Origin of the sequence: Pseudoalteromonas sp. ND6B (assembly GCF_000764215.1) — a bacterium.
GTDB classification, from domain to species: Bacteria; Pseudomonadota; Gammaproteobacteria; order Enterobacterales; family Alteromonadaceae; genus Pseudoalteromonas; species Pseudoalteromonas tetraodonis.
In genome coordinates this window covers 1-57,671 of the sequence record NZ_JQFL01000058.1, presented here as the reverse complement: position 1 = coordinate 57,671, position 57,671 = coordinate 1, and the positions used below count along the sequence as shown (strand labels likewise).

The 57,671-nt window shown below is 40.3% G+C and carries 50 protein-coding genes and 1 pseudogene (1 of these 51 running past the window's edge); 30 read left to right on the top strand and 21 right to left on the bottom strand.

The genetic code is table 11. The annotated features are described in order from the left end of the window. From ileS to murJ, 3 genes are all read right to left on the bottom strand, one after another. Positions 1-958, bottom strand: the start of a protein-coding gene (gene ileS, locus ND6B_RS05790; RefSeq protein WP_013464470.1) for an isoleucine--tRNA ligase. 1,871 nt of this gene lie to the left of the window's left edge; only the first 958 of its 2,829 coding nucleotides appear in the window; the start codon lies at positions 956-958; its stop codon lies off the left edge, out of view. Between the two features lie 29 nt (positions 959-987). Beyond that, positions 988-1,914, bottom strand: a complete 927-nt coding sequence (gene ribF, locus ND6B_RS05795) for a bifunctional riboflavin kinase/FAD synthetase (protein WP_024602833.1) — start codon at positions 1,912-1,914, stop codon at positions 988-990. A 74-nt stretch (positions 1,915-1,988) separates the two neighbouring features. After that, positions 1,989-3,527 carry a murein biosynthesis integral membrane protein MurJ gene (murJ, locus tag ND6B_RS05800; protein ID WP_033103915.1) on the bottom strand — a complete coding sequence of 513 codons (1,539 nt, stop codon included), beginning with the start codon at positions 3,525-3,527 and terminating at the stop codon, positions 1,989-1,991. Between the two features lie 295 nt (positions 3,528-3,822). On the opposite strand from murJ, the gene rpsT reads away from it, so the two are divergent. Further along, positions 3,823-4,083 (top strand): 30S ribosomal protein S20, encoded by a 261-nt coding sequence (gene rpsT, locus ND6B_RS05805; protein WP_033103849.1) that lies wholly within the window; start codon positions 3,823-3,825, stop codon positions 4,081-4,083. Positions 4,084-4,150: 67 nt separating this feature from the next. Here rpsT and ND6B_RS05810 read toward each other — a convergent pair whose 3' ends face one another. Next, positions 4,151-4,534: a response regulator gene (locus tag ND6B_RS05810; protein ID WP_008114419.1), complete on the bottom strand. Its 384-nt coding sequence runs from the start codon at positions 4,532-4,534 to the stop codon at positions 4,151-4,153. A gap of 109 nt (positions 4,535-4,643) precedes the next feature. Here ND6B_RS05810 and ND6B_RS05815 point away from each other — a divergent pair, with 109 nt between their 5' ends. The 3 genes from ND6B_RS05815 (at position 4,644) to smrA (ending at position 6,393) form a co-directional block, all read left to right on the top strand. Next, entirely contained in the window at positions 4,644-5,063 is a 420-nt protein-coding gene (locus ND6B_RS05815) for a hypothetical protein (RefSeq protein WP_033103914.1), read from the top strand. Between the two features lie 106 nt (positions 5,064-5,169). Further along, a complete protein-coding gene (locus ND6B_RS05820; RefSeq protein ID WP_013464466.1) occupies positions 5,170-5,415 on the top strand; it encodes a hypothetical protein in 246 nt (81 codons plus the stop codon). Positions 5,416-5,811: 396 nt separating this feature from the next. Further along, positions 5,812-6,393, top strand: a complete 582-nt coding sequence (gene smrA, locus ND6B_RS05825) for a DNA endonuclease SmrA (protein ID WP_033103848.1) — start codon at positions 5,812-5,814, stop codon at positions 6,391-6,393. Positions 6,394-6,650: 257 nt separating this feature from the next. Here smrA and ND6B_RS05835 read toward each other — a convergent pair whose 3' ends face one another. Next, positions 6,651-7,571: a 2-hydroxyacid dehydrogenase gene (locus ND6B_RS05835; RefSeq protein ID WP_024602837.1), complete on the bottom strand. Its 921-nt coding sequence runs from the start codon at positions 7,569-7,571 to the stop codon at positions 6,651-6,653. Between the two features lie 160 nt (positions 7,572-7,731). Here ND6B_RS05835 and ND6B_RS05840 point away from each other — a divergent pair, with 160 nt between their 5' ends. Beyond that, positions 7,732-9,462 (top strand): GNAT family N-acyltransferase, encoded by a 1,731-nt coding sequence (locus tag ND6B_RS05840; protein WP_033103847.1) that lies wholly within the window; start codon positions 7,732-7,734, stop codon positions 9,460-9,462. Between the two features lie 80 nt (positions 9,463-9,542). Here ND6B_RS05840 and dapE read toward each other — a convergent pair whose 3' ends face one another. Then, entirely contained in the window at positions 9,543-10,751 is a 1,209-nt protein-coding gene (gene dapE / locus ND6B_RS05845) for a succinyl-diaminopimelate desuccinylase (protein ID WP_033103846.1), read from the bottom strand. Between the two features lie 71 nt (positions 10,752-10,822). Further along, positions 10,823-12,241, bottom strand: coding sequence for an MATE family efflux transporter (locus ND6B_RS05850; protein WP_028835397.1), 1,419 nt, complete (start codon positions 12,239-12,241; stop codon positions 10,823-10,825). Positions 12,242-12,514: 273 nt separating this feature from the next. On the opposite strand from ND6B_RS05850, the gene ND6B_RS05855 reads away from it, so the two are divergent. Continuing rightward, positions 12,515-13,168 (top strand): OmpW/AlkL family protein, encoded by a 654-nt coding sequence (locus ND6B_RS05855; RefSeq protein WP_013464458.1) that lies wholly within the window; start codon positions 12,515-12,517, stop codon positions 13,166-13,168. A 52-nt stretch (positions 13,169-13,220) separates the two neighbouring features. Here ND6B_RS05855 and ND6B_RS05860 read toward each other — a convergent pair whose 3' ends face one another. Then, complete coding sequence (locus ND6B_RS05860) at positions 13,221-13,757, bottom strand: thioesterase family protein (protein ID WP_016899430.1); 537 nt, start codon at positions 13,755-13,757, stop codon at positions 13,221-13,223. Positions 13,758-13,869: 112 nt separating this feature from the next. Beyond that, positions 13,870-15,426: a transcriptional regulator TyrR gene (gene tyrR / locus ND6B_RS05865; RefSeq protein WP_013464456.1), complete on the bottom strand. Its 1,557-nt coding sequence runs from the start codon at positions 15,424-15,426 to the stop codon at positions 13,870-13,872. Positions 15,427-16,168: 742 nt separating this feature from the next. On the opposite strand from tyrR, the gene ND6B_RS05870 reads away from it, so the two are divergent. From ND6B_RS05870 to ND6B_RS05890, 5 genes are all read left to right on the top strand, one after another. After that, entirely contained in the window at positions 16,169-17,668 is a 1,500-nt protein-coding gene (locus ND6B_RS05870) for a peptide MFS transporter (RefSeq protein WP_013464455.1), read from the top strand. A gap of 539 nt (positions 17,669-18,207) precedes the next feature. Then, positions 18,208-19,254 (top strand): 4-hydroxyphenylpyruvate dioxygenase, encoded by a 1,047-nt coding sequence (gene hppD, locus ND6B_RS05875; protein ID WP_016899429.1) that lies wholly within the window; start codon positions 18,208-18,210, stop codon positions 19,252-19,254. A gap of 197 nt (positions 19,255-19,451) precedes the next feature. Continuing rightward, positions 19,452-20,765, top strand: a complete 1,314-nt coding sequence (gene fahA / locus ND6B_RS05880; RefSeq protein ID WP_028835398.1) for a fumarylacetoacetase — start codon at positions 19,452-19,454, stop codon at positions 20,763-20,765. A gap of 142 nt (positions 20,766-20,907) precedes the next feature. Next, positions 20,908-22,071: a M23 family metallopeptidase gene (locus tag ND6B_RS05885; RefSeq protein WP_033103845.1), complete on the top strand. Its 1,164-nt coding sequence runs from the start codon at positions 20,908-20,910 to the stop codon at positions 22,069-22,071. Beyond that, positions 22,061-22,543 carry a bactofilin family protein gene (locus tag ND6B_RS05890; RefSeq protein WP_013464451.1) on the top strand — a complete coding sequence of 161 codons (483 nt, stop codon included), beginning with the start codon at positions 22,061-22,063 and terminating at the stop codon, positions 22,541-22,543. Before ND6B_RS05885 ends, ND6B_RS05890 begins: the two co-directional genes overlap by 11 nt. A 76-nt stretch (positions 22,544-22,619) precedes the next feature. Here the strand turns inward: ND6B_RS05890 and ND6B_RS05895 are convergent, their stop codons facing one another. After that, entirely contained in the window at positions 22,620-23,093 is a 474-nt protein-coding gene (locus tag ND6B_RS05895) for a hotdog fold domain-containing protein (protein WP_033103844.1), read from the bottom strand. 184 nt (positions 23,094-23,277) lie between these two features. Here ND6B_RS05895 and ND6B_RS05900 point away from each other — a divergent pair, with 184 nt between their 5' ends. The 4 genes from ND6B_RS05900 to ND6B_RS05915 all read left to right on the top strand — a co-directional run bounded on the left by ND6B_RS05900 (position 23,278) and on the right by ND6B_RS05915 (position 27,778). Continuing rightward, positions 23,278-24,453 (top strand): multidrug effflux MFS transporter, encoded by a 1,176-nt coding sequence (locus ND6B_RS05900; protein ID WP_013464448.1) that lies wholly within the window; start codon positions 23,278-23,280, stop codon positions 24,451-24,453. 225 nt (positions 24,454-24,678) lie between these two features. Then, positions 24,679-26,520, top strand: coding sequence for a S8 family serine peptidase (locus tag ND6B_RS05905; protein ID WP_033103843.1), 1,842 nt, complete (start codon positions 24,679-24,681; stop codon positions 26,518-26,520). A gap of 145 nt (positions 26,521-26,665) precedes the next feature. Further along, positions 26,666-27,298, top strand: coding sequence for a LysE family translocator (locus tag ND6B_RS05910; protein ID WP_033103913.1), 633 nt, complete (start codon positions 26,666-26,668; stop codon positions 27,296-27,298). 15 nt (positions 27,299-27,313) lie between these two features. Continuing rightward, on the top strand, positions 27,314-27,778 hold the full coding sequence (locus ND6B_RS05915; protein WP_013464445.1) for a methylglyoxal synthase: 465 nt from the start codon (positions 27,314-27,316) through the stop codon (positions 27,776-27,778). A gap of 4 nt (positions 27,779-27,782) precedes the next feature. Here ND6B_RS05915 and yegD read toward each other — a convergent pair whose 3' ends face one another. The 7 genes and pseudogenes from yegD to ND6B_RS05950 all read right to left on the bottom strand — a co-directional run bounded on the left by yegD (position 27,783) and on the right by ND6B_RS05950 (position 35,055). Next, on the bottom strand, positions 27,783-29,147 hold the full coding sequence (gene yegD, locus ND6B_RS05920; protein WP_033103842.1) for a molecular chaperone: 1,365 nt from the start codon (positions 29,145-29,147) through the stop codon (positions 27,783-27,785). Between the two features lie 79 nt (positions 29,148-29,226). Beyond that, positions 29,227-30,069: a DNA ligase gene (locus ND6B_RS05925; RefSeq protein ID WP_033103841.1), complete on the bottom strand. Its 843-nt coding sequence runs from the start codon at positions 30,067-30,069 to the stop codon at positions 29,227-29,229. 34 nt (positions 30,070-30,103) lie between these two features. Continuing rightward, positions 30,104-30,517 (bottom strand): annotated as a pseudogene (locus ND6B_RS05930) (HAD family hydrolase); the annotation flags it as partial. 220 nt (positions 30,518-30,737) lie between these two features. Continuing rightward, positions 30,738-31,025 (bottom strand): HAD family hydrolase, encoded by a 288-nt coding sequence (locus ND6B_RS05935; protein WP_231485853.1) that lies wholly within the window; start codon positions 31,023-31,025, stop codon positions 30,738-30,740. A 104-nt stretch (positions 31,026-31,129) separates the two neighbouring features. Next, entirely contained in the window at positions 31,130-31,429 is a 300-nt protein-coding gene (locus ND6B_RS05940; protein WP_016899420.1) for a hypothetical protein, read from the bottom strand. A gap of 115 nt (positions 31,430-31,544) precedes the next feature. After that, entirely contained in the window at positions 31,545-33,833 is a 2,289-nt protein-coding gene (locus ND6B_RS05945; RefSeq protein ID WP_028835403.1) for a TonB-dependent receptor, read from the bottom strand. 349 nt (positions 33,834-34,182) lie between these two features. Further along, entirely contained in the window at positions 34,183-35,055 is an 873-nt protein-coding gene (locus ND6B_RS05950) for a mechanosensitive ion channel family protein (protein ID WP_033103840.1), read from the bottom strand. Between the two features lie 340 nt (positions 35,056-35,395). On the opposite strand from ND6B_RS05950, the gene ND6B_RS05955 reads away from it, so the two are divergent. The 4 genes from ND6B_RS05955 to ND6B_RS05970 all read left to right on the top strand — a co-directional run bounded on the left by ND6B_RS05955 (position 35,396) and on the right by ND6B_RS05970 (position 40,687). Next, positions 35,396-37,531 carry a M3 family metallopeptidase gene (locus tag ND6B_RS05955; RefSeq protein WP_033103839.1) on the top strand — a complete coding sequence of 712 codons (2,136 nt, stop codon included), beginning with the start codon at positions 35,396-35,398 and terminating at the stop codon, positions 37,529-37,531. Positions 37,532-37,640: 109 nt separating this feature from the next. Then, on the top strand, positions 37,641-38,486 hold the full coding sequence (locus tag ND6B_RS05960; RefSeq protein ID WP_200882089.1) for a carboxylate/amino acid/amine transporter: 846 nt from the start codon (positions 37,641-37,643) through the stop codon (positions 38,484-38,486). A gap of 69 nt (positions 38,487-38,555) precedes the next feature. After that, entirely contained in the window at positions 38,556-39,881 is a 1,326-nt protein-coding gene (locus tag ND6B_RS05965; RefSeq protein WP_033103837.1) for a glycerophosphodiester phosphodiesterase family protein, read from the top strand. A gap of 71 nt (positions 39,882-39,952) precedes the next feature. Continuing rightward, positions 39,953-40,687: a dienelactone hydrolase family protein gene (locus ND6B_RS05970; RefSeq protein WP_033103836.1), complete on the top strand. Its 735-nt coding sequence runs from the start codon at positions 39,953-39,955 to the stop codon at positions 40,685-40,687. A 6-nt stretch (positions 40,688-40,693) separates the two neighbouring features. On the opposite strand, the gene ND6B_RS05975 is transcribed toward ND6B_RS05970, so the two are convergent. After that, a complete protein-coding gene (locus ND6B_RS05975; RefSeq protein WP_033103835.1) occupies positions 40,694-41,611 on the bottom strand; it encodes a LysR family transcriptional regulator in 918 nt (305 codons plus the stop codon). Between the two features lie 156 nt (positions 41,612-41,767). On the opposite strand from ND6B_RS05975, the gene ND6B_RS05980 reads away from it, so the two are divergent. The 4 genes from ND6B_RS05980 to ND6B_RS05995 all read left to right on the top strand — a co-directional run bounded on the left by ND6B_RS05980 (position 41,768) and on the right by ND6B_RS05995 (position 45,506). Continuing rightward, positions 41,768-42,451 carry a type 1 glutamine amidotransferase domain-containing protein gene (locus tag ND6B_RS05980; protein WP_033103834.1) on the top strand — a complete coding sequence of 228 codons (684 nt, stop codon included), beginning with the start codon at positions 41,768-41,770 and terminating at the stop codon, positions 42,449-42,451. Between the two features lie 115 nt (positions 42,452-42,566). Beyond that, a complete protein-coding gene (locus ND6B_RS05985) occupies positions 42,567-43,172 on the top strand; it encodes a rhomboid family intramembrane serine protease (RefSeq protein WP_033103833.1) in 606 nt (201 codons plus the stop codon). A gap of 18 nt (positions 43,173-43,190) precedes the next feature. Beyond that, complete coding sequence (gene yghU, locus ND6B_RS05990) at positions 43,191-44,033, top strand: glutathione-dependent disulfide-bond oxidoreductase (RefSeq protein ID WP_033103832.1); 843 nt, start codon at positions 43,191-43,193, stop codon at positions 44,031-44,033. A gap of 171 nt (positions 44,034-44,204) precedes the next feature. Then, positions 44,205-45,506 carry an MFS transporter gene (locus ND6B_RS05995; protein WP_033103831.1) on the top strand — a complete coding sequence of 434 codons (1,302 nt, stop codon included), beginning with the start codon at positions 44,205-44,207 and terminating at the stop codon, positions 45,504-45,506. A 41-nt stretch (positions 45,507-45,547) separates the two neighbouring features. On the opposite strand, the gene ND6B_RS06000 is transcribed toward ND6B_RS05995, so the two are convergent. Continuing rightward, on the bottom strand, positions 45,548-46,156 hold the full coding sequence (locus tag ND6B_RS06000) for a flavin reductase family protein (RefSeq protein WP_033103830.1): 609 nt from the start codon (positions 46,154-46,156) through the stop codon (positions 45,548-45,550). A gap of 131 nt (positions 46,157-46,287) precedes the next feature. Next, positions 46,288-47,595: an L-fucose:H+ symporter permease gene (gene fucP, locus ND6B_RS06005; protein ID WP_033103829.1), complete on the bottom strand. Its 1,308-nt coding sequence runs from the start codon at positions 47,593-47,595 to the stop codon at positions 46,288-46,290. A 226-nt stretch (positions 47,596-47,821) separates the two neighbouring features. Here fucP and ND6B_RS06010 point away from each other — a divergent pair, with 226 nt between their 5' ends. From ND6B_RS06010 to ND6B_RS06035, 7 genes are all read left to right on the top strand, one after another. Further along, complete coding sequence (locus tag ND6B_RS06010; RefSeq protein ID WP_100218334.1) at positions 47,822-49,039, top strand: ROK family transcriptional regulator; 1,218 nt, start codon at positions 47,822-47,824, stop codon at positions 49,037-49,039. Between the two features lie 234 nt (positions 49,040-49,273). Next, positions 49,274-51,862 (top strand): TonB-dependent receptor, encoded by a 2,589-nt coding sequence (locus ND6B_RS06015; RefSeq protein WP_024597027.1) that lies wholly within the window; start codon positions 49,274-49,276, stop codon positions 51,860-51,862. A 63-nt stretch (positions 51,863-51,925) separates the two neighbouring features. Next, positions 51,926-52,918, top strand: a complete 993-nt coding sequence (locus ND6B_RS06020; protein WP_033103828.1) for a carbohydrate kinase family protein — start codon at positions 51,926-51,928, stop codon at positions 52,916-52,918. A 445-nt stretch (positions 52,919-53,363) separates the two neighbouring features. After that, positions 53,364-54,872: a cryptochrome/deoxyribodipyrimidine photo-lyase family protein gene (locus ND6B_RS06025; RefSeq protein ID WP_033103827.1), complete on the top strand. Its 1,509-nt coding sequence runs from the start codon at positions 53,364-53,366 to the stop codon at positions 54,870-54,872. A 2-nt stretch (positions 54,873-54,874) separates the two neighbouring features. Further along, on the top strand, positions 54,875-55,009 hold the full coding sequence (locus ND6B_RS19990; RefSeq protein WP_076921450.1) for a DUF2256 domain-containing protein: 135 nt from the start codon (positions 54,875-54,877) through the stop codon (positions 55,007-55,009). A 124-nt stretch (positions 55,010-55,133) separates the two neighbouring features. Next, positions 55,134-55,562 carry an OsmC family protein gene (locus tag ND6B_RS06030; RefSeq protein WP_033103826.1) on the top strand — a complete coding sequence of 143 codons (429 nt, stop codon included), beginning with the start codon at positions 55,134-55,136 and terminating at the stop codon, positions 55,560-55,562. Positions 55,563-55,818: 256 nt separating this feature from the next. Next, entirely contained in the window at positions 55,819-56,580 is a 762-nt protein-coding gene (locus ND6B_RS06035; protein WP_033103825.1) for an EAL domain-containing protein, read from the top strand. An 84-nt stretch (positions 56,581-56,664) separates the two neighbouring features. On the opposite strand, the gene ND6B_RS06040 is transcribed toward ND6B_RS06035, so the two are convergent. Next, positions 56,665-57,564: an IS982 family transposase gene (locus ND6B_RS06040; RefSeq protein ID WP_033103763.1), complete on the bottom strand. Its 900-nt coding sequence runs from the start codon at positions 57,562-57,564 to the stop codon at positions 56,665-56,667. Between the last annotated feature and the right edge of the window lie 107 nt (positions 57,565-57,671).

The window sequence follows — 57,671 nt, the reverse complement described above, 5'->3', positions numbered from 1 at the left end:
AGTCGTAAAATGGGTGTGCAACGTTTAAGTTTTCAAGTGCTGCACCTTTAACATAGCCAAGGATATGGAAGTGGTTAAAGCCAAAACGATCCATCGCATCTTTAACAAGCTCAGAACCTAAAATCAGACGCTGCTGAGCACCTTCATCGTCTACTTGTACTAGCGCGTATTCTAAATCAGCATGCACAGCAACCGCACGGTTAGCTGGCAAAGTCCACGGTGTCGTAGTCCAAATAACAGTCCCTACACTGCCAGTGCCTTGATGGCCATCAGCCAAGTTAAACGCATTTACTACTGCGTCTTGATCAGCAAAAGTAAAACGTACATCGATAGCTGGCGATTGTTTATCTTGGTATTCAACTTCTGCTTCTGCTAATGCAGAGCCACAATCTGTACACCAATGCACAGGTTTTGCGCCTTTATGTAGATGGCCATTTTTTATAATGCGACCTAGTACACGAATTGCATTGGCTTCAAAGTCAAAGTTCATGGTTAAGTAAGGCTTATCCCAATCACCAAAAACGCCTAAACGTTTAAAGTCTACTTTTTGGCCTTCCACTTGCTTTTTAGCATAGGCACGACATTTTTCGCGAAATTCTGCAGCAGTTACCTTAACACCGGGTTTACCGACTTTTTTCTCAACCATTAACTCGATTGGTAAACCATGGCAGTCCCAACCCGGTACGTATGGCGCATCGAAGTCTGATAAGGTTTTAGACTTAACAATAATATCTTTTAATATTTTATTTACTGAATGGCCTAAATGGATATCGCCGTTTGCATACGGAGGGCCGTCATGCAAAATGAAAGTTTTTTTACCTTTCTTTGCGCTGCGAATTTGACCATACAGGTCGTCTTCATACCATGCTTTAAGCATTTTTGGTTCACGTTGTGCCAAATTGCCACGCATTGGAAACATTGTTTCCGGTAAATTCAAAGTATGTTTGTAGTCGCTCATTAATCCTACTTTCCGTCTCTATCGGCTACCTAATTTAAACCAAAACACTGCTTAGCGGCGGCAACATCGGTTGCTATTTGTGCCGTCAGTTGTGTTAATGTCTCGAATTTTTTCTCGTTGCGAAGTTTTTCAATCAACTCCACATGCATAAATTGTCCATAAATATCTTGTGCAAAATCAAAAAGGTGTACTTCTAATAAGGCACGAGTTCCATTAAATGTGGGTTTGTTTCCAATGTTAGCCACCCCAAAAACGTGTTTTCCTGCGATCATTACTTGAACCGCAAATACGCCATTAACCGGACAAACTTGACGCTTTAGGGCAATATTTGCCGTTCTAAAACCTAGTTCTCGGCCTTTTTTCCAGCCGTGAATAACACGCCCAGATATCGCATAATTATGCCCAAGCATGACTTTGGCACTAACCAAGTCACCCTCAGCAAGCGCTTCTCGTATTAAGGTACTGCTTACTCTAGCATTTAATTGCCTAAAGCTGGCAGTGCTTTTAACACTCATTCCCGCTTGAGTACCCATATTAGCCAATAGGCTAAAATTTCCTTGGCGCTGTTTACCAAATCTAAAATCATCGCCAACCGTTAATGCTTTAACGCCCAGCTTTTTAATTAAAATATCGCTCACAAACTGCTCTGCATGCATATTTGCAAACGCTTGATTAAAGCTAATACAAATAACGCGCTCAATCCCCAAGTTACTCAATAGACGAAGTTTATCACGCAGTCGAGTAAGCCTAGCCGGGGCATTGTTTTTTGCAAAAAACTCTTGTGGCTGAGGCTCAAATAACATTACAGTGCTGGGTAAATTATTTTCTTTGGCATCCGCTAACAGCCCTTTTAATACGGCAGCATGACCCAAATGAACACCATCAAAATTACCAATGGTTAGCACACAACCAAAGTGTTGTGGGCGTATATTGTGTATACCTCTAATTAACTCCATGCCACCTAATGCCTTTTTCAGCGAGCGATAAAATGCGACCTTGGGTCGCAGAGTGTCCGATTATAATCTTTTTTTTAATTTGATTCAGTAATTGCTACACTTTTTATCGTATTTAGTCTAACACCCATCAAAAACAACATAAAAAAGTAACTAACAACCGCAATAATTAATAACACAACCAACAACATAACTTGTTCACTAAAGTGCCAGCTAGGCCAATCATAGTGTCTACTGGTAAACCACACTAGTGCGCCCATCGTCACACTCGCCAGCAAACATTTCAAAGTGAAGTAGCCACTCATGCTGGAAAACTGATAAACATTCTCTTTTTTAAGCTGTCGGTACAGTAAGTAGGCATTACAACTAGCCGACATAGAGGTTGCCAGGGCTAAGCCTAAATAGCCAATAAAGGGCGCCAGCATAATATTAAACACCATGTTAAGCACCAAAGTGACAATACCAATGCGCACCGGTGTTTTCGTATCTTGGCGAGAATAAAACCCAGGCGCCAACACTTTAATTAACATAAAACTGACTAATCCCACCGAGTAGGCAACCACCCCTAAGCTCACTGCCTTAACGTGATCAATACCAGCCTCTTTAAACGCGCCGTGATCAAACAGCACGGTAATAATCAACGGGCTAATAATCATCAACCCTATCATGGCCGGGAGCCCTAAAAAAATCACAAATCGCACTCCCCAATCTAGGGTATGTTGAAAGTCGCTACTTTTTTTACTGCTGTGTAATTTTGATAGCGCAGGTAAAATAACCGTCGCAATACCAATACCAAATAAACCAAGTGGGAATTCAATCAGTCTATCTGAGTAATACAGCCAAGCGATAGAGCCTGTCATCAATAATGAAGCTATTACCGTATCGAGTAATAAGTTAATTTGACTAATTGATACACCAAATAACGCTGGGAGCATTAATTTACGCACTTTTTTAACATTTTCGTCTTGCCAACCCCATCGCGGGCGCGCCAACATTTTTGCTTTATATAAAAACGGCAGTTGAAATAATAGCTGTACCACGCCCCCTAAAAATACGCCTATTGCTAATGCATATGCACCAACAGAAAATTGGTCATGCAATAAAATGGCACAACCAATAATAGAAACATTAAGTAATACGGGAGTAAATGCGGCAACTGCAAAACGGTTGTACACATTCATTACTGCGCCACTAAGCGCCACTAAGCTTACAAAAAATAAATAAGGAAAGGTCAGCTTTAATAGTGAACTGGCAAGCTCAAACTTTTCTGCGTCAGGGCCACCTTGCCACCAATCAATAAACCAACCAGTACCAAATAAAGCGGCGATAACGGGGGATGCAACAACACCAAAAAGCGTAACGAGTAGTAAAATTGTGCCGAGTGTACCTGCCGCCTGCGCAACAAATATTCTGACTTTATCATCGCCTTGTTGTTCTTTGATTTCACTTAATACAGGTACAAACGCCTGTGCAAAAGCCCCTTCAGCAAATAAACGGCGTAAAAAATTTGGAATACGGTTTGCAAATAAAAACACATCGGCAGCAGCCCCTGCCCCCAACAAGTTAGCAACAACAGCATCACGCACTAGCCCTAAAATACGCGAGATCATTGTCATTGCACTTACAATCATCCCGGAACGAAACAAACCTTTTGACACTATAAATCCATATTAAAAATCAGCAATTAAGTTAATTATGCCATAGTCTTTTTTATAAATCGCTTTAAAGCACTAGGCTCGAACCCCTTGCTTTGTTACAATAGCGCCATTAACTGCTAAAGCGGCAAATTGATGTTCGTTATAAGGAGCAGTTTTTCTTGGATTGTTAAAATTAAATTGACATTCATGATAAAAACAGGCATATTCCACGGCCTTTAATTTAAGCTTTATTTAAGATTGTTAGGAGCAAACCTTGGCTAACATCAAGTCTGCAAAAAAACGCGCTATCACAAGCGAAAAAAACCGTCAGCACAACGCAAGCCGTCGTTCAATGATGCGTACTTACTTCAAAAAAGTAATCGTAGCTATTGAAGCTGGCGATAAAGAAACTGCACAGCAAGCTTTTTCTGTTGCTACACCTATCCTAGACCGTTACGCAACTAAGGGTCTAATCCACAAAAACAAAGCTGCTCGTCATAAGAGCCGTTTAGCTGCTAAAATTAAAGCGCTATAATTTGTTTTTGCAAGATTAAAAAAACCGGCTTTTGCCGGTTTTTTTTTACCCAAAATAAATACGCTTTTTAAACGTTATCGAGCTCTGGATAAAACTTTTTCAGCATCGCCGCAATTTTCTTCGGAGAAAATGGCTTAACCACAAATCCTTTTGCCCCTCTATCTATTGCATCCTTCACATTTTCAACGCCTGAATGCGCCGACACCATCACCACGTTTGTCTCTGGTGATAACTCATTTATCTGCGCAATAAGCTCTTTACCATCGCCGTCAGGTAGCTCTATATCTAAAAATATAATGTTAAAGTTTGCTGCACGGCATTCACTTATGCACTGCGCGGCCGTAGACGCTTCTTTTACATTCTCTATCCCTAAATGCATCAATGTTTGACTTAGAAAGCTACGCACCGTGCTAACATCATCAACTATTAAAATAGATAGCTGCGTATTCATATATAATCCTTATAGGCTAAAAGCCGTGTCTGCGAAATTGGTGATTTGCTTAAAATACAAATATTTACTTTATTATAGAGAGCTAAGCCAAAAAGGCCAGATTTGCTTTATGTCGAAAAATACAAAAAAGAGTCGTCGCAAAAAAAATAAAGCGGCCTATGTTAAACCAATACTTAGTAACAAGCCTGCAAACCTTGGCTTACAATTAAACCCGCGCGCAGTAAGTGTAAAACGTGGCGCCAAACTAACCGCATTTTTTATTTTCACGATATTATTACTTATATTTGTTTTAGCGCCAAAGCCTAGTTTACTCACCTATAAAAAATCAGCCATGGTTAGCAAAAGTATTTATTGGCCAGGGCTATTTGCCAATAAACCAAAGCTACTGGATTCAACGCTGCACCCTAGACTAGATAAGCATCGCAGAACACTATACCTCTGTGTAGATCTTCAGCAACCACAAAGCTGCCAAAAATATCATGTTATTGCTGAAGAGGGATTATTTTCGGTATTAATGACCCACCTTTAGCATTAAAAAAACTAATCTGAAAATTTAAAATTACTTGGTTGAAAGCTGTGCAAAAGATCAACATAATGGCGCTCCTTTTTTCAACAACTGAACTATTGAAACGACCATGCTAAACGAGCTAGATTGGCTTTTAAATACATTACTACTTGCACTAGGTTTAGGTGCATTCTTTATCAACCAACTGACACTGCTTCGCGTTGCTGCGATTAGTGCGTGTGGTTTGTTATTCCTATCATTTAGCTTAGATCTTATGTCGTCGAGTATTATTTCAAATATGAGTTTAGTGTTGATCAACACATTTTACTTGTTCAAAGTTTATACGTTTGGGCAATTTAGCGTATCTCAGCATTAATTACTTCCCCTTAGAATATTTTATAGCCCAGTTTTTCTGGGCTTTTTTTTGCTGCAGCTTTAAAGATCTTGGGTCTTAGTTTGAACTAAGTTAAAATTTATCTCGTAATAGGGTCTGTTGACCTTTCAAGGTTAAATTTGCAGCAGTCTGTTTGGTATTTAGGCAAGGCAGAGCCTATGTGGTGTGGTTATTCCCCATAGATAGGTGATAACGCAGCATCAATGCCAAACAGGCGCTGCCCTTTGGGTTCTACCTAGGGGCGATTTACTCTTTGTTGCTCGGTTTTTACTTAGCCCACTAGGTTACAAACCTCGCGCCGCGATTAAACCGCCCCTAGCTTGAACAAATTTTAATCCGCAAAGGTCAACAGACCCTTGCCTAATTTGAGATAAGCCCATGCCATTGTCAGATTTCGATTTATTCTTATCTTCTATGGAAGATGTTACCCCCATAACGCATGACACTGTGACCTTACCACCTAAAAACCATAAAGCGGTCATCGCCCAGCAAGAAAAAAATAAAGCAGCACAATCAGATTTAGTCTCTGAACAGTTCAATCCGTTGGATGAACCACTTGAATTACTCGATCCACTTGCCATATTAAGCTTTAAAAAAGAGGGCGTACAAAGCGCGGTTTTTAAAAATTTAAGATTAGCGAAATATCAGCTTGATGCGACGCTTGATTTACATGGGCAACTTTTAAAAAATGCACACGCATCATTATTAGCCTTTGTTCAAGACTGCCATCAGCGAAATATAAGAATGGTACTCGTTCGCCATGGCATAGGTATTAAAAATAAAACCAAGCCAGGGATATTAAAAAGTTACGTAAATCAGTGGTTACAAACAATTCCATGCGTTTTAGCGTTTCATACTGCACTTAGGCAGCATGGAGGAAGTGGTGCGACGTATGTTTTATTGAAGAAAAGTGATGATAAAAAGCATCAAAACAGAGAAATACACAGCAAGCGTAGCTAAATCTTGCTGTGAAAATAAGGGTCAGATCAGCAGCGCTGCCGCATTGGCTTGATTAAACCAGGCAGATATTCCTAATATAATGATAGATACAACCACGATGCTAATTTTTGCGCCCCCTTGATTGGGTTTCATAATTCATCCTATTTTTTTATTATTGTTAGAACTGTTTTTAACAATAATAAAAATTACAAATGTTAACAAGCTGTTTCTGTTAAAAATTAAACAAATTTTAATCCTTGAAGGCCAACAACTGCCAATTAATAACCTTGCTGCTTATCAATGCAATTTATTAATGGCTGTTTCGCTTTTAAACGCAAAATGTTTTCTGCTATTTGTTCAATAACACTATCCAGATCTGACAACGCAGCACAGTGCGGTGTTAAAGTAATACCTGGATGCAACCAATAAGGGTGTTCGCTTGGTAGTGGTTCACTGGCAAACACATCAAGCGTTGCTGCGCGTATACGTGTATTGTTAAGTGCATCAAGTAAATCAGCTTCTACTATATGCCCACCTCTGGCCACATTAATCACCACAGCATGTTCAGGCAGTTGCTCAAGTAACTGTTTATTAATAATGCCTTGGGTACTGCTGGTAAGCGGTAATAAACATACTAAATAATCGGTTTGCGCAAGCATCTGTGTTAAGCCGTCATCACCATGATAGAGTGTCGCAATGTTTGATGTTTTAGGGCTTCGGCTCCAAGCATTTACGTTAAAACCGTTATTAACCAGCCTATGTGCACATGCTTGACCTAGTTCGCCAAACCCTAAAATGCTTACTTGATTATGTTTATGCGCTCTTTTAGGTTTCCATATACTTTGCTGTTGCTTTATTGCATATTCTTTTAATCGCAATTTTTGTGCTAATACATGGGTAAGTACGTATTCAGCCATATCGTTGGCTAACTGTTTATCAACAATACGCACGACCTCTACATCCGCAGGTAATAAACTTAAATCAATGCTATCAACGCCAGCGCCAAATGATGACACAGCCTTTAGGTTTGGTAACGTGGGCCACAGTGATGCAGGCGCATTCCACGCTAAAACGAACTCTACACTCTCTAAATTTTGGCAATCATCAAGTTCTTCAATTCGAATACTAGGCAATCGTGATTGCATTTTTGCTATTAATTTTGTGTTGTCCCGGCCTGTTATAGCCACCAAAACTGACATGATGATTCCTTAAAAAGTAACCCTGAATAATAGTACTGATATGGTTCAATTCAATAGTATGTAAACGGTTTTAAAAAGTCACACAACTGACCGCGTATTGTCATATCCGCACTCTAAGCTAAACATATTGGCTTTAGCCTAGTATAAAAAAGAGGTGCGTATGATCAGTGTAGATAAAGTAATTGCGACTAACTTACCACAGTTAACTAACTCATTTAAAATAAAAAAACTGGTAAAAAAGAGCCTTAGCTACTTATTACATGAACAAGAGTTTACAAACTTTGCAACAACTTATCCTCATCTTCAAGGAATAGAATTTGTCGAGCAAGTACTTGATGAACTTGATTTTGACACTCGATACAAAGCAAAACAAATAGAAAATATTCCCAGTGAAGGGAAAATTGTCATTATTGCTAATCATCCAATTGGATCCTTAGATGCGCTTGCATTAATTAATGTGTTATCGACGGTGCGTGCCGATTTAAAAGTCGTGGCTAACCGAATGCTAATGACCGTTGATGCAATGCATTCATTATTACTACCCGTTGATAATTTGTCGGGGCAAAGTAAAAAACAAGAGCTTAGTAATATCCACCAGCATTTAAAAAATGAAGGAGCATTACTTATTTTCCCTGCGGGTGAAGTTTCTCGACTTCGACCAACAGGGATCAAAGACTGTAAATGGAACAGCGGGTTTTTACGTATCGCTAAAAAAGCCAATAGCCCAATTTTACCCATACATATAAAAGCCAGAAACAGCCCGCTTTTTTACGGTGCCTCTATGCTATATAAACCGCTTGCCAGTTTATTACTAGTCAAAGAAATGTTTAAACAGCGCCAAAAATCGCTCGAATTTGAAATAGGCGCCTCCATTGCTCCTGAATCTTATTTAATACCCGATTTAAAAGACAAGGAAGTGGTCGAGCTTATACGAAAACAGCTGTACCGTTTAACCACTAAAAAAACACTGCCACTAAAAACTCATGCCCCTATTGCCTCACCAGAGTGTAAAAAAGAATTAAAAAAAGCCATCGAAAGCTGTGAACATTTAGGTAAAACCAGTGATGGCATGGTTATTTATTTATACCAATACCAAGGCAGCTCACCGTTATTTCGTGAACTTGGCCGCTTACGGGAAATTGCCTTTCGTGCAGTAGGTGAAGGCAGTGGCAATCGCCGTGATATAGACAAATACGACATGCATTATCAACACTTAGTCTTATGGGATGCACAATCACTCGAACTAGTTGGCGCTTACAGATTAGCCTGCGCGCAGGATGTGATTGAACAGCACTCTCAACGTGGGCTTTATACCGATAGCTTATTTAATTATACCCAAGAGATGACGCCATACTTCAAGCAAGGCATAGAATTAGGCCGTAGTTTTGTACAACCCAAATACTGGGGAAGAAAAAGCCTCGACTATTTATGGTATGGCATTGGTGCCTTTATTAACCGCTACCCTCAGTATCGTTACTTATTTGGTGCCGTGAGTGTGTCAAACGCACTGCCAGAGCAAGCAAAATCCTTACTGGTACATTATTATCAGCACTATTATGGCTCTGAAAAGTCACTCGCAACGCCTAACAATGCTTTTCGTCATACCCGTGAGCAGCAGATTCAATGCACTAATTTGTTTATGGGTAACAACATCAAAGAAGACTTTGTAGAACTTAAACACATACTGGCTAATATGGGCACCCATGTACCCACACTATTTAAACAATACACCGAGCTATGTGAGCCAAATGGGGTAACGTTTTTAAGTTTTAGTATTGATCCGCAATTTAATAATTGTATTGATGGATTGGTATTGGTCGACCTTGAGAAAGTAAAACCGAGTAAAGCAAAACGCTATTTGGGAGCGCAAGACACCGCCTCACTAAACTAAGCTTTGCCGTTAAAATATTAACTTAAGCGCCTAAGCTTGGGCGCTTAAACTTAAATACTTAAACTTAGGCAATTTAATATTTATCTAATCTCCTCATTATTAGATTGGCTAAATATATGTACTAATAGTTGGGTGTATATTTTCTCTATTTGTAACAAGTCGCTAATGGGTACATGTTCATTAACTTGATGAATGGTCTGATTTAAAACCCCGCACTCTATCACTTGCGTGTTTTTACTTGCAAAAAACCGCCCATCTGAAGTCCCGCCGCTGGTACTAAGTACCGGATAGCTTCCGGTCACGTTAAATATTGCCTGCTCTAGCTGGGCGAGTAAGCAGCGCTCTGCCCTATGGCTTGTATAATAAGGTTCACATGGACGCTCCCATTGCACCGTTAAATATTCGTTTAAATCATTCAGTGCAGTAAGTACCAGCTGTTTCACATCTGTACTTTTATACCCATGGCTGTAGCGAATATTAAACGTAATATTACATTGAGCAGGCACTAAATTATCAAGCACGTTATCAATATTAATACCGGTTACTTGCAAGCTTGTTTTTGAGCTTGGCTCATCTAAAAGCCAATCAATTTGGGTTAATCTATTCACTACTTCAGCGCTGATATGCGCAGCATTGATGGTATTTTCAGGATAGGCCACGTGTCCTGCTTTTCCTTGAATAGTTAAACGCGCTGACAGCGCGCCACGTCGGCCATTTTTTATGGTGTCGCCCACTTGCAAATGACTTGTAGGCTCACCAACAATACAGCCATCAAGTACAACACCTTGTTGTGCTAGGCGTTTCGCAATCAACACTGAGCCATGCTCTGCCTCACCTTCTTCATCAGAGGTGATCAACCAATACAAGGTGCCCTGCTTTTGCTGCGCACTATGTATTAGCGACTGCGTTGCACTGAGCATGGCTGCAATGCCCCCTTTCATATCAGCGGCACCACGCCCATAAATCGCATCATTAATTATTTTTCCATCAAACGGATCAGCTAACCAGCCACCTTGCGCAGCAGGGACCACATCAATATGACCAGAAAATGCCACCACAGGACCTGCTCCAAAAGATATTTTAGCAATTAAATTAGTGACATTATGGGCACTAAACTGCTCAATGCTAAAACCTAAATCAGTTAGCTGATGTGCCAGCCACTCAACACCACCTGCGGAATTAGGCGTAATTGACTTAAAACGGATCAGCGTTTGTAAGTGACTGAGCGTTTTTAACTGTGGAATAGTTAAGTACGGCGCGGGTACTTTTTTGTTGATAGCTTTTGTCATAATAAACACACCTCGTTTTAGCAGTGTATTTATTACAACGACTTTTTATGACCGCATTATGAAAATACAGGCTAACGTGTGCCCTCTTCTATTAATGTTTCTCGTGTCACCTGCACAATGTGTTTATCTTCTTTGGTTAATCTGGTTTTTTTCCATGCGCCACGCATAAACCAAGCGAACGCTATCAGTGCGATGGTTATGTTCGTAATTGCAAACGAATACCATATTCCCTGATCGCCAAGCAAAGTGTGATTAGAAAGAATATAAGCGGCAGGAAACTGCACCACGCATTGTGATAATAACGCGATAATCATGGCATTAAGCATATTCCCAGAGGCACGAAAAGCAGCAACAATACAAAGCTGAACACCAATTCCCCCCCAGCTTAAACACATCACTTGAACAAACTGCGCGCCTTTATTTATTACACTGTTATCTTCGGGAATAAAAAATGCCACCAGCGTATCAGCATACAAGTAAGCAATGCCCCCAACAAAAGAAAGGCCTATTAATCCCCACATACTGGCAAGCTTCGTTATTTGCTCAGCCCGTTTAATATTGCCGGCGCCCATATTTTGCCCCACCAAGGTTGATACCGCCATTGATAAACCCATGGCAGGGATCATCACCATTTGCAAAATATTAGAGCCCACGCCATAAGCCGCAATGGTAACGGTTCCAAAGCTTGCCACTAAAAATGACATGATAATCAAGCCAAAAGCACGTGTTGATAATTCAATAGAGCCAGGCGCTCCTAAGAAAAAAGCCCGTTTCATATATTGCCAATCGGGATAGAAACTTTTTAGCTGTAATTGAATCCCATGGCGACCGCGTAAAAATATAATAATGCCCGCCAGCGCCGCTAAACTTTGTGTAACTAAAGTCGCCAGCGCAGCGCCCATAACGCCAAGCCCTTCAAAACGGCCATAACCAAAAATAAATAGCGGATCGAGAATAAAATTAAGTAACACGGTGGTGCTAACTATGATTAAAGGTACTTTAGTTTGCCCTATACCCCGCATTAGCGATTGGAACATAGCGTAAATAAACACAAAAATAACGCCAATAAAGGACACATGCATAAACTTAAGTGCATCACTGTAAACCGCCTGCTCAACGCCTAGCAGTTTTAAAAAGTATGGGGAAAGTACATAACCTAGAAGCCCTAACACTAAGGCGGTAAATGCAACCATTAACACCGTTTGCGCTGCAACATGGTTCACTTTATCTTGCTGACCTGCGCCCATGTATTGCGCCGATAATATAGCACCGGCCATTGCAAGCCCAGAGCCTATAGCAATGACTAAAAAAGTGATCGGGGTACTAATAGACACTGCAGCGACTTGGGTTGCTCCTAATCGCCCAACCCAAAATGCATCCGTAAGCTGATAAGCCGACTGCAATATATTAATGAGGATAATAGGAATACCTAATTTCAACAGCGCTTTAGCAATGGAGCCTTGAAGAAATAGTTGACCAGAGGGAGTCATGAGGTCGCTTACTTTTATTAAACCGTGAACATAGCCTTAGTTTAACAAAACTAGCTGATTATATTATGAATACTTCGTTTGCGGCTTGTATTTAAGTGATCAGTCAATAATTTTTAAGCACTAATTAAGTAAAAGTTTAATCTAAATCAATAAATAGAGGCTCTTTACTCATCCGCTTTTGAAACTTTGATCTAGAACAGGTTTTTATTTTTAACCTCGAGCAATAATAGCCTCAATCAACAAATAGTCACACAGTAGTTCACGGAGAACAACATGAAAACTAAACTAAGCATTGCAATACTTACTTCTTTACTGGCTCTTTCTCCTGCAGCACACGCTAACTTTAGTGTTAATGTTGGCGCAATTAATGTTAATCCAGATAACGATGGTTCAAAAATTAACGAAGCACCTACTCTAGGCTTAAAAGGCGACTCAGATACTCAGTTAGGTATTACTGTAGATTACGCATTTAACGACCAATGGGTATTAGAGCTTATTGCAGCAACGCCGTTTTCTCATGATGTAGAAGGTACTGGTGGTTTAGCTGGTAATAAAATTGCTGATATTAAACATTTACCACCATCACTGGTTGCACAATACCACTTTTTAGATAGCAGCTATGCACTTCGTCCGTTTGTAGGTGTGGGAATTAACTATACGACGTTCTTTGACGAACAGCCTTCTGCAGCACTTAAAGCAACGTTAGGAACTAACGATGTAGAAGTAAAACTAGATGATTCATTTGGTTTTGTTGCTCAAGTAGGTGCTAACTACAAGATTGATGAAAAATGGGGCCTACACGCTATGGTATCTATCATGGATATTGATACTGATGCGACTGTTTATGCTAATGGCGCAAAAGCATTAACATCAACCGTATCACTTGACCCTGTTGTTGCCATGTTTGGTCTTAAATACTCGTTTTAATAACGTTTATGTGTGTGTTAAAAAGGCCGTTAGGCCTTTTTTTTGCCTGTGTTTAGCGAGGTAAGTTATTTACTTTTTTTTGCTCAAGCATTTCTTTCCAGTGAATTATTTCAGCCGGTAAAATGGGTGCAACCCCGTCAAAGCCTGCAACCTCGAGCATATGCTCAACACTGACCACCCCTTTCTTACTTTTAAACACGCCGCGCACATAAGCAATGGCATGTAAGCCACGCTCTGAATGAAACTTTTGTTCAATGTAAAAGTATTTATGATCCCAGCCAACCAAACGCGTACTAATGGTAAAACGTTGCATTGGCTTAATATCGCGGATGTAGGTAATGGCTGTCGCATTAACAATAGGGAACCAACGACGTTTCATTATTTGCTTAAGCAAACCAACCCGTTCAGTCATCCAGGTACGCGACAAGTCCATCATCGCTAAATAGCGCGAATTGGTTAAATGCAAATTAATATCGCAGTCACTTGGTAATGCTTTGTAGTCTATATCAACCGTATCTAACAACGATTGATAGTCACGATTACGTTTAATTTTAAAAAATAACAGCAGCAGTCTAAAATATAAGTTCACAGTAGAGGTCTTACCAGTTGAGTTTTTATCAGTGTATCATAGCGATTGACTCCTTTGGTTGTTTTTAAACCAAGGAATCAATCACTAAATGAGGATGTTTGGGTATCTATTTTTAAACTTTAACCGTTTTGCGGTTAATGCCGTAATCACGCAATTTATTAGCCACAGCAGTATGACTTAGTCCCAAGCGTTTAGCTAACTGACGAGAGCTAGGATATGCAGGATAAAGCTTACGCAGTAAGGTGGCTTCAAAACGCTTAACCGCTTGATCAAGCGAGCCCTCAAAATCAGACTCTAAATAGCCTAAATCATGGGTAAACGTAGGTAACTGTAAATGTTCAACGCGCAGTTCACTGTCTTCTAACAACGATACCGCACGGTAAATCGCGTTTTCTAATTGGCGTACATTGCCAGGCCATGGGTAATCTTGTAAAAACGTTAAACATTCTTCAGATAACTCGGGGACTGTATGGCCATTTTGCTGCGCATATTTTTGAATAAAGTGTTCAGCAAGTGGCCCAACATCCGCTTTACGATCTCTAAGCGGCGCAATTTCCAGTGTTAATACATTAATTCGGTAGTATAAATCTTCTCTAAATACGCCCTCTTGAACCATTGCTGGTAAATCTTTTTGCGTGGCAGCAATAATACGCACGTTCACTTTAACTTCGTTTTCGTCGCCAACTTTTCTAAATGTACCGTCTTGTAAAAAACGTAGCAATTTAGTTTGTAGCTGCGTCGACATTTCACCTACTTCATCTAAAAATACCGTTCCACCATCCGCTTGTTCGAGTACACCACGTTTAGGCGCTGCGTTTTCTTCATACCCGGCATAACCGAATAGTTCGGACTCAGCAACATCATCTGGTAACGAGGCACACGATAAAGCAATAAATGGTTTTACTGAGCGGTTAGATGCATAGTGACAAGCTCGTGCTAGCAACTCTTTACCCGTCCCCGTTTCACCCGTAATAAGAATGGGAGCTTCAAGTTGCGCCATTTTTCGCGCTTCGCGAACCACACGGCGCATCGCCGTGCTAAAGTTATGAATAGTCGCGAAGCTTTCTTGGCCATAACGCCTAAAAGCACTCACTTGCTGACCTAAACGGCTTTGCGATTTTATATTAATTACCGCGCCCGCTAACACATCGCCTTCGCTGCCTTGAGGGACCGCAATAGGCAGAATATCAGCAATAAAATCTTCACCTGCTACTTCAACACGCGTGGTTTGCCCCAGTACTTCTTTGCCCTCTAACCAACGGGTAAAGTTAAAGCCTTTGAGCAAATTATTAATATTAGCACCGGTGACTTCTTTTTCTGTGAGTTGTAAATCTTTGCAGGCTGCGTCGTTACACAGGCGCACCCACCCTTTAGCATCAATAGATATAACGCCATCAGGAAGTGCTCTTAATAAGGTGTTAAGTTCGTTGTGCTCACGTTCAGACGGTAAAAACGCGGTTGTGCGTACATCATGTACACCATCGATTAAGCGAATAGACGGCATGATTTTTTGAAATTGTTCAAATTCAATCTCAGGAAAACTCACATACATACGACAATTTACTGAGTCGACTTCAATCCCTTTTAAGTCAACATTGTAGCTAACTAAAATATTAAGAATCTCTTGAGCAATACCAACTCGGTCTGCACAGTGAATATCTAAACGCATACACCCTCAGGTAAGGAAAAACTAGTTGGCGTGAATAATACGCTAACTCTGTTTACGAGCATAGTTTATTGTAAAGAAATTTGGACGAAAAAATGTTTTTTTACTAACTAGAGGGCTTTTTCAAGCACTTAACGAATTCAAGCTTGGCTGTTCACTAAAAGTCGGGGTTATTGCAACTCAATTTAGTCAAGCTGGCCTTGTATAAATTATATACTGCAATGAGCGAATCATTACTGTCCATACGCCAATATTCGCTCATGTTTAATCTAAGCGGTGATTATTAAATTAAAGTAGTAAAGGTTAACTATTATTAAAAATTTAGTAGCTGTAACTACCCGTAAAACAAAGCTTTTATTTGTTTTTTAAGGCGTGTTCAAACAATATAAAAGGTAACTTTGCAATGACAATGTTACCTATGATGTTAAAGATATTTTTTGATAAGTTTAGGTGTTTACTGCAGCAAATAGGGGTTCACACACTGGTATTTAACAATTACATAACCGATGTATGATAGCGCGCTCAACGCTTCCCCTCGCACAAAGGTCTATGTATACTTAGGCGCAATTGTAACTAGGATAAGGGTGTGACGCTTACCTAAACGTATAGCTGCGTTTAGCAAACCATTACCTTAGCTGCATAAAAACACTGATGATCGAGCATTTATTATACTTTTTATGAGTAAAAATTTAGCTAAATAAAAAACCACAAGGTCATCAAAACAATAATGAATTAGGAAGTAAATATGAGTTCAAATTCTGACAGTGGCTGGTTTGGTCACCCTAAAGGACTTTCAACCCTGTTTTTCACAGAAATGTGGGAACGAATGAGTTACTACGGTATGCGAGCGATGCTCGTATTATTTATGACAGCAAGTTTACAACAAGAAGGCCTAGGATTTACCGTTGCTTCTGCTGCTGCAATTTATGGCTTATACACAGGTTCAGTATACTTTTTAGGTTTACCTGGTGGTTGGTTAGCAGATAGATTGTTTGGTGGCCAAAAAGCAGTATGGTATGGCGGTATTATTATCATGTGTGGCCATATTATCTTAGCCGTGCCACATGAATATTCATTTTTCATTGGTTTGATCTTTGTTGCAACAGGTACTGGTTTACTTAAACCTAATATAAGTGCCATGGTTGGTCAGCTTTATACTGACGAAGATGAGCGCCGTGATGGTGGTTTCGCTATTTACTACATGGGTATTAACTTAGGTTCTTTAATTGGTTACTACGTGTGTGGTTACTTTATGGAAAACGTAGGTTGGCACTGGGCATTTGGTGCCGCGGCTGTCGGTATGGGTATTGGTTTAATTCAATACAAGCGTACACTTAAAAACTTACCAGATCACAGCGCCTTACCTGCTAACCCATTAAGTCCTAAAGGTACTTCGCGCGCATGGGGTGGTATTGCTGCATTTGTTATCGCGACCGCCGGTGTTACCGCTGCTGCGATGACGGGTGCTATTGTCATTAACCCATCGATTGTTGCAGGATACACCGCAGTTATATTTACTGTTATCTTTTTCGTTTACTTTGGCCTTATATACTTCAAAGGCAAACTAACCGATGCTGAAAAACAAAGAATGTGGGCGCTATTTTTAGTCTGTGTCGCTTCAGCCTGTTTTTGGTCTGGCTTTGAACAAGCCGGTTCTTCATTAAATCTGTTTGCTCGTGACTACACAGACCGTCTGGTTGGCACATTTGAAATTCCAACGACCTGGTTCCAATCTCTAAATTCATTGTTCATTATTGCGCTATCACCATTCTTTGCCGCTTTTTGGATTAATTTATCTAAAAAAATGGTCTCGCCTACTTACAGCGTAAAATGTGCGTTGGGCCTCGTTATTATGGCTTCAGGCTTTTTAGTAATGTTTATGGCAGCACACTATGCCGCTGAAGGCTTAAAAGTAGCACCTTATTGGCTTGTTACTACGTATTTCTTACACACAGTGGGTGAGCTTTGTTTAAGCCCAGTTGCATTGAGCGCTGTAAGTAAGTTATCGCCTCGCCGCTTTACTGGTCAAATGATGGGGGTATTCGTACTTACATACTCTATAGGTAACGTTATTTCAGGATTACTTGCTGGTAACTTTGATCCTAACAATGTTGAAGAAATCCCGAACCTTTACCTACAAATTGCCTTATTTAGTATCGGTGTAGGTATCATCTTAGTACTGATGAGTTTTAAAGCTAAAATATGGGAAAAACAAGGTTTAGAACAAACCGCACCAACACAATAATTTAGATTTATCACACGCATAATTATGAGCTTTGATAAATGATATCAAATACCTCCTGTAGTTAACTGCAGGGGGTATTTTTATGGCCGCTAGATTAAACCACACAATTTTTACATTCAGCCGTTTATTATTTATACCTCATCACTGTGCAAAACGAGTTCATAGCAGCAAACCATCAATACTCTTTGTTTTTATATATATCGCAGCTAACCAAACTCATTAAAAGTGTAAATAATAAAATACAAAAACCGCACTTTTTTTAGCGCAAAAAAACTAAAAACACATATAAATAAATTAAATTAAACTATTAATAATCAATAACTTAACAAGAAAATATGCACTTTTATCTCGCTACCTAATTTTTACTTTCACCTGCTCGTATGTAAATAAACAACATACTTTGATAACCGTCTCGTAAAATTTACACACGCGCTATTTACTAAATAACAACACCCTCTTCCCCAAAACACTAATCTGGTTAATCATGCAGGCAATACGATAACTAATAATCGCAGTGCTTAATTGCGGGAGTAATTATAATGAGTGAAGTAAATAACCCTTTAGGTTTGGTTGGTATTGAATTTACCGAGTACGCAACACCCGATGCCGATTACATGGATAAAGTGTTTACCGATTTTGGTTTTTCAAAGTTAAAAAAATTCAAAGGTAAAGACATTGTTTATTACAACCAAAACGATATTCATTTTTTACTAAATAATGAACGCGATGGTTTTTCAGCTGAATTTGCTAAAAATCATGGCCCAGCAATTTGTTCTATGGGTTGGCGCGTAGAGAACGCTCAAGCGGCTTTTGAAGCAGCGGTTGAGCGTGGCGCTAAGCCTGCTACTGATGCAGCAAATAAAGACTTACCGTACCCTGCCATTTACGGCATTGGCGACAGCTTAATATACTTTATTGAACAGTTTGGCGATAAAGGCTCTATCTACGCAAACGACTTTGAAGATTTAGCTGAGCAAAACGTCGTTAATGATAAAGGGTTCTTACGTATCGACCACTTAACTAACAACGTTTATAAAGGCACAATGGAAACATGGGCTAACTTTTATAAAGACGTGTTTGGTTTTACCGAAGTGCGCTACTTTGATATTAAAGGCCAAAAAACAGCCTTACTCTCTTATGCATTAAAATCACCTTGTGGCACTTTCTCTATTCCAATCAATGAAGGTAAAGGTAACGACAATAACCAAATTGATGAATACCTAGGCGAATACAATGGCCCAGGTGTACAGCATTTAGCCTTTTTAACTGATGACTTAGTGAGCTCACTTGATAAGTTAGATAAATCAACTATCGCAACTTTAGATATTATCCCTGAGTACTACGATACTATTTTTGACCGTGTACCATGGGTTAAAGAAGACAAAGAAAAGATTCGTGAGCATCAAATCCTGGTTGATAGCCAAAGCGAAGATTGCTACTTATTGCAAATTTTCTCTAAAAACTTATTTGGCCCTATCTTCATTGAGATGATTCAACGTGTTGACGATGGTGGCTTTGGTGAAGGTAACTTCCAAGCGCTGTTCGAATCAATCGAACGAGATCAAGAACGCCGCGGCGTTTTATAATTAAAATTATGACTCTAAAAAGCAGCGTATTTCGCTGCTTTTTGTCGTTTAATCGTAGCTAAGAGAGCTTATCTCTCTTTGCGTGTTTAAATCGCGCTTTTCATCACCATATAACTAGTAGATATTTAAAACTTGCTGGTGCTATGTTCTTATTTAATAAATTGATATGCGCGACCAACTAAACCAAAGGAAATGTAATGAGTTTAATTAACGAAACCCATGATATAAATTTAACTAGCTGGGTTGCATCAGCGAATGATGCACAATGTGACTTCCCTATCCAAAATCTACCTTTTGCCGAAGTACGTCGCAAAAATAGCAACGAAGCTTTCCGAGGCGCGGTTGCCATTGGCGATCAGGTTATTGATTTAGCAAAAGTAAATGAACTCGCTATTTTTAGTGGCGATGCTCAAGTCGCCATTGCTGCAGCAAGTAAACCTACACTAAATGAGTTTATGGGTCTGGGTGAGCAATATTGGTCAGCCCTACGTTTAGCATTATCGAAAGCATTACGTGAAGGTTCTGAGCATCAAGAACAACTTACACACGCACTTATTGCGCAAAGCGAGATTGAATTTGCTCTGCCGTGTCGCATTGGCGATTACACCGACTTTTACACCTCGATTTATCATGCTACGGCCGTAGGTAGTTTATTCCGCCCTGATAACCCACTGCTACCGAATTACAAGTGGGTACCGATTGGTTATCACGGTCGTTCGTCATCTATTGGCGTATCTGGTCAGCAGTTCCATCGCCCTAAAGGACAAACTAAAGCGCCAGACGCAGAAGTACCTTCATTTGGTCCGTGTAAGCGTCTTGATTACGAGCTTGAACTGGGTATTTACTTGGGTAAGGGTAATGAGCTGGGTGATGCTATTGCCATTGAAAATGCTGAAAAACATGTGTTTGGCTTTTGTGTTTTCAACGATTGGTCAGCACGTGATTTACAAGCATGGGAATACCAACCGCTTGGTCCATTTTTAGCAAAAAACTTTGCATCAACCGTGTCACCATGGATTGTAACTACCGAAGCACTTGCACCATTTAGAACAAGCTGGACGCGTGATGAAAATGATCCGCAACCATTGGAATATTTAGAATCAACGGCTAACCGTGATCAAGGCGCATTTGATATTCAAATGGATGTTAAAATTCAAACGCAAAAAATGCGTGATGAAGGCTACAACCCAACACAAGTGTCTAAATCTAGCTTTAAGCATTCATACTGGACTGTGGCACAAATGGTGACTCACCATACGGTAAACGGTTGTAACTTTATGCCAGGCGACATGCTGGGCTCTGGAACGCAATCAGGCCCAACTCATGAAGAAGCAGGTTCATTACTTGAGCTTTCTCGTGGTGGTAAAGAAAAAATCACCTTAAGCAACGGCGAACAGCGTAGCTTCTTGGAAGACGGCGACAACGTGATAATGCGTGGCTGGTGTGAAAAAGAAGGTTTTGCACGTATTGGCTTCGGCTGCGTGGAGAGTACGGTATTGCCAGCAAAATAATTTTAAAATCAATAAACTAGTAAAAAAGGGTGGCCGAATAAGCCGCCCTTTTTTATTAATTAAGCCATAGTTACAATTTTTTTCTGGCTTTTTTAGTTGAAATTGCTATCTTGAATCCGTTAATAGCCAGTAAATATGTGACATGTCTGTATTCATAAAATCTTTTTTTCATAAAAACTTCCCAGCTCGCCAGCTGCTTATTCGCCAAAATGGCGAAGTAAAGCATGTGGTTTTGGCACCATGGTTACAAGTTTCTGTACTCGCTATTATTATCACCGCTATTGTGTGGATGAGTCTCTCTAGTATTCGTGTGTATATGCAAACACACCAAATATCTCATATCGAACAAACTCAACTTGATAAGCAAGCGCAGTGGCAACAAAAAGTAAAGCAGCAGCAGCAACGCTATGCATTACAACAAGAACAGTTAGCTGAACTAGAACAAAAACAAGCTTTATTACAAGGTATGATTGAATCATTGCCTGCTTCTATTAGCAAAGACGCCATTAAATTAGAGGGTGAGCTTGACTCCTCCCCTATAAATGAGAGCGAGAGCGAATTCCATGAACCGCTCGAAGATGACAAGTCACAAAACAAACAGGCCCACAATAACGCCACCAGTTTTGAGCAGCGCTATACTTTACTAAATGAACAATACGATACTAATTTTACCTTATTAGCTGCGCAAATTAATCAACGCCACGACGCTATTTTAGAAATATTGCAAGACACAGGTCTCGAAAATGCACTCGCACAGCACCTCGCATTAGCGGCACAAACAACGGCGCAAGGTGGCCCGCTGGACATACTTGATGAAAGTAAAATACCCAATACATTTTTAGCAATTGCCGATAAGTTGCTTGTTTTAAATCAGCTAGAAAACTTTTTAACCGCCTTGCCGAACACATTACCCTTACCTGCCGCAAAATATTATATTTCGAGCAACTTTGGGCTTCGAAAAGATCCCATGAATAAAAGACGCGCATTTCATAAAGGCGTTGATTTAGCTGGCTGGCATAAAACAGAAATTTTTGCCCCTGCCGATGCAACGGTACGTCGAGCTGGCCGCAATGGTGGTTATGGTAACTTTATTGAATTAGAACATAAAAATGGCGTTGTAACGCGCTTTGGTCACTTAAACAAAGTTAATGTTAAAAAAGGCCAAGTTGTTGCAAAGCACGATGTCATTGGTTTAATGGGCAGTACCGGAAGAAGTACAAGTACTCATTTACACTATGAAGTATTAATAGACGACAAGCATGTCAATCCACTAAAAATAACAAAGGCGCTTTCTCGTGTTTGGTAAAAATAAACAAGCAAAAACGGACTCATCAATCAAGCGAGTGAGTCATACTCCCTCAATTATTTCTAACGATGTGCGTATTACGGGCTCTTTAGTTAGCCAAGGTGAAGTGCAACTCGATGGACGCATTGACGGTGATATTAAAGCTGAGCATTTAGTTATCGGCTCCTCCGGTGTTGTTGAAGGCGTTGTTGAGGCTAGCAGCGTTGTTGTTAAAGGTAAAATCATAGGCTCTTTAAATGCAAGCGAAGTGAAGATCGAAAATAATGCCCATGTCCTTGGCGATATTTTTCATGACACACTAAGCATAGAAGCCGGTGCGATTATTGAAGGTAGTTTAAAGCAGCGCTTTGAAAAAGAAGTCATTGAGCATGCTAAAGATAAACCAAAACCGGTTAACGATGTAAAAGCCATTGTTGATAATGAAGACAGTGGCCTTTCGTTTGTAAACAAGTCGTCTACTGCAAAAAGTTAAACCTGAACAAAAAATGGTTTAGTCAATAAACTAAACCATTGTTTTTAATACTTTATATAAAAATATAATTTAGCAATTACTTCTTCTTTGTGATGTACATGGTTATATCTGCAGTAAACACCAACTCATTTCGGGTATTATAAAGCTTTACCGGCACCACTAAATCTTCTTTATCAATCCATTGATGAGGCAACTCAATTTCAGCAATCGCAGTAACGTCTGTGTCTACCTTAGCTAAATATTGTACTGTCATACCCTTAGGTATCCAGCGGTGTGTTTTATGCGGTACCGTCGCATCCACCATCACTCCAGCACACAGCTCAGCCAAATTACATTGAGCAATCGCATGAATTGTCCCAATGTGATTATGTACACGACGTGTGTTTTTAACCACAGCACTACAGTGCCCTGCTTTTAAATCTAAAATAGTGGGTTTCATAGAGCCAAAATAAGGTGCCTTGAAACACACGGCTTTGCTGAAAAGCCAGTTACCGTATGGCCATTTTTTAAATTTATGCCATGTTTTTATTAATGCAGACTCATTACTCATTATTATTTTTCCATTGTCTTTGCTTAAAAAGCAAATTAACACATCGGATCAGTTTAAAGAAGTGTGATACTTAAACAAAAATAATCATAATAAGGTTAAAAGTAGGTAAGTTGGCTGATACATCGGCCATAAGCCCTTTCTTTTTCATCAGTCGCCACTTAAAATACCGACAAAAGGAGACCTGATGCATACACAGCCCGCTAAACCCAATTTTACTTTATTACTTATCTTAGCGTTACTCGTCATTTTTTGTCCGATGGGCATTGATATTTACCTGCCTGCCTTTCCCACTATCGCAGAGCAATTCTCAGTGAGCGAAAAGCAAGTACAGCAAACGGTGGCTATTTTTATGCTTACTGTTGGTTTGGGGCAGTTAATTGCAGGTCCACTCGCTGATCGTTTTGGCAGAAAGCCCGTCGCCTTAACTGGGGTCGCTTTGTATGGACTGGCGGCATTGGGTGCATATTATGCTCCTAGCTTTTTAGTACTGATGTTTGCTCGTGCTATTCAAGGGTTAGGCGCGTGCGCTACCTTTGTTGTCGCTTTTGCAATAGTAAGAGATAAGTTTGGTAGTGAACGCAGTGGCCAAATAATTACCTATCTAAACGGTATAGTTTGCTTTATTCCAGCATTAGCGCCCATTTTAGGTGCTTGGCTAACCGTACAGTTTGGTTGGCAAATGAACTTTCTATTTTTAACCGGTTTTGCATTACTGGGGTTTATTGTCACTTTGTTCTTGTTTAGGGAAACACGACCAGCAGACAGTCATTACCAGGGGCATATTTTAGATTTAAGACGCTTTTTCCCCATCATTTCAACTCCATTATTTTTATTTAATAGCTTGTTATGTATGGTCACTATGTCAGCTATATTGGTGTTTGTAACACTGGCTCCCGGTTGGCTCATTACTGAATTAGGTGGCAGCGTAGCCGACTTTACCTTTTGGTTCTCGCTCAATGCAGTGCTTAGTATTCTTGCTAGTTTTATTATGCCTATTTACATTAAACGTCAACCTAAAAGAGCCTTAAAAATAGGCCTTTTAGTGCTAGTGAGTGCCGGCTTACTTATGTTGTTATTAAGCCAATATAAAACGCCATTGGCATTAATGATCCCTATGTTCATTGCAGCATTTGGTTTTGCCTTGACACTTGGATCTGCCGCTGGGCGTGCTTTGAGTTTATTTCCTAAACAAGCAGGCACCGCCTCTGCTCTTTTGGGAGCAATGCAAATGAGTGGAGCAAGCTTATTGGTTTTTATTACTCAATACTTAAACTTATCAACCCCAGAGCTTATTGGTACGCACTTTCTATTATTAATTCCTTTTTGTTATTTACTGTTTCGTTATGCTAAATATGCTTAGCCACTAACGCATTTTCAATACTTCTCTCATTTTGGCTAATTCAGGTGCTACTTGATTAGCCGCCCCTAACCCAAACAAAACATATATTTTTTGTTTAAAAATAATTAATTTTTAGTTAAATAATTTCGTTTTTGTAGATAAAACACCTTGTTTTTTGCTTTTTATTATTTTAATGTCGGTTTAAGTTAACAAAAGGTTAACCAATTAATTCTAGGATATTATAATATGAAAAAGAATAAACTCGCCTTAGCATTAGTTCTTACTGGTATTTTTGCAGCCGGAACTGCCCATGCTGCAAACGATCGCTTCATCATTCAAGTTGATAATAATAAAAAAGGTGTTGTTAAAGCGCTTACTAAAAAACTAGGTGGTGAGATTAAAGTAGATGGTAATGGATTTATTGCCGCAAAATTTACTGGTCAAGATTTAAGTAGCTTAAAAGGCCTACTCAACAACCCACATATTAAACTCATTGAAGAAGATCATAAGCGTGTACCTATGTCATTATTTAACGATGATGTAGGCGATGCAATGCAGCAGCAAATTACGCCTTATGCCGTTTATCAATCACAGGTTGATCAAGTAACTTTTGATGCCAATGCAGGCATGAAAGTCTGTGTTATCGATTCCGGCTTAGATAGCTCAAACCCTGACTTTATTTGGGGCAACATCACCGGTGATAACGACAGTGGCACCGGTAATTGGTTTGATAATGGCGGCCCACATGGTACTCACGTAGCCGGTACAATTGGTGCTGCAGACAACAACCTTGGTGTGGTAGGTATGGCACCGGGTGTGGCAATGCACATTATTAAAGTATTTAACGAATCAGGCTGGGGTTACTCATCTGACTTGGCTCAAGCAGCAGATTTATGTTCTCAAGCAGGTGCGAACATTATTAGTATGAGCTTAGGGGGCGGCGGCTCAAACAGTACAGAATCAAATGCGTTTGCTAACTTTACCAATGCAGGCGGCCTTGTTGTTGCTGCCGCGGGTAATGATGGTAATAACGTACGTTCTTATCCTGCAGGCTACCCGTCAGTTATGATGGTTGGTGCTAATGATGCCAATAATCAAATTGCTGATTTTTCACAATTCCCAAGTTGTTCATCAGGTCGTGGTAAACGTGCAACAAACGATGAAACCATTTGTGTAGAAGTAACAGCCGGTGGTGTTGATACGCTATCAACCTACCCTGCAGGTATGGCTACAGCAGCGAGTATGTCAGCCGATGGCACAGCATATAATTCATCAGCAATGGAAAATGCAGGTCAAGTCACGGCGAGTGCCTACTTTATGGGGACCGGCGAAACAGTTGATCCAGCAGCGGCTGGTAAAGTATGTATGATTGACCGCGGCGTTGTTTCATTTTATGACAAAGTTGCTAACTGTGAAAACTCAGGCGGTTTAGGTGCGGTTATTATCAACAATGAAGCCGGCATGTTATACGCAACACTAGGTGATACCAACGATACTTCAATTCCTGCTGTAGGCGCTGCATTTGAAGATCGTAGCGCATTAGTTGCTAGTACAAACGTGACAATTAATATTGGCGCAACTGATTATGGTTTTATGAGTGGAACGTCAATGGCAACGCCTGCAGTTTCAGGTATTGCTGCGCTAGTATGGTCTAACCATAGCGACTGTACAGGCACAGAAATTCGCGATGCGTTAAAAGCAACTGCGCAAGATCAAGGGGCTGCTGGTCGTGATGATTACTTTGGCTATGGTATTGTAAAAGCGGCAGACGCTGATGCTTACCTTACAGCAAACGGCTGTGCGGGTGGCGATACTGGTGGTGTTGATCCAGAGCCAGGCGTAGATGATATCTCTCTTAGCGCTTCAGGTTACAAATCAAAAGGCACTAAATTTGTTGATTTAAGTTGGAATGGCGCAGCAACAAGCCAAGTTGATATCTACCGCAATGGTAGCAAAGTCATTACCACTGCAAATAATAATGCCTACACCGACAGTATAAATACTAAAGGGGGTGGTACGTATACATATCAAGTATGTGAAGCGCTGAGCACTACGGTGTGTTCAAATAATATCACCGTTAGTTTTTAATAAATTTAGCACTTCGTTATGTTTAAAAGTATAACGGCTAGTTTTATAACAACTTAGTATCCTCAACTTAGCGGGCAATATGCCCGCTTTTTATTTTTCTCATTGCTTGATAAAATCACTTACCACTTCTTTTTCGTACTATTTAATGATCAACCCTGACTTTTTGCTCTCATTTTTACTCGCCAGCTTTTTAATGGCCGTTGCGCCTGGGCCATCAAACGCGTTTTTAATGGCACAAACATTTGCTAACGGGCGAAAAGCAGGTATGCAAAGTGCTTTTGGCTTTGCCTTAGGTGGCGTAGTACATACATTTTTTGCAGTTATTGGTTTAAGTGCTATTTTAAAAGCCTCTGAAACAGCCTATGCCAGCGTACAATATGCAGGTGCAGCCTATTTATGTTACTTAGGTTTTATGATGCTTAAAGGCACGTTTATGCCACCATCTTGTGAGCAAAGCGATAAACCGCATGTTACAACCAATAAAAACAAAAATGTCATGTTTCAAGCCATGATGACAGAAGTGCTTAATCCTAAGGTGGCTTTGTTTTTTATTGCTTTTATCCCACAATTTGTTGACCCTAGCTTGTCATCTGCAACCTTTCAGCTGGCATTTTTTGGGCTACTTTATCCAATCTTTGCTTTTCCGATTGACTGCACGTATATTTATTTCGGCGATAAAATAGCTCAATTTTTTAGAAATCACCCAAATAGCCAGCTCTGGATTGATAGGTTCACAGGCATTGTATTTATTGCCTTGGCTATCAATTTATTACTCTAACTAATAAGAATCAGCATGGATCAAAAAATACAATCTCTACCTGCGCAAAAAAATATAGCCTTAGTAGCACATGACGGCAAAAAAGCCGCGCTTAAGTTATGGTGTGAAAAACATAAGGCCACTCTAAGTAAACACACTTTATATGGCACAGGGACTACTGGGCATTTAATTGAGAAAACAACAGGGCTTGATGTTATTCAATTATTAAGTGGCCCTATGGGCGGCGATCAACAACTCGGGGCGAAAATAGCGGAGCATGAAATACATGTATTAGTCTTTTTTTGGGACCCTTTAGCCTCGCAACCTCATGATCCTGATGTTAAAGCTCTGCTACGTTTAGCTGCTGTGTGGAATATTCCTGTGGCGTGTAATGAAGTGAGTGCCGATATGCTACTTAGCTCACCATTAATGGATATAGAGCTTGAGCGAACATTGCCAGATTACGAAAAATACCTCGCAACCCGACAAATATCTCTATAGCAGCTTACTTATAAAGCATGCTGGCCCATTTAGTAAGGCCAGCAGTTACACTACCAAAGTGATCACCGTTCACCATTTTTATGTTGCCTAAATGCTCACTCAACGCCGCTTTAATTAATGGAGACTGTGCACTTCCTCCCGTTAAGTAAATCACATCGGGAGTGGTATTCGCATCAGTAATTGCCTGTTTAGCCAAGGTAACAATCTGACTAATGCTATCGTCAACAGCAAGCGCTAAATCAGCGACTGAAATATCTTTGCTTAATGAGTTATCTAAAAAGGCTAAATCACAATTAAAACTATTTGCGGATGTTAATGCAATTTTAGCCGCTTCAGCTTGTTGAACTAATTGGTGACCTTGCTTATTTTGCTGTAAGTGAATAAGTCGTTTATAAAGTTCAGGAGCGCTGACATCGCGTAACTGCGCACTGAGTTCACGATAATGCTGGGCACTATAAAACTGGCTCTGTAAATTCACATCGTTAATTTTACAAGCTTGCCAAAATGGTTGATTAGGTAGTGGTAAACCTGACTTAAACGTACTGCCAAGCCCGAGTAACGGCATTAAACCATGGTAGCTCAAAGCAATATCTAAATCGTTTCCGCCTACTCGCTTTCCGCTATGCGCTAAAAAGTCTGCATCTCGTTGTTGCTTATTCCTAAAACTTGGCCCCATTTGTACAAATGAGCAGTCACTGGTACCACCGCCAATATCAATCACCAATACTTTTTGGTCTTGCGTTAAATCACTTTCATAATCAATCCCAGCCGCGAGTGGCTCATATAAAAACTCAACATCTTTAAAGCCCGCCCGGTTTGCTGCGCGTGTTAAAATACCCACGGCTTGTTGGTTTGACTGCTCACCACCGACCGCTTGAAAATTCACTGGGCGCCCAATAACAGTTTGGCTCAGCGTATACCCTAACGATAATTCAGCACGTTGTTTTATTTTTAAAATCATTGCTGTAGCAATATCTTCAAAAAAATTGATTTGCCCTTGCTTTAAGCCCGTTGCGCCAAAAAATGATTTAGGGGATTTTACAAAATAACCCTCTTCAGGAAATTGTACATATTCACTAATTGCCTCACGGCCAATAAATAGAGTGTCGTCGCCGGCTTGTAAGTCTAGGTCTGATTTAATTCGCGGGAGTGTATTAAGTAAGGGTTGGCGCGCGGTTTTATAGGCATGCTCATGCTCTGAGCCATGCAAATGCTGCGCAACAAAATCAACGACTAAGGCGCTATGATGAGTGTATAAAGTTGATGGAAGATAATGTTTGCCTTGCTCTAAAGGGATAAGCTGAACACGCTCTTCGTTTAAAACACCCATAGCACAATTAGAACTACCATAATCAAAACCAACAAACATAGATCACCAAACATTACCAAAAAGGCCGCGCAATTTAGCATAATTGCTAAAAAATATATACTGAATTGGCCTACACTCTTTATTTTTCGGGTCTTTCTCGCAAAAAGCTAGCAAAACGCGGTAAACCATTTTTAGTGTACCCGTGGTATCGATAAGTGATTATTGAACCAATGGCTGGCGGACGCCTGCGTTCTTCATCACTAAAGCCCGTGCCAATAGAAAAGGTTACGCCTTGCTTGGTTTGCACTCGCAATGCCCCGAGCATACCTGTGTATTTACCTTTACCTGGTAAATGTTCAATAACTAGCGCTTCAGCATCCAAATAAGGTTTGAGTTTTAACAATGCACTAGAGCGACCACTCGAATGCTTAGCCTCTGCTAAATGAAGCATAACGCCCTCCCCGCCTTGTTTGGTGACCTCATTAAAGTAATCACTTAGTTGCTGATTGTCGCTAAATTGATATTGCTTAACCGCCTTAATATGGGGGCTATTTAACTTAGTAATGAGTGACAGGTAATTTTGATAGCGACGATGAAAAGGCGTGCTTGTATCTGGCATATCAAATACTTGATAAGTCACTGTTTGCCAGAGTAAGTCGTTGGGTATTTTTGTTCTAACAATACCACTGAGAACAGAAAATTGCCCCCGCTTGGTCCATAACTCACCGTCTAACCAAACATCAGGCAAAGGGGCGGTAAACCACTTAGGAGGATTAATTGGATTACCTTGGCGGGTAACAAATTGTTTCCCCGTCCATATTGCTCTAACGCCGTCAAACTTTTCACTCACCAAATATTGGCGAATATCGTTATGCTTAGTTTCATCATAAACATCAGCGAGTTGCACCTGCGGCAATTGCGCTAATAAACTCGCACTAAAAAGCGTTAAAAAAATAAATAGGTATCTTTGAATAGTAACCATAACTGCATCCTTGCAAATTTAAATATGGCTTAAACTATAGTTGAGATTGAAGCCATTGCCAAAATTCTTCAAGGTTATCCATTTGCTGTGTTGCTTTACTGAAGTCGTGCTGCTCGGTGTGCTTATTAGCAATCGCTACAACGGCTAAGGCTGCATTATTTGCTGCTGTTACGCCAGTGAAGGTATCTTCAACGGCAATCGCATTTTTTGCAGCGACCTGCATATTTTTAAGTGCTAATAAATAGGGATCACCGGCAGGCTTTGGATTGGTTACATCGTCTTTTGTAACCACCGTATCAAATAAATCATAAAACCCTAATCCTTTTAGTATTGGCTCAGCTTCATGGCGTGCGCTGCCTGTTACTAACGCCATTTTTAAGCCTTGCTCTTTAACCGCGAATAAAATATCTGCAGCATAAGGCATTAAAGGCGGTAAATTGGTTTTAACGTTTGCTAGGGTCTGTTGATCTTTCAAGGTTAAATTTGAAGCAGACTATTTGGTATTTAGGCAAGGCAGAGCCTATGTGGTGTGGTTACTCCCCATAAATAGGCGATAACGCAGCATCAATGCCAAATAGGCGTTGCCCGAAGGGTTCTGCCTAGGGGCGATTAACTCTTTGTTGCTCGGCTTTGACTTAGCCCACTAGGTTACAAACCTCGCGCCGCGATTAAATCGCCCCTAGCTTGAACAAATTTAAATCTGCAAAGGTCAACAGACCCTTAAACAAACGGTATTTTTCATCCGCTAAATAGCGACTACTCACAGACAAGTTATGGGTTTGTTTTATTTCCTTTGCAGCGTCAATCGTGGGGCGCCCAGAAAAGCGCTGGCAAAAATCATCTTCGTCATAACGCACACCAAAAGGCGCAAGTAATTGGCTCCAACAGATATAATGCACACTTTCAGAATCAACTAACGTGCCATCCATATCAAATAATACCGCTTCAATAGACATACTTTCTCCTTGTTGTTTAGCTGTTTAGCTGTTTAGCTGTTTAGCTGTTTAGCCTATGCCCTGAATATTAAAAAAGGTGCCTAAGCACCTTTCATTAATGTGTGTTACTCAGTCAAGCCTGCTGGCGGCTCAGCATAAGCGTCTTCACCGGTATTTACATCAACTAACTCGTAACCACGGGCTTTGCGCATCACTTTAAGTACGGGTTTTTCAAATGCTGTTTTTAAGCGCTCAGCATCATCTTTTAGTTCATCTAACGAAGTACCAAACGGCGCTGCCCCCGTTTCTGACCAGTTAGTTACTTTACCATTTAGGTTATATTCGACTTCATGTATTTGATATTGCGCCGCTTCATCTTTGGTTGCTTCACAAAAAATTACACGGTAATTCCAAAATCCAGCCATTACTTTTTCTCTTTAATAAACATATGAGCGCTACTTTAGCAGCTCTACAAAAATAAAAAAGCCTGCACTAGGCAGGCTTTTATCAATAATTACAATTTAACGTTAAATTTTTCGATTAGAAAAAGTTAACTTTAAATTCAGCACCAATGTAACGCTCTTCGTTAACCATTGCTGTGTTGTTGTTGAAATCAACACCACCAATCGCTTGTTGCTCGTCAAATAGGTTACGCACGAATGCTGATACTTCATATTCGTAGTCGCCTTGTGCCCATGCATAACCAGCACGTAGGCCTACTTCTGTTAGTGGCTTACCTTCAAACTCAACTGATTCATATAAGAAAAAGTCAATTTCACTACGGTAAGACACATCAGCGTAAGTGAAGAATTCACCTTCAGCGAGTTCTTTAGTGTAACGAAGTGTGATGTTAGAGATCCACTCTGGAGCATGCGGTAAGCTGTTACCATCTAAAATAGCACGGTCTTCAGGACCAAATGCACCTGGTACTTGGAACGTAGGATCAGTAACAGTACATTGTGCACACACAGCAACGGCTAAATCTTTGTCTTTAAGCTCGGTTTTGTTGTAGCTTAAGTTAAACGTGGCATTTAGCTCATCCGTTAACACCCACTCAGAATCAATTTCGAAACCGTAGCCAGTTGTTTTATCAGCATTTAATAAGCGGTTAAAGTTAGCACCACCACCTACAGCCGTTAGCTGTTGGTCGTCCATGGTGTAATAAAATACCGTTGCGTTAACACGGCCTTGGCCATCTAACACATCAGATTTAATACCTGTTTCAAACGAAGTAACAGTCTCTGAATCAGCAACGGTTACTTCATCACCAAATAAGATACGACCTTGAAGACTCGGTGCACGGAAACTGTTAGCAATGCGGCCATACCAGTTTACGTCATCATTGACTTTGTAGTTAGCCGATAAATCCCAGCTTACGTGATCATCGCTTACATTTTTTTCAATGTAAGTCGCAGCACCACCTACAGGGCTAAGCGTACGATTTGCTGAGAACTCTTTCTCATCGTCAGAGTAACGCAGGCCTGCTGTTACTTTTAAATCATCAGTAATGGTGTAATCAACTGAGCCAAACACAGCCCATGCTTTAGTGTCTTGCTGTTGGCTAACAAACCCATTTAATACGCCATTATTAGCCGTATCATAGCTAAAGTTTTCAATCGTTAATGCTTCGTCGAAGTAAAAAACACCCACCTGGTAATTTACATCGCCAGCAAAGTTGCTTGATAAACGTAACTCTTGCGTGTATTGGTCTTGGTCTGGAATACCATCAGCACTTTCTGAAGAAAAAGGAATAAAACCAGGACCCATAGCTACTGGAACATCATTGATAGAGAATCCACCGTAACCACCATCAATGTCAGCACGAGAGTAAATTTCTGCACTTTCCCAACCAGAGATTGACGTTACTGTGTGGTTAGCTAAGTCCCACTCAAGTTTAAGGCTTGCACCTTGTGATTCCACTTGTTGCGTCGCACGCGATGCGGCATCGTGGTAAACCACATCATTTTCAAAATCATCAACTAAGTCGTTAGTGCCAGGCTTGATAGTATTGGCACGAAAGGCAATTGGAGAGCCATCTAAATCACGGACATGGTAGTTAAATAATCCAGTGAAATCGTCACCTTCATATAAAAATTGAATACGTGCAGCTTGTTCAGTGTAACCACCTAAGGCATCTTTTTGTTCAAAGCCCGGTGCACGATTATCAATATAATCGTCTTTGTCTTGCCAAAGTACTGAAACACGCGTTGATAAACGGTCTGTTAATGAACCACCAACAGCGCCTTCAAAATCAACTGCGCCACGGCTACCATATGATACAGAGCCATAACCTTCAAATTCTTGACTTGGTTTAACAGTATCAAATTTAACTAGACCAGCAGGCGTATTACGGCCGAACAACGTACCTTGTGGGCCACGAAGCACTTCAACACGGGCTACGTCAAATACAGGGAAACCTTTTAAAATAGCATTTTCTTGTACAATTTCATCAACCACAAGTGACACAGGCTGTGAAGCATTCAAATCGAAATCAGTGTTACCTAAACCACGTACATAAAAGCGTGGGAATGAACGACCAAATGAAGATTCAATAGATAAACTTGGGATTTTCGCATTCATAAAACGAATATCCATACCAGCTGAGCTGTAAGCATCTAAACTGTCGCCTTGCAGGGCTGAAACAGCAACAGGTACTTCTTGAGCGTTTTCTACTCGTTTACGAGCAGTTACTTGAATAACTTCTAGTTGGTTCTTCTTAGCAGTAGTTTCTTGCTCAGCAGCTAGGGCTGAAATTGAAGTACCTGCTACGGCAGAGAACAACGTTGCATTGATAAGGGTTGCTAACGTAGATCTTTTCATTGCTTTCATGTCGGGGTTAACCTTTTTAGTGCACTCTTGTTCAACGGTTGATGTGTTGCGCAATTAAATAATTACGGATTCAGTCAATTTTTCGCGACTTGCTCTATGCGGCGCGGACCTTATTACCGAGAGTACAAAAACGGCATAAATAAGGCTGACTGAATACGCGAGATTATACCATGCTGTAATTAATTTACCGCATGCTGAGTGTTAAAAATATAAACTTATTTTTAACACTTAAGCGCACTATCCCGACTTTTAGTGTACTTTTAGCAACTAAACAACCAAAAAGCGGACATATGTCCTTACAATGAATTGTTAAAAAATGTGGCAAAATAACGCGGCACTTTTTTAAATACTACTTTTTCACTAATGAACGTGTGAGTGCAATTTCACCATCAATATGAATATCTCGCTGCGGGAACGCAATAACCACATCGTGTTGTTCAAACACTTCATAAATACTAAAGCGAATATCACTGCGCACTTGTCTTAAGCGAGTTTCAGATTCAGCGCACACCCAAAAAATAGCATTAAAGACCAGCGAGCTGTCGGCAAAGTCATCAAACAACACCGTTGATTGGGGCGTTGTTAATATTGCTTCATGTTCATCTAATACTTGCTGAATTAACTTTTTAACCAGTAATACATCAGAGCCATAAGCTACGCCTACGCTCACGGATGAGCGCGCATTGCCATCAATAAGCGTCCAGTTTGTAACCGTATTTTCTAATAAATGGCTATTAGGGATCAACATATGCACCCCGTCGTTTCTGCGAATGCGGGTAGAGCGAGTGTTAATAGTTTCAACCACCCCTTTTGCAGTGCCAACTTCTAGAAAATCGCCAATACGGATTGGCCGCTCCCACATTAATATCCAGCCGCTAATAAAGTTATTAATAATATTTTGTGCACCGAACCCCACACCAATGGCAATCGCACCCGATACAAAGGCAAATGCGGTTAGTGGAATGTTGAGCACCTCAAGGGAAGTAAAAAGTAAAATCGCAATACTTAAAATAAAATAAAAACGCGTGAATAAATGCACTGCATCTGGGCTCATTTTTCGAGCAAGTAATGACTTCTTAATCAATTTACCAATACGTGTAACCACAAACCACATAGTAAATAAAATCAGTGGGACTTGAATGACTTTAGCAACCGTAATATGTACGTCGTTATAACTAAACAGCACAAAACCTAGTATGTCGTTAATTTGTTCTATATTCATGATTATTCCATATAAAAATAAGCTAGCAGTTAGTAAATCAGTAAATGCTAATAATTGAGTGAGTCTAGCATGTGGTTAAATTAAATAAGTAACAGTCTGTTTAAAATAATGACGGTAAAACAACCGTAATTGCCTCGTGTCGACATGCTTGCATTGACCTTGGGGTAATTTGGGCTGTGTACTGCTGCTTTTATCTACTAAAGCTGTTTTTGCAATCTAATTTGCGTTTAAATCCTGCTTTAAATAGATAAACTTTGTTGTATATAAGTCAAAATTTGGTAAGTTAACTGTGTTTTCGACTCACTAAGCCTATTTCGGCTATTTTTTCTATGGAGTTATTATGCGTAAAACACTGATTGCCACTACGATTGCTAGTGCACTTTTATTATCTGCCTGCTCTTCTGAGAGCACTAAAGAAACAACACAAGAAACCGCAGCGCAAGTTCAAGACATTAACGCAAGCAATGTATTGTTCAAACCAAGTCCACTTCAATACATGGCACCTGAGTTTGATAAGTTTGGTACGACTGAATACGAAGCCGCATTTGATGCAGGTATTGCACAGCACAATGCAGAAATATTGGCAATTGCCAACAACCCAGCGCCAGCCACTTTTGAAAACACCTTAGTTGAAATGGAGCTGGCAGGCGAGCTACTAAACCGCGCATCAGCTGCGTTTTATAACCTATCAGGTCTTATTTCAAACGATGAATACCAACGTATTGATAAAAAAATGGCGCCAGTTTTCTCGGCTCACTCTGATGACATTTATTTAAATGGTGCATTGTTTAAACGTGTACAAACGGTATACGACAATAAAGATAAGTTAAGCGCTGAAGATCAACGCCTAGTCGATTTTTACTACAAACAGTTTGTAAAAGCCGGTGCAAAATTAAACGATGCTGAAAAAGCAAAAATGCGTGAAATCAACGCTGAGCTTGCAAAGTTATCAACTGAGTTTTCTCAAAACGTATTAAAATCGTTTAAAGAAGATGTAATTTTAGTAACAGATAAAAGTAAATTAGCGGGATTATCTGAAGGTGAAATTGCCGGTCTTGCAGCCGCTGCTAAAAAAGCAGGCAAAGATGGCTACATGATCACCTTAGTGAACACCACGCAACAGCCTATTTTAGCAAGCCTTGAAAATCGTGAACTACGTGAGCAGATTTTTAAAGCATCAACCAATCGTGCTGCTAAAACAAATGGCCCTATCATTATTAAAGAAACTAACCTGCGCGCACAAAAAGCAGAACTGTTAGGCTTTAAAGATTGGGCTTCTTATGTAATGACTTCACGCATGGCGCAAACTACTGATAACGTGTACGGCATTTTAGATGACTTAGCGCCAAAAGCCGTTGAAAAAGCGAAAGCAGAAGCACAAGCAATTCAAAAAGTAATTAATGATTCGGGTGAAAACTTTGAACTTAAACCATGGGATTGGTCTTTCTACGCAGAAAAAGTACGCGCTGAAAAATACGACCTAGATCCAGCCTTAGTTAAGCCTTATTTTGAAATGCAGTCGGTTATCCATAACGGCCTGTTCTTCGCTATGGAAAAACTTTACGGTATTACCTTTAAAGAGCGTAAAGACCTGCCGGTTTACCACGACGATGTAATGGCATTTGAAGTATTTAACGCCGATGGCAGCGCAATTGGTTTATTTTACATGGACCCATATGCACGTGAAGGTAAGCGTGGCGGTGCATGGATGAGTGCATACGTAAGCCAAAGCGGCTTAAAAGGCACTAAACCTGTTATTTACAACGCACAAAACATTCCAAAGCCGGCTGAAGGCGAGCCAACGCTCATGACGTTTGACGAAGTATCAACTATGTTCCACGAGTTTGGTCATGCGGCACACGGTTTATTCTCTGACGTTAAATACCCAAGTCTAGCAGGTACTGCAACAGCACGTGACTTTGTTGAATTTCCATCACAAGCACACGAAGATTGGATGATTGAACCAACGGTACTTGCTAACTACGCTAAACATTACAAAACTGGAGAGCCAATTCCTCAAGCACTACTTGATAAAGTACTTGAGTCGCAAAAGTTCAACCAAGGTTTTGGTACCACTGAATATTTAGCAGCAGCACTACTGGATATGGAATGGCATTCATTTGGTTCTGATAAGAAAATAACTGACGTACAGCAGTTTGAAAGTGACGCATTAAAGGCACATGGTATTGATTACTACCCTGTTCCGCCGCGTTATAAATCAAACTACTTTAGCCATACGTTTGCAGGTGGTTACTCAGCAGGTTACTACGCTTACCTGTGGACTGAAGTATTTGCAGCCGATGCGTTTGCTCACATGGAAAACAACGGTGGCTTAACGCGCGAAAATGGCGATAAGTTCCGTAAAGAGATCCTATCAAAAGGTAATAGCCGTGACTTAATGCAAAGCTACATTGAGTTTAGAGGCCAAAAACCAACCACTGACGCCCTGCTTAAGCGCCGTGGTTTAGTTGATTAATTAATATTTTTAATCAGCTGATATAAAAGCCCGCTTGCGGGCTTTTATTGTTTATAGAACAATATATAACAGATAAACTGACACCATTACTTAAGACAAGATGAGTGTTATGGGCTATTTATTTGCAGTTACCCTTCTTTGGGCGTTTTCGTTTAGTTTAATTGGTGTGTATTTAGCAGGCCAAGTTGATGCATGGTTTAGTGTGTTAATTCGTGTTGCTTTAGCAGCGTTAGTATTTTTGCCTTTTTTAAAGAAAATCCCCACCCCGCTTGCATGTAAACTCATGCTGATAGGCGCACTGCAACTGGGGGTTATGTATGGCTTTTATTACCACTCATTTTTGTTTTTAAGTGTGCCTGAGGTGCTGTTATTTACTGTAATGACCCCGCTTTACATTACGCTTTTAAACGATGCGCTAAATAAACAGTTTAATCCGCAGTTTTTTATCGTTGCATTTATTGCCGTACTAGGTGCTATTACCATTCGTTATGAAAACTTAGACAGTAACTTTTTAGTCGGATTATTACTGGTTCAAGGCGCTAATATTAGTTTTGCCATCGGCCAAGTAACCTACAAACGATTAATGCTTAATAAACAACTCGATGATAAAACCGTATTTGGTTGGTTTTTTATTGGCGCACTAATTGTTGCAAGCGCCTGTTACGCCTTATTTGGTGATCTTAACAAATTACCAAGTACCTCAACTCAATGGGGCATACTGATTTATTTAGGTATTGTGGCCTCTGGTTTAGGCTACTTTATGTGGAATAAAGGCGCGACGCTTGTCAATGTTGGCGCGCTGGCGGTGATGAACAACTTGCTTATTCCTGCCGGTATAATTGTTAATGTGCTTATTTGGAATCGAGACGCTGACCTACTTAGATTAAGCATTGGCGCGGGAGTGATGTTGGTTGCCTTAGTAGTAAACCAAATAATGGCTAAATCAGCAAATTAATCACTCTGTAGTGAAATTGTCATTAATAATTAGTAAGGTAGCGTCCACTTTTATTTTTAAGGACAAATAATGAAGCGCATACCTTTTCTAACAACTTTTTTATTATTAAGCTCACTTACTGGCTGTGATGACGATGTAAAAATAGTCGAAAAAGAAGTGGTTGTTACCAACACTGACGTTGAAATTGTTGAAGTATCTACCCCGGTTATTGTTGAAGTAGCACAAGGCACTAATATTCAACTAGGTACTCGCCCAGACTACCTAGTTGACGATATGGCTAGCAGCGCACTAAAAACAAAATTAGAATCGTGCAAGGAAGGTCCTTTTTATCGTACTGATTTTTCAATTGGTCACCGCGGTGCTCCAATGCAATACCCAGAACACACTAAAGAATCTTATATTGCAGCCGCTCGCATGGGAGCAGGTGTTGTCGAATGCGATGTAACCTTTACCAATGATAAAGAGCTAGTATGTCGTCATTCTCAGTGCGACTTGCACACCACCACCAATATTTTAGCCATTCCAACATTGGCTGCTAAATGTAGTGAGCCATTTACCCCAGCAAACTCTAACAGTGGCACGCCTGCTTCAGCTAAATGTTGTACCAGTGATATTAGTTTGACAGAATTTTTAACTCTTGAGGGCAAGATGGATGGCGCGAACACCAGTGCCACCAATGTTAGCGATTACATGAAAAGTACACCCCGTTGGCGCACTGACTTATACGCCACCTCTGGTACACTCATGACCCACAAACAAAGTATTGCACTCTTTAAAGAGCTGGGAGTAAAAATGACCCCAGAGCTTAAATCCCCTCAAGTAAGTATGCCTTTTAACGGTATGACCCAAACGCAATACGCACAAAAAATGCTGGATGAATACACGCAAATGGATGTACCCGCTTCGCGAGTGTATCCGCAATCATTTAATTTAGCCGACGTAGAATATTGGATTAATACTAATCCTGAATTTGCAGCGCAGAGTGTCTATTTAGATGGGCGCGACAGCAATGCAGGGTTTGATCCAAACAACGCTGTAACATGGCAGCCATCTATGGCAGAGCTCGTAAACGACGGCGTTAAAATTATTGCGCCACCCATATGGATGCTATTAAGCATAGATAACAACAGTAATATTGTTCCCTCACAGTATGCCATTGACGCTAAAGCCGCGGGGCTTAATATCATTGCATGGAGTCTTGAGCGCTCAGGCCCTCTAAATCAAGGTGGCGGTTATTATTATCAGTCAATTAGTGATGTTATAGATAACGATGGCGATATGTTCACTGTGGTTGATGTGTTAGCGCAAGACGTAGGTGTAATGGGTATCTTTTCCGATTGGCCAGCAACCGTAAGTTACTATGCTAGTTGTAATAACATGCCTGCAAGTATTTAAACTTTAAGGCGTGTTTATTTTATCGCGCTCAGTTACCATATATTTTATATATGATTTAACTGAGCACTTTTATGATCATCCAACACCACCATGCTGACTTGCCTACCCCAACGGGGTTAATGCGCACTACGGTTTATCGCCCACACGCTCACGGGCAATTCCCAGCCATTATTTTTTACTCTGAGATTTTTCAGCAAACCGCGCCTATTGCTCGCAGCGCCGCTATTTTGGCAAGTCATGGTTTTGTGGTACTTGTGCCAGAAGTATTTCATGAGCTTAACCCTATCGGGACAGTGCTTGCTTATGATGACGAAGGTAAAGATAAAGGCAATAACGATAAATGGGCAAAACCGCTTGAATCTCACGACAGCGATACCCAAGCGTTAATCGACTTTGTACAAACACACGATTATTGTACTGGCTCTGTGGGTGCAATGGGTGTTTGTATTGGTGGGCATTTAGCGTATAGGGCCGCATTAAACCCCGCAATAAAAGCTGCTTTTTGCTTATATCCCACTGATATTCATAGCGATACTCTTCCCGCACAAAAAGGGAATAATTCATTTGAACGTATGGCCGATATACAAGGTGAAATCCACTTTATTTGGGGAAAACAAGACCCCCATGTGCCACAACAAGGTCGCGACAAAATTTATCAACAAGCGGTTAGTACGGGTATTAATTACCAATGGCAAGAAGTGAACGCGCAACATGCCTTTATGCGTGATGAAGGCGAGCGGTACGACGCAGCACTTGCTATCACCATGTATCAGCAAGCCGTTGCTTTGTTTAACCGAGTGCTTTAAGCGCTATTATTTAAGCATACCTAATGCGGTATGTTGCTTTACAAAATACGCTTTTAAATAATCAATAAACAAACGCAGTTTTTTAGAGCCCGCCGCCCCAGGCGGGAACACCCCATAAAGCTCAATGTCTTTGCTTTTATAATCATCAAGTATAATTTGCAGCAAACCCGCTTGTACTTTTGGCCATGCATCATAAAGTGGAATACGGCCAATACCATGCCCCGCCTCTACAAACGCAGTGCGTGCAGCAGCGTTATTGGTGCTTAAACTACCTTGCATTGTAATATCGACCTTTTTGCCTTCTTTTTGTAAGGTCAGCGTTTTACTGCCTAATTGATAAACCACCCATTGATGCTTTGCCAACTCATCGGGTGTGGTGGGTTTACCAAAATGCGCAAAATAATCGGGCGCACCACAAATACAGGTACTCATAGTAGTGAGCTTAGTGGCTTGTAAGTTCGAATCGCGCAGTGCAACCCCTCTAATTGCAAAATCAAACCCGTGCTTAATAATATCCACCACATCATCAGTTAGCTGTAAATCTATATCAATTTTAGGGTACTGACGTTTAAAGGTATTTATTGCCGGTACAATTAACTGCATCCCTACATTTACTGGGCAACTTATTTTTAATAGCCCTTGAGGTTCACTTTTTATATTTTCTATTTGCTGATTAGCGGCATTAGCTTGCTCTGTAATAACACGGCAACGCTCATAATAGGCCATTCCGGCTTCGGTTAACGCCATGGTGCGGGTAGAACGGTTAAGTAGCGTCACTTCGAGCTGTGTTTCTAATTTTTTTAAGTGATAACTCGCTACGGCACGGGTCAGCCCTAATTGTTTTGCCGCTGCAGTTAAGCTGCCCTGCTCTACAATTTGTGCAAATACCACCATACTTTTTAACTGTTCAAACGAGACTTTCATAGGTGCTCCAATGCGGTTTTAACTTCAACCCTCTTATTGTATCAATTATTGAATCAATTAAGTTAAATTTATCATCGTTGTTTAAAGCTCTCTTAGTGCATATAGTATTTACCAAGCAAGATTAATTAATTTAAATCATCATAAGGAATACCTTACATGGCTAAAAAAATACTAATGGTTCTTACATCACATGCAGAGCTTGGTAACACAGGCGAAAAAACTGGTTTTTGGGTAGAAGAATTTGCAGCCCCTTATTACGCATTTGTTGATGCAGGTATTGAAGTAACATTGGCTTCTCCAAACGGCGGTCAGCCACCGATTGACCCAACTAGTATACTTGCTGATTTTCAAACTGAGGCAACCAAACGTTACGATGCAGACAGTGGTGCACAAACACTGATGGCAAATACCAAAGTTTTAAGCGAAGTAAACTCTTCTGATTACGACGCCGTATTCTACCCTGGTGGTCACGGCCCTTTATGGGATTTAGTCGATAACACCGATTCTGTATCGCTCATTGAAAGCTTTATTAAAGAGCAAAAGCCAGTCGCTGGCGTGTGTCATGCAAGTGCGGTATTTTTAAATGTTAAAGACGCTGATGGCAATGCATTAGTCGCCGGTAAAAAAGTAACGGGCTTTACTAACAGCGAAGAAGCTGCTGTACAACTTACTGACATTGTTCCATTTTTAGTTGAAGACGAACTTATCAAAAAAGGTGGCGATTACCAAAAAACCGATGACTGGGGCGTACTTGCTCTAGAAGATGGTTTATTGATCACCGGTCAAAACCCAGCAAGCTCAGAACTTGCAGCTAAAAAGCTATTAACTAAACTAGGTTAATAGCAGCCAACAACTCAAATCAGCACAGCATTTTATGCTGTGCTTTTTTAATTGCTTTTCATTACCTTATACAATTCCTATACTGGCAACACTTTCGGTAAATTAGGATCACACTATGGCCACTAAACCAAACACGCTTTCACTTATTACCAGTACCCGTTTTGCTATTTTTAGCATTATTATTATTTGTTTTGTATTGCAGCTTATTAATAGCCTACCAGGCATTAATTTAAACGGTTTAGGTATTTATCCCAGAAGTATTCAAGGGCTGGTTGGTATTCTTTGTGCTCCCTTTTTACACGGTAGCTGGTGGCATTTTGCCAGTAATATGTTGCCATTTGCTGTATTAAGCTGGTTAATTTGCCAGTACAGCGTACAGCGCTTTTATAGTGTATTTATATTCACCGCTTTAGTAGGTGGCTTATTAGTTTGGATGTTTGCTCGCAGTAATATTCATGTGGGTCTAAGCGGAGTCATCTATGGTTTGTGGGGCTTTATTTTATGCTATGGCATTGTAAGACGTTCATTTAAATCGATTTTTATCGCTGTTATCGTGGCATTTTTATACAGCGGCTTTATCTGGGGCGTATTACCACAGCGTTTTCATATCTCGTTTGAGAGCCATTTGTTTGGTGCATTAAGTGGATTGTTTTTAGGCTATAAACTAGCAAAAGCAGATAAATTAAAAGATCAGCAAGCAACAACTAAAACACGCGTTTAATAAAGATAGAGGTTATTTATGAGTGAAAACAACGAATACATCCCGCCTAAAGTATGGACATGGGACAGTGAAAGTGGTGGTAAATTTGCTAGTATAAATCGCCCCATTGCAGGCGCTACTCATGACAAAACATTACCGATTGGCGAACATCCATTTCAGCTTTATTCGCTGGCAACACCCAATGGCCAAAAAGTTAGTATTATGTTTGAAGAGCTTTTAGAGCTTGGCTTAACCGATGCCGAATACGATGCGTATTTAATTAATATTGGTGAAGGCGATCAGTTTGGCTCTGACTTTGTTGATATAAACCCGAACTCAAAAATACCCGCGCTGATGGATCATTCAACCACACCGCCAACACGCATATTTGAGTCAGGTGCTATTTTACAATACTTAGGCGAAAAATTTGATGCCTTTATTCCTAACGATCTCAAAGCCAAAACAGAGTGTCGTAACTGGCTATTTTGGCAAATGGGCTCAGCACCTTACTTAGGCGGTGGGTTTGGCCACTTTTACAGTTATGCACCGAGTAAAATGCAATACCCGATTGACCGCTTTACCATGGAAACTAAGCGCCAGCTTGATGTACTAAACCGCCATTTAAGTGACAACGAATACATGGCAGGCAGTGAATATTCAATTGCCGACATTGCCATATGGCCTTGGTATGGCTCACTGGTATTAGGCGACTTATACGACGCCGCCGAGTTTCTAGATGTTGCATCTTATACCCATGTGGTTCGTTGGGCTAAGCAAATAGCAGCGCGTCCAGGTGTAAAACGAGGTCGTCGCGTTAACCGTACGTGGGGAGCAGAAGAGGATCAACTCGCAGAGCGCCACAGTGCTCGTGATTTTGAATAAGACGCTGCTTTAGTACAAACAAAAAATCAGCGCTTAGCTGATTTTTTTGTGTTTATTTGGGGTTCCTTTATTCTTAGCTGGTAAAATGACTTTGTAATCCCAACAGTAGAAAAGTTAAGCATACCATCTTAATATATATAAATATTTGTACTTATACAGCGGTAAAATAGAGTGAAAAAACTGACAAAAGAACAAATCTATAAACGCTTAAACAATGAAGAAGACGCCCGAGCTTGCAAGGCCATCGACGACAATGCCTGTCAGGAAGTACCCGGTAATTTTATTATTTTACTCATTAGCCAGCTGTTTAGTAAATTTGCCGATGCACTGCTTAATCCAAAAATAACGCTGCCATGGTTAATGCAAAGCTTAAATGTACCAGCGAGTTTTATTGCTTGGTTAGTACCAATCAGAGAATCGGGTTCATTGCTGCCCCAACTTGCTATTGCTAACGTTATTCGCAAACTCCCCGTTCGTAAATGGGTATGGGTAATAGGTGCAGTGATACAAGCAGGATGCATTTTAGCCATGGTTGCGGTGGCGTTTACCCTCAAGGGCGCACAAGCAGGCTACGCTATTATTGGCTTATTAATTTTATTTAGCCTTGCCAGAGGGTTTAACTCTGTCGCTGCAAAAGATGTGCTGGGCAAAGTTATTCCTAAACAGCAACGCGGTAATATTAGCGGGCTTGCTGCGAGCATTGCCGGTTTTGCCACCTTAACGTTTGGTCTCATGATGTGGTTTTTTTCACAGCAAAAAGATCAAGACATTGTGATCATCGCTTTACTACTGGGTGCATTAATGTGGCTGATTGCCGCGTTTTCTTATGCACAAATTAACGAATATAGTGGCGCTACCGAAGGAGCTAATAATGGCCTATTGCACGCGTTTTCAAAGTTAAAAATTTTATACCAAGACAAACAGTTTGCGCATTTTGTTATTACACGTGCCTTACTGCTTTGTTCAGCATTGAGTGCCCCTTTTTATATTATTTTAGCCAGTAAACAGTCGTTTGAATTTTCTTTACTTGCCACCTTTATTGCCGTTTCCGGCTTTGCAAGCCTAGTCTCAGCGCCGATTTGGGGGCGCTTAAGTGACTTATCTAGCCAGCGAGTGCTGGTACTTAGTGCCACTTTGGTTACCATTAATGGGCTGGCTGTATTTGTTATTGCAACTTGGTATAACGAGCTGCTACTAAATTGGTGGGCTATGCCTATTTTGTACTTTTTACTCTCAGTTGCGCATCAAGGAGTGCGCTTAGGGCGAAAAACGTACCTCGTCGATATGGCAGAGGGTAACAAACGCACCGATTATGTGTCGGTTAGTAATACCGTTATTGGGGTTTTATTACTGATGTTGGGCAGCATAGGCTTATTAGAATCGTTTTTATCAACCGCAGAGCTTATTTTGCTTTACAGCGGATTAGGTTTTTTGGGGGCAATGAGTGCACTGTTTTTACCAAAAACAGAGTAAATAGCGCGCTGTTTAACCTAATGTAATTAAAACGCTCACCTTTAAAGTTGTGGGCGTTTTAATACAAACTTATCTTTAGTGGTGCTAAAGTAATCGCCGCCCATTTTGCCCACTGCATTTAATAATTCAGGGTCAATATAGCCACCACTCATCACTTCATCGTCTATACAAATACCCACTACATCCAGCAACATCATTTTTCCACCGCCAGGCTCATTTGAAATACTAATAACTTCGCGTAACTTACATTCAAACCGTACTTTTGAATCGGCAACGCTTGGCGCGTTAACTAACTTACTTGGAGCTTGGGCAATGTTAGCTGCATCAAACTCGCTTATATCACTAGGATAATTTGCACAACTTTGGTTCATTTTTTCAACTAGCTCTTGGCTGACAATATTAACCACACATTCTTTAGTTGCCATTAGATTACTAAGCGTATCTTTATTCGTTTTATCACTAGGGTTTACTTGCGTAACACTTAAAACAGCTGGCTTGCAACTAGCCACAGTAAAAAATGAATAAGGCGCAATATTTGCACTACCTTCGCTATTTAATGTACTTATCCATGCGATAGGCCTTGGGCTGATACCGCCTACTAAGTAAGAGTAAACATTTTGGTTGGTATTTTCGGTGAGATCTAAAAACATATTTTTTCAACTAAATAAGAATATCAACATGCCTAATATCTTAATCCGATGAAGGTTGGGGTTAAAGAAGATTTACAAATGAGAAAAGTTAAAAAGTAAAACCGAGCCTTCAGGCTCGGTTTTCAATCCATTTAGCAAGGCGCTACATTATTGAATACTCTGACTTTTGTTTTTAAATCAAATGCAGCATAAGCTGCAACAATAATAAAACACCCCGCAGGCACAACATAAGAAAACGCGACACTGTATGTATCAATAAACACAGCTTGGAATACAGGAATTATCGCTCCACCTAAAATAGCCATTACTAAACCAGCAGCACCTAGTTTTGCATCATCGCCTAACCCATGTAGTGAAATCGCGTAAATAGTTGGAAACATTAACGACAAGCAAGCCGATATACTTACCAGCGCCCATACGCCACTTATATTTGGCATTTTCACCATATAAAAACACAGCAGCATTGCAATAATAGAGGTTGCCATTAACAGTTTGGCAGGACGAATAAATCCCATAAGCCAGGTCATTACAAATCGAGAAACTAAAAAGGTGATCATACTGTATTGTAAAATACTTCCCCCAGTAACTTCATTTGTATCGAGTGCCTCCATTACGTACTGGATGGTAAATGTCCATACACAAGTTTGCGCCGCAACATTAAAAAACTGGGCGATAACACCAAAGCGGTAATGGGTATTTTTAAACAAGCGCTTAAACGTTGCACTAAATTCTACATGCTTAGAGACTTTTTTTTGCTTACAAAAATTAGGTGTTTTAGTAAACGCAATTGCCAACCAAATAAAAACCAACACACAAGCCATACCAACATAAGGCACCATAACTGCATCAAGTTCTGCGCTTATAATGCTAGTTAATTGCTCACTATTCATATTTGTGCGCTCACCAGAGGTTGCGGTATTGAGCTTTGGTAAAATAAGGGTAGCGGCTAAAAAAACACCAATGTTAGTACCGACAGGGTTAAATGATTGCGCCAAATTCAACCTGCGAGTTGCACCTTGTTGGGTGCCCATTCCCATTACATAAGGGTTTGCTGATGTCTCTAAAATAGATAAGCCTCCAGCTAGCACAAACAAAGCCACTAAAAAAAAACCATAAGTCATTGCTTGGCTGGCGGGATAAAACAAAAATGCTCCGATTGCAGCCATCCCTAAACCGGTTAACACACCTGTTTTATACGAAAAGCGTTTATTGATATATGCCGCCGGAATAGCTAGGCAAAAGTAAGCTCCATAGTAGCTAAATTGTACCAATGCAGACTGCACTGACGACATAGTAAAAATTTTACTAAACACTTTTACTAGCGGATCAGTCATGTTTGCCGCAGCTCCCCATGCAGCAAAGCACAGAACAAGTAAAATAAAGGGAACCACCATCTCCTTGGAGACAAGAGGTGTTTGTGTGTGTGTGTGTGTGGTCATTGCCGTGTCTCAGTTGTTAATGTTAAGTAAAGCATTTAACCAGTTAAATATCATTCCGTCAATAAATCAACTATAGTTATTTATTGACCTCCTGTGACTTATTTATACTCTGTCGTAAATTTAATAATAAGAAATGAACCCGGCAATAAAGCTAATATAGTCGCCAATTACACACACTCGGTGTACAATTAATCAGGTTATTCAAGATAATAACAACTAGGTAGGAATAATTATCAAATCTAAAAACCCTCGACTCTCTTTACAAGAAGGCCGAAGCCAATCTGGCCTGCGTGCTCATAATGAACGCCGAATTATGTCATTAATTCGCCAACACGGTAGTGCTCCAAAAGCTGAAATTGCACAAAAAACAGGGCTTTCAGCACAGGCCGTCACAGTAATTATCAATAGTTTAGAAGCCGAATCGTTATTAATACGGAAAGACCCTCAGCGTGGTAAGGTTGGCCAACCAACCATCCCATTTGCGTTAAATCCAGATGGTGCATTTGGAATTGGCTTAAAAGTAGGTCGTCGCAGTTTTGATTTAACCTTGATTGACTTAGTAGGAAATATACGCGCAACTTTGCACGAAAACTGCGCTTACCCCACAGTACAGAGCTTGCTAACCTTTTTAGAGAAAGGGATCAGCGTACTTAAAATGAGCTTAAGTGACGAATTAGCCAAGCGTATCTTAGGTGTGGGTGTTGCAACCCCTTACGAAATTTGGAACTGGACAGAAGAAGCCGGCGCTCCAAAAACAGTATTGAATGAATGGAAGTCTTTTGATTTTAAAGAAAAAATAAATCAAATTGTACACCTTCCCGTGTATGTATGTAATGATGATACTGCGGCTTGTTCAGCTGAATTAAGCTTTGGTAATCCTGCTCGTTTTAGCGATTTTTTATATATTTTTATTGGTACTTTTATTGGTGGTGGAGTTGTTATAAACGAAACCTTATTTACTGGTAAAAAAGGTAATGCCGGCGCTATAGGTTCATTACCTAGGCCTATGCTTAATAGTGAAGGACAACTAACCTCCCAACAACTTATTATGCAATCATCACTGTATATTCTCGAAAAAATGCTCAAAGGTGATGGCTACAATACTGACATACTATGGAGTTCAAAAGAGTATTGGGGAGACTTAGGCCCCGTACTCGATAAGTGGATAGACCAAGTTGCAGATGGCCTCGCCTACGCGGCATTGTGTTCTTTAGCTATTTTTGATTTTGAGGCAATTGTCATTGATGGCGCCATTCCTATCAATGTCAGAGAAAAAATAGTTTTGGCAACAAAGTTAAAATTGAGCCAGGCTGATCATCGCGGTATTAATCGCTGTGAAGTACAAAGTGGCTCTATTGGCGCCAAGGCTCAATCAGTAGGCTGCGCTAACCTTCCGTTACTTATCAACTTTTCTCAAGATCACGCAAGCCTTTCACACCACTAATATACTTTAAAGTTAAAAAGCAGCCATCGGTAACGTTGGCTGCTTATTTATTTTTTATCAGAGGTAAAAAATTCACTTAAACAATCAAAAAGCTGTACAAAAAATAATAAGCAATAATAGTTGATTTATTATTTTAAGTTCTCTACATTCTATTTACAAATTTGATAACACTGACATGTTTGATTAATAAAACCGCAAATTTGTATACACACACAACAAAGAGAGAACAGAAAAATGAAAGTATCAGCAAAAATGACTCTAATTGCAGTCGCTGTAGGTCTATCCATATCCCCTAGCGTCTTGTCACAAGAGCAACAAGAAGCAAAAAGTGATTTAGGGTTTGAGCGCATTATTGTAACGGGAACATCTCGGCCAAAAGAGAAAATCGAATCAACTAATGCAATAACTACCTTTAACGAAGCAAAGTTAGAGCAATTGGCTCCGCACAGTGTTGCTGAATTAGTGCGAAGTATTCCTGGTTTTCATGCCGAAGACACCGGTGGAGAAACCGGTAACAACGTAGCCCCACGAGGCTTTCCGTTATCAACGCAAACAGAGTTTACAGCACTACTTCGTGATGGTATGACCGTGTTTTATAATCAAGATATTTTATTTACTCAAAATGATCGCTTTACCCGTTTGTCTAATTTTGTTGGCAGCGTTGAAGCTATTCGTGGTGGTGCCTCGTCAATTTTTGTTGGTAGCGCGCCAGCTGGGTTTATTAATTTTATTTCTCGTGAAGGCTCCGATGATACCCAAGGTGATGTGTTTTTTGAAACCAACAGCAACAACCGCCTAGGTGGACAAGGTTGGGTTAGCGGATCAATAGACGATCAGACAACCTATGCTGTTGGCGCTTGGTATCGCAAGGATGACTCCGCACGCGATCCGGGGTATACAGCTAACCAAGGTGGTGAGCTTAATGGCAATATTAAGCACTTTTTTAAAGATGGCAGCGGCTTTACCCGCTTTGAGTTTAATAAACAAAACGATAGATCATTCTTTTTTATTCCTCAGCCATTAATAGGCTCAACCACCAATGCTAAAACAATCCCAGGCGGAATGGATATCAGAGATGGCACCACCGGTAACTCAGCAGGTGCGCGTTTATTAACTCTTAATAACACCCCAAGCGGCGACATTGATTTGGATATTGCAGATGGTAACTACGCTAATGTGACCTACTTTGGCAATACAACCGAAATTGAAATCAACGAAAACTTAGTCTTTTCAAATCAAATGCGTTATACCGATATGCTAACAACCTTTACCGGCATCATTAACGTAGGTAACGCCGAATCGTTAGCTAGTAAAGCACAAGCTATATATGCTGCAAATACTGATGTCCTTGCAGGTGCCATGGTTGATGGTAACCTAAGTTACGATATACGCGATGCAGGAAACGGCTTTGTATTGGCTGATTCAAGCAACGTAAATACCTACAACACCAATGGATACGGAATAAACGCAGGCTTTTGGCATAGACGTTTTGAAGGCGATAACTTTCAAAACGAAACCAGATTCAACTACACCTTTGATGATGTAGGCGAAGGGACTCTTTATGCTAATTTTGGCTTATTCTTCTCTAATATTAATGGCCATGTTACCGACTATCGAATTAATACACTGCAATCAGTAGAGCCCCTGCCGCAGCGCTTAGATGTTGTATTTACAGATGCACAAGGTCTTGACATTGCCAGCGGTACTTACAAAGGTATTCAGGCTGGATCACATGGTTTTGCCGATATTGTTTATAGTGAAAATACCCTTGCGCCCTTTGCTGACTTTGAATACGAGCTTGAAGATGTGTCGTTTAATCTGGGCCTAAGGTACGAAACCCTCAAAGCAGATGGGGAAGCGCAAAACCAAGCTAATTACACAATTGACAGTTTTGCCAGCGATACTGATACCGTCAATGGGAATATTACCCTGCCCTTTGGTGATGGGACTTACCGAAACTTTGATGTTGAATACAACGAAATGGCATGGACAATTGCAGCTAACTACAAATTTAACGACGACTTAGCGGTATTCACTCGATATGCAGATGGTTTTCGTATGCCTGATGTAGATAAATACATGGCGATTACCAACCTAACTAGTCAAGAGGAAATTAATCAATTTAATAACTCTGAGAGACGCGAAACACAACCAGCTTCAACGGTAATGGCCGAGGTGGGCATTAAATATAACGAAGGTGATGTCGCAGCATTTGTAACCGGTTACTTCGCCGCTGCGGATGATTTATTCTTTAATGTACCTACTGTTGAAAATGGTCAAGTAGTGCAACGTCAAGCCTTTAGAAACACAGAAACCTTAGGTGTAGAAGCCGAATTTAACCTGCAAATCACCCAAGACTGGCGCATTGGTGTATCTGCAACGTACCAATCACCCGAGTTTGTAAACACACCAGCGGCGCAATACTTGGATGCTAATGGAAGCTCTGCCTCTATTGATATAAACGGCAACTTACCTGTACGTGTGCCTAAGCACTTTGGCCAATTAACTAGTAGCTATCAGTTTGAAGATTTTTCGTGGGGTATGGCAGCTATTCATGGTAGCTACTCTTGGAGCGGTAAACGTTATGCCGACGACGCCAACACAGCAGAACTGCCTATGTATGGCATGTTAAACCTTGGTTTATCCCTTGAAAACGAAGACGGTTATTACCTTCGTGCCGATGTTAAAAACCTAAATAACTCAGAAGGCTTATCAGAGGGGGATCCTCGCGCAGGTGAAACGGTAGCAGGTCAAGCAACTACATTTAATGCGCGCGTTGTCTTACCTCGTACCTTTAGCCTTACTATTGGTAAGCGTTTTTAATTTTACTCTAATCTAGGGTATCGTCATGCAAAGCGATACCCTCGCAATTTTTAGGAAAATATAATGGAAGTAGTTGCAATTGGTGAAGCTTTAATAGATATACTCTCACATGACTGCATGCACAATAAGGCATCAAATAGCGAACTAGACTTCACACAGTTTGCCGGAGGCGCACCCGCTAATGTTGCTGTAGCCGTAGCAAAGCTTGGTGGTTCAAGTTATTTGCTTGGTAAAGTAGGCAATGATAAATTTGGTCGCTTTTTAATAAATGCACTCAAAATGTATAATGTAAACACATCTTATGTTGGCTTTTCAAAAAAAGGGAAGACGGCACTCGCGTTCGTATCGTTGGATGAAAACGGTGAACGTACATTTGAATTTTACGATAAAGATGCTGCACATTACGATTTACAAATAACCGATTTAGAGCCCTCTTTATTTTCAACACCTAAAATTGTGAGTTTTTGTTCAGGCTCTTTTGCAAAACCTTTAGTATTAAATACAACCTTACATGCGCTAAAACACTTTAAAGAATCAGGCTCGGTTACATGCTTTGACATTAACTTTCGTTCAGCCTTCTGGGATGAACCACTCACAGCTAAATCTGTTATTGAGGATGTTGCTAAAACAGTTGATATTATTAAAGCGAGTAAAGATGAGCTGATCTCGCTTTATGGAATAGAGCATATTGATACCACTATTAGAAGTTGGGTAGATAGTGGCGTAGCTTTAGTTTTAATGACCGATGGTGGCGAGCCTATTACTTTTTCATCTAGCTCATTTAGTGGTACTTATCCTTGCCCTAAGGCATATGTTGTGGATACCACAGCTGCAGGCGATGCGTTTGTAGGTGGTTTTTTATATCAAATATCTTCGCTAGTGAGTAATAAAACAGAATTTACTGACTGGGCAAATAACTTTACTAACGTTTCAAAGGCTATCGACTTTGCTACTAAATGCGGAGCCAAAACAGTAGCAACGTTTGGAGCCTTTGATGCCCTACCTACATACCATGATATCTCGGCGAGTACCCTTAAATCTTCGTGTCGATGTTAAAAACCTAAATAACTCAGGAAACTTATCAGAGGGAAGTTTCACTCAGGTGAAACGGTAGCAGATCAATCAATTATATTTAATGCGCGCGTTGTCATATCTCGTGTCTTTAGCTTTACTATTGGTAAGCGTTTTTAATTTTACCCTAACTGAGGGTATCGTCATACAAAGCGATACCCCCGCAAGTTTTAGGAAAAGATAATGGTAGTAGTTGCAATTGGTGAAGCTTTAATAGGTGTACTCTCACATGACTGCAAGTGCCAAAATTGCTTAAGTATCACGGTAATTCTCCCTATTTATAATACTTCTTTTATTGGCGACTCATTTTAGTATCACCTTAACATGAGTTGCCTATATCAAAATCGTTTTTACACTAGTCTTCTTTTACATTTAATACGTATTGGTTTTGTCCTATTATTTATAATGCCACGGTTTTAATATTGCTAGTATGAAAGAAAAAATAAACATAGTCTGGTTTAAACGTGACTTACGCCTAAGCGATCATCAGCCTTTAAAAAATGCGTTTAGTAATGGCCTGCCTACCCTCTTAATTTATAATTTCGAACCTTTACTGCTTGACGATGCGCATTACAACGAGCGGCATTGGCGCTTTGTATATCAATCTATTTGCGACTTAAACACCCAGTTGGCTCGCTTTAACAGCCGCGTGTATATCTTTAATGAAGATATGCAAACCCTGCTTGAATCGCTTCACTCGCAGTTTGAAATCACAAACCTCTTTAGCCACCAAGAAATAGGGCTAAACAATACCTTTGAGCGTGACATAGCAATTAAAGCCTGGTGCCAACACCATCATATTAACTGGTTAGAGTCGCCAACGGGGGCTGTGATACGTGGCAAAAGAAATCGCAGTAATTGGAACGAGCGCTGGCAACAAACCATGCAAGCACCTATTGCTATACCTAATTGGAAACAAATAAAACCACTTGCTCTTACTGATTATCAAACACCTATACTGCCGAGCGCCTACACGCAAGATAATGAACATTTTCAGCACGGGGGCCCTCGACTTGCCCGTGAAGTAATGCAAAGCTTTTTTGCTGAACGCGGTAAGAGTTATCAAAAAGGAATATCCAGCCCAAGCTTAAGCCGTACACATTGCTCTAGGTTATCGCCCTATTTAGCGTGGGGGAATATCAGCCTGAGGCAAGTGTATCAAATGGCGATTGACGCATACCATAGCACTTCTGCTGATAAAAAAGGGTGGAAGCGCCCACTTGCCGCGTTTGTATCACGCTTGCATTGGCATTGTCATTTTATGCAAAAGTTTGAAAGCGAATGCACCATGGAATTTAAAGCGCTAAATCCGGGTTACCATGCATTTCCGTATCGTGATGACGCCCAGGTTACTAGCGATATTAAACGCTGGGCACAGGGGCAAACTGGTATTCCTATTATTGATGCCTGCATGCGCTGTTTAAAAGCCACCGGTTATATTAATTTTAGAATGCGCGCTATGCTGGTTAGTTTTGTAACGCATCATTTAAACATCAGCTGGCAACAGGCAAGTTTTCCGCTGGCTAATTACTTTTTAGACTTTGAACCGGGGATTCATTACCCACAAATTCAAATGCAAGCCTCTGTCACCGGTATTAATACTATTCGTCATTACAACCCAATTAAGCAATCGGAGGATAAAGACCCAACCGGTGCGTTTATAAAAAAATGGTGCCCTGAACTTGAAAAGCTCCCCATTGAATATTTACATCAACCTTGGGAGCAAACGCCCATGGAAGCGCTATTTAACGACTTTAAACTAGGTGAAGACTACCCTGAGCCGATGCTTGATTTAACCACCGCCTCAAAAGAAGCCCGCGAACGGCTATGGCAATACCGAGAGCGGCCCGATGTAAAACGTGCTATTCATGCCATACTAAAAAAACATGTAGCCATCACTCCCTCGGTACGTAAATCCAAAAAGCAGTCAGGCAAATAACTATGGCACATAAAAAACTAACCCTACCTGAAAAAATATGCCCTGTGTGTAATAAACCGTTTGCGTGGCGTAAAAAATGGCAACGAGACTGGGATAACGTTATTTATTGTTCTGAGCGATGTAAACGTAGCAAATAGAGATTGGCGTTTATCTTGCAGCCTCCATGTTACTACGTGCATTTTTAAGCAATTATCGGATTATTTTACATACAACTGATATCAATGCTGAAAAATTTACATTAATCGCAACAAGGAGAACATGATGACAATTAAAAAAACGGCAAGCTCAAATTGGTCTGGCGATATTAAAAGTGGTAAAGGCACTATATCAACTCAAAGTGGTGCTCTCGATAACCAGCCGTATGGGTTTAATACTCGCTTTGAAGATAAGCCAGGCTCAAACCCAGAGGAGTTAGTGGGTGCAGCACATAGTGCCTGTTTTGGTATGGCTTTATCGCTGGCACTTGGTGAAGCGGGCTTTACCGCTGAGAACATGAACACCGAAGCAGTGGTTAGTTTAAATGAAGTGGATGATGGCTTTGCCGTGACGCACATTGCCCTTGAAGTAAATGCAACCATTGCAGATATTTCAAATGAGCAATTTCAAGCATTGTGCGAACAAACCAAAAAAGGCTGCCCTATCTCAAAATTATTAAATACTGAGATTTCGCTTAACGCCACACTTAAGTAAATACCGAGTGTATTAAGCTAGGCGCAAAGCGCTTAAAGCTCATGAAAAGTAAGGTTATGCGCATGTAAAAAAGCCATAACCTTATTGCTACTTTTTCATTAATCATAGAAATAAAGGCACTATTTAATCGCAGTGAGTTACAAAAAGGTTAAACAAAAACAGTTAAATAGATTATGTAAAATATCAATACTTTGTTAGGATTAAGGGCAGGCTTAACCACACCTTATTTTGTAGGTTAAAACAAAGGGTACGATGAATGAATGATAAATCACTAAATTGCGAAAAAGTATCTTGTAGCAATTGCGCTGATTCGAATGAACTAGATTTTGACTTTACCATGGCATTTCAGCCTATTGTAAATTGTCAAAATAATACTATTTTTGGATATGAAGCACTTGTCCGTGGTTTAAATAATGAATCTGCCTACTCTATCATTTCTCGCGTTAACGATACTAACCGCTATACGTTTGATCAGTTATGCAGAATTAAAGCGATTGCACTTGCATCAAAGCTAGGTGTAGATTCGATGCTTAGTATTAACTTTTTACCAAACGCTATCTACAAGCCAGAGCGTTGTATTCGTACCACCCTAGAAGCCGCTAAAAAGTATAACTTCCCTACAACAAATATTATGTTTGAATTTACAGAAGTCGAAAAAATAGAAGACAGCAGCCACGTTGAGCGGGTTGTAAGCTACTACCAAGAATTAGGCTTTAAAACAGCTACCGATGACTTTGGCTCAGGCTATTCTGGATTAAACTTACTAGCTGACTTTCAAACAGATATTATTAAACTCGATATGGCACTTATACGCGATATCGACAAAGATACAAAACGCCAAACTATTGTGCGTAACTGTTTAAATATGTTTAAAGAGCTAAACATAATGGCGTTAGCTGAGGGTATTGAAACAGTTGAAGAATATCAATGGTTAAAAAATGCCGGTATTGATTTAATGCAAGGCTACTTGTTTGCAAAACCTGGGTTTGAGTGCTTACCAGACGTTAATTTTCAATAACATTTAGTTGTTATAAAAAAACCGCCACAAAGGCGGTTTTTTTCGTATTTGCTATGCAATAACCCTAATTAACCTGAGATCTGGTTAAGCCAACATTAGATTATTACTCTCTAAAATTTCAAGTTCTTGCGATGTTAAATCTAATGACGGCTTTTCCTCTTTTAGGCAATAGGCAATTAATCCACCAAGTAAATTTAGCATAAAGCCATGCATACTGCGGTGTCTAGAGTGTTCAATGTAAGAAATGTTTTTCAATTGATCATTCACCGTTTCGATTATAAATCGTTTTTTCAATAAAGCCCTGTCCCACAATGAAATAAATTTTTTCTTCATATTCTTTCGAACCGTCGTGATCAACTCGACACCTTTTTCTAGTAACTCACCAGAGAGCGCTTTGCTGATATAACCTTTGTCGCCATAGAGTTTTCCGAAGATAGAGTCCGCCATATCAGAAACAGGCTCTCGATCATCCACATTGCCCGTTGTGAGCTTTAGCGCCACAATCTCACCTAAATGATTAATTATTAAATGTAGTTTGAATCCATATGACCAACCCATAGTGCCTTTTCCATGATGAGCAACGCCTTCAAACACTTTATTTCTTTTAGCTCTGATGATGTGACACACTTCTATTTTAGTGGAGTCAACAAATTGTATACCTGTGGGCTTGCCAAGTTTTGATGTGAGGTAACTGCACATCGGAACCACCACACTAGGCATAAGCGCGAGAAACCTTGTGTAGCTCAGCAACTCTGGAAAATAGGCTTTAAGTTGACGGCAAACATAGTGAAGGTAGTAGTTTTTGAAATCTCTGTAATGTGACTGGTGAAAATGGATGATAATAGTCATCACCTCTGACGGAGATAAGCGGCATGCTCTTCGACGTTTAATTTCACCATTTTCGAGCAATATACGCTGCCAGCTTGGGAAAAATAACTTTGAAAAATCATCGACATCACAGTACGTTTCAACTAACTTGTTCATGCTCGTTCCTTTTTGTTCTAATCACTCTTGGTCGAATGATCGGATCATGGAACGAGCATTTAGTTCCTTTAAATTAGTAATTTCTTATCCGAAGCTCAGGTTAATTA

What these genes read in the sequence shown, in the direction of transcription:
- ND6B_RS05955 (WP_033103839.1), top strand. Translation starts at nt 35,396, where the DNA reads ATGCGTAAAACACTGATTGCCACTACGATTGCTAGTGCACTTTTATTA.
- ND6B_RS05850 (WP_028835397.1), bottom strand. Translation starts at nt 12,241, where the DNA reads ATGACTCCCTCTGGTCAACTATTTCTTCAAGGCTCCATTGCTAAAGCG.
- ND6B_RS06030 (WP_033103826.1), top strand. Translation starts at nt 55,134, where the DNA reads ATGACAATTAAAAAAACGGCAAGCTCAAATTGGTCTGGCGATATTAAA.
- ND6B_RS05965 (WP_033103837.1), top strand. Translation starts at nt 38,556, where the DNA reads ATGAAGCGCATACCTTTTCTAACAACTTTTTTATTATTAAGCTCACTT.
- ND6B_RS05940 (WP_016899420.1), bottom strand. Translation starts at nt 31,429, where the DNA reads ATGGCTGGATTTTGGAATTACCGTGTAATTTTTTGTGAAGCAACCAAA.
- ND6B_RS06025 (WP_033103827.1), top strand. Translation starts at nt 53,364, where the DNA reads ATGAAAGAAAAAATAAACATAGTCTGGTTTAAACGTGACTTACGCCTA.
- ND6B_RS05870 (WP_013464455.1), top strand. Translation starts at nt 16,169, where the DNA reads ATGAGTTCAAATTCTGACAGTGGCTGGTTTGGTCACCCTAAAGGACTT.
- ND6B_RS05910 (WP_033103913.1), top strand. Translation starts at nt 26,666, where the DNA reads ATGATCAACCCTGACTTTTTGCTCTCATTTTTACTCGCCAGCTTTTTA.
- ribF (WP_024602833.1), bottom strand. Translation starts at nt 1,914, where the DNA reads ATGGAGTTAATTAGAGGTATACACAATATACGCCCACAACACTTTGGT.
- ND6B_RS06040 (WP_033103763.1), bottom strand. Translation starts at nt 57,564, where the DNA reads ATGAACAAGTTAGTTGAAACGTACTGTGATGTCGATGATTTTTCAAAG.
- dapE (WP_033103846.1), bottom strand. Translation starts at nt 10,751, where the DNA reads ATGACAAAAGCTATCAACAAAAAAGTACCCGCGCCGTACTTAACTATT.
- ND6B_RS05985 (WP_033103833.1), top strand. Translation starts at nt 42,567, where the DNA reads ATGGCCACTAAACCAAACACGCTTTCACTTATTACCAGTACCCGTTTT.
- yegD (WP_033103842.1), bottom strand. Translation starts at nt 29,147, where the DNA reads ATGTTTGTTGGTTTTGATTATGGTAGTTCTAATTGTGCTATGGGTGTT.
- hppD (WP_016899429.1), top strand. Translation starts at nt 18,208, where the DNA reads ATGAGTGAAGTAAATAACCCTTTAGGTTTGGTTGGTATTGAATTTACC.
- ND6B_RS06015 (WP_024597027.1), top strand. Translation starts at nt 49,274, where the DNA reads ATGAAAGTATCAGCAAAAATGACTCTAATTGCAGTCGCTGTAGGTCTA.
- ND6B_RS05835 (WP_024602837.1), bottom strand. Translation starts at nt 7,571, where the DNA reads ATGTCAGTTTTGGTGGCTATAACAGGCCGGGACAACACAAAATTAATA.
- fahA (WP_028835398.1), top strand. Translation starts at nt 19,452, where the DNA reads ATGAGTTTAATTAACGAAACCCATGATATAAATTTAACTAGCTGGGTT.
- ND6B_RS05820 (WP_013464466.1), top strand. Translation starts at nt 5,170, where the DNA reads ATGCTAAACGAGCTAGATTGGCTTTTAAATACATTACTACTTGCACTA.
- smrA (WP_033103848.1), top strand. Translation starts at nt 5,812, where the DNA reads ATGCCATTGTCAGATTTCGATTTATTCTTATCTTCTATGGAAGATGTT.
- ND6B_RS05935 (WP_231485853.1), bottom strand. Translation starts at nt 31,025, where the DNA reads ATGTCTATTGAAGCGGTATTATTTGATATGGATGGCACGTTAGTTGAT.
- ND6B_RS05895 (WP_033103844.1), bottom strand. Translation starts at nt 23,093, where the DNA reads ATGAGTAATGAGTCTGCATTAATAAAAACATGGCATAAATTTAAAAAA.
- ND6B_RS05905 (WP_033103843.1), top strand. Translation starts at nt 24,679, where the DNA reads ATGAAAAAGAATAAACTCGCCTTAGCATTAGTTCTTACTGGTATTTTT.
- ND6B_RS05960 (WP_200882089.1), top strand. Translation starts at nt 37,641, where the DNA reads ATGGGCTATTTATTTGCAGTTACCCTTCTTTGGGCGTTTTCGTTTAGT.
- ND6B_RS05950 (WP_033103840.1), bottom strand. Translation starts at nt 35,055, where the DNA reads ATGAATATAGAACAAATTAACGACATACTAGGTTTTGTGCTGTTTAGT.
- ND6B_RS05840 (WP_033103847.1), top strand. Translation starts at nt 7,732, where the DNA reads ATGATCAGTGTAGATAAAGTAATTGCGACTAACTTACCACAGTTAACT.
- ND6B_RS05900 (WP_013464448.1), top strand. Translation starts at nt 23,278, where the DNA reads ATGCATACACAGCCCGCTAAACCCAATTTTACTTTATTACTTATCTTA.
- ND6B_RS06035 (WP_033103825.1), top strand. Translation starts at nt 55,819, where the DNA reads ATGAATGATAAATCACTAAATTGCGAAAAAGTATCTTGTAGCAATTGC.
- ND6B_RS05970 (WP_033103836.1), top strand. Translation starts at nt 39,953, where the DNA reads ATGATCATCCAACACCACCATGCTGACTTGCCTACCCCAACGGGGTTA.
- ND6B_RS05980 (WP_033103834.1), top strand. Translation starts at nt 41,768, where the DNA reads ATGGCTAAAAAAATACTAATGGTTCTTACATCACATGCAGAGCTTGGT.
- ND6B_RS19990 (WP_076921450.1), top strand. Translation starts at nt 54,875, where the DNA reads ATGGCACATAAAAAACTAACCCTACCTGAAAAAATATGCCCTGTGTGT.
- murJ (WP_033103915.1), bottom strand. Translation starts at nt 3,527, where the DNA reads ATGACAATGATCTCGCGTATTTTAGGGCTAGTGCGTGATGCTGTTGTT.
- ND6B_RS05925 (WP_033103841.1), bottom strand. Translation starts at nt 30,069, where the DNA reads ATGGTTACTATTCAAAGATACCTATTTATTTTTTTAACGCTTTTTAGT.
- ND6B_RS05810 (WP_008114419.1), bottom strand. Translation starts at nt 4,534, where the DNA reads ATGAATACGCAGCTATCTATTTTAATAGTTGATGATGTTAGCACGGTG.
- ND6B_RS05975 (WP_033103835.1), bottom strand. Translation starts at nt 41,611, where the DNA reads ATGAAAGTCTCGTTTGAACAGTTAAAAAGTATGGTGGTATTTGCACAA.
- ND6B_RS05855 (WP_013464458.1), top strand. Translation starts at nt 12,515, where the DNA reads ATGAAAACTAAACTAAGCATTGCAATACTTACTTCTTTACTGGCTCTT.
- yghU (WP_033103832.1), top strand. Translation starts at nt 43,191, where the DNA reads ATGAGTGAAAACAACGAATACATCCCGCCTAAAGTATGGACATGGGAC.
- ND6B_RS06020 (WP_033103828.1), top strand. Translation starts at nt 51,926, where the DNA reads ATGGAAGTAGTTGCAATTGGTGAAGCTTTAATAGATATACTCTCACAT.
- ND6B_RS05885 (WP_033103845.1), top strand. Translation starts at nt 20,908, where the DNA reads ATGTCTGTATTCATAAAATCTTTTTTTCATAAAAACTTCCCAGCTCGC.
- ND6B_RS05945 (WP_028835403.1), bottom strand. Translation starts at nt 33,833, where the DNA reads ATGAAAGCAATGAAAAGATCTACGTTAGCAACCCTTATCAATGCAACG.
- ND6B_RS06000 (WP_033103830.1), bottom strand. Translation starts at nt 46,156, where the DNA reads ATGTTTTTAGATCTCACCGAAAATACCAACCAAAATGTTTACTCTTAC.
- ND6B_RS05815 (WP_033103914.1), top strand. Translation starts at nt 4,644, where the DNA reads ATGTCGAAAAATACAAAAAAGAGTCGTCGCAAAAAAAATAAAGCGGCC.
- tyrR (WP_013464456.1), bottom strand. Translation starts at nt 15,426, where the DNA reads ATGCGTTTAGATATTCACTGTGCAGACCGAGTTGGTATTGCTCAAGAG.
- ND6B_RS05915 (WP_013464445.1), top strand. Translation starts at nt 27,314, where the DNA reads ATGGATCAAAAAATACAATCTCTACCTGCGCAAAAAAATATAGCCTTA.
- fucP (WP_033103829.1), bottom strand. Translation starts at nt 47,595, where the DNA reads ATGACCACACACACACACACACAAACACCTCTTGTCTCCAAGGAGATG.